The following is a 55,686-nucleotide window of genomic DNA, read 5'->3' as shown; positions in this document are numbered from 1 at the left end:
AGGTGGCCGTCGTCGCCTCGCCGTCCCTGGCCCGTTCGGCGCTGCGCCGGCTCGAGATCGTCCCGCTCGCCCCGGGTCTGCACCTCGCCGTGGTCATCACGGACACCGGCCGCGTCGCGCAGCGCACGGTCAGTCTCCCGGCGTCCCCCGCCGAGGACGGCGTCGCCACGCTCAACGCCCGGATCAACGAGGAATGCCAGGGCACGTCGCTTGCCGCCGCGGGCGAGCGCGTGCGCGACATCGCCGATTCCCCGGCGTTCGCGTCCGTCCGTCCCCTCGCCCGTTCGCTGGCCAAGGTGATGGACGACATGGCCGACGAGGAGCGCTCCGGCACGATGTACATGGCCGGCGCCTCCAAGCTCGCGCAGCAGTCCTCGGCCGGACTGGCCGATCTGGCGCCGCTGTTCGACGCGCTCGAGGAGCAGGTCGTGCTCATGAAGCTCATGAGCTCCCTGAGCGAGGTGTCGCAGCCGCACGGCGTGGGCGTGGCCATCGGCTCCGAGACCCACACGCCCGGACTGCTGCACGCGTCGGTGGTCACCAGCGGCTATGGGCAGAGCACCGCGCAGACGGCCGATGCGGACGACGCCGACGGCGGCGCGCGGCGCGCCGAGCCGATCGCCTTCGTGGGGTCCATCGGGCCCACGCACATGGACTACGCGGCCACCATGGCCGCCGTGCGCGCCGTGGCCCGCTACCTCACCGGCTTCGTGAACCGCGAGGAGGGCGGCGGCGAGACGGACGGGGACGCCGGCGACTGACGGCCGTCCATGGCACAATGTCAGCGACACAACGAACAGAAAGAGAACCAGTGGCAGACTATTACGAGGTGCTGGGCGTGGAGCGCACGGCCGGCGAAGAGGAGATCAAGAAGGCCTATCGCAAGATGAGCCGCAAGTATCATCCCGACATCGCCGGCCCCCAGTTCGAGGACAAGTTCAAGGAGGTCAACGCCGCCTACGAGGTGCTCTCGGACCCGCAGAAGCGCCAGATGTACGATCAGGGCGTCGATCCGAACAACCCGCAGGCGTCGGCCGGGTTCGGCGGTTCGCCGTTCGGCATGGGGGACATGGGCGACATCTTCGGACAGTTCTTCGGCGGCGGCTTCGGCGGCGGTTCCCAGGGGCCGATCCCGCGCACCCAGCCGGGCCGCGACGCGCTGGCCAGCGTCACCATCGATCTGAAGACGGCGGTGTTCGGCGGCGTGGCGCACACCGACATCACCACGTTCGCGCTGTGCCAGGAATGCGGCGGCTCCGGCTCCCAGTCCGGCGCGCAGCCCGTCACCTGCCCCGACTGCCACGGGCAGGGCTTCCGTCAGAAGGTCGTGCGCACCATGCTCGGCCAGATGATGACGTCCGCCCCGTGCGAGCGCTGCGAGGGCCACGGCACGATCATCGAGAAGCCGTGCGCGAGCTGCATGGGCCACGGACGCGTGCGCACCAAGCGATCCGTGGGCGTGAACGTGCCCGCCGGCATCAGCGACGACTCGCGTCTGCGCCTCGCCTCCCAGGGCGAGGTGGGCGAGGGCGGCGGCGCGGCCGGCGACCTCTACATCGACGTGCGCATCAAGGCGGACAAGCAGTACACGCGCGACGGCGACGACCTGCACTGCTGGATCCAGGTGCCGATGAGCTGGGCCGTGCTGGGCCACGAGCTGACGATCGACACCTTCGACGGCCCGCAGAAGATCACCATCCCCGCCGGATGCCAGCCCGAGGACACCGTGGCGCTCAAGGGCCTCGGCGTCACCAGGCTCAGGACGCAGGAGCGCGGCGACCTCGTGGCGCACATCGCCGTCCACATCCCCACCAAGCTCAACGACCGCGAGCGCGACCTCATGACCCAGTTCGGCCAGCTGCACGACGCCTCCGCCGGGCACGTGGCGCAGAGCTCCAAGCCGCGTACGGCCGGCGGCCGCAAGGGCGGTTTCTTCTCGAAGCTCAAGGACGCCCTGAGCTGAGCTTGCATCCGCGTGCACGGCGGCCTGTCGCGCACGGGCGGGGCAGCAGACCGGATGCCGCGCCGGAGATGTGATATCGGACTTCGCGATCGGTCGAATCCGGGTCGCAGATTGGGCGGATCTGACCATCCGATTCGCATGACGCATCGCGGATTTGGCGGAAGTGACCCCAGAGGACCGTTCTGCAGCGCCCCCGGGGTCACTTCCGCCAAATCCGCGACCGCGCACGTCGGACGCATGGTCAGATCCGCCAAATCCGCGGAGTCGCAGGTGACGCGGGCGGTCGTCTCCGCTCGATCCCGATGCCGCGCGGAGGGGAATCGGAAGCCTCCGGACGCGCGAATCCGCCCGATTCCGCGGTTCGCATACGCAAACGCCCTAGGTGTTATGCGATGAGGCAATACACCTAGGGCACTGTTATGCGATAGGACAGCACAGTATGTCCGGCTCGGTGGTTCCGGTCCGGCTCAGTCCAGCAGCGAGCGGCACATCTCGCGGTATTCGCTCACGTAGCCGCCGCCGAAGAACACGCAGTGGCCGGCGATGGGGTAGAGCTGCCAGAGGGTGAGGCGGTCCGCGAAGCCCTTCCTCAGCGGATGCACCGACTCGTAGCCCTCGTAGATGTTGCTCAGGTACGACATGCCGAACAGGTGGAGCATCGCCAGATCCTCCTCGCGGTGTCCGCCGTGCGCCGCCGGGTCGATGAGCACGGCCTCGGTCCCGCCGTCGGCGTCGCGCGTCCACATCACGTTGCCGCTCCACAGGTCGCCGTGCACGCGGGCGGGTCTGTCGTCCGCCGCCTTGCCGAGGATCTCGGGCATCGCGTCGATCACCCGTCGGGTGAGCTCCAGGTCGTCGCGGTCGAGCGTGCGGCGGCGGATGCCCATCTCGACCATGGGGATCAGTCGGCCCTCGGCGTAGTACGTGACCGGATCGTCCCACGCGCCGACGTCCATCGGCACCGGATCCTGCAGGGGACCGAAGTAGCAGGTGCCGTCGTAGCCGGCCGGCGCGGAGCCGAAGTGCGCGGCGCCCGCGTCGTGCATGCGCGCCAGCGCCGCGCCGAACCGGTACGCGGCGTGCGGCGTGGGGGAGCAGGCCTCCACGCGCTCGATGTCCAGATAGCCGTCTCCCCAGCCGTACACGTTCACCACGCGCGGGCCGCCCTGCGCCTGCGCCTCGCCGAGCCACTGCAGGCCGCGGCCCTCGCATTCGAAGAATCCTGCGGGCGCGAACGCGCGCTGCTTGCGGTACGTTGCCATGCGACTTCCTTTCATCGGGTTTCGAACGTCAGCTCCCGATTGTATGGCCGCCGCGCCCTCCCGCGGCGTTCCGTCCCGGTACGTGCCGCGTCCGTTCGCCGAGGGCGCTAGTCTTGGACGCGGATAAGTCACCACATGCTAGAAGTAGGGGCCATGAATTTCCTTCAGGCGTTGTTCCTTGGACTCGTACAGGCGCTGACCGAATACCTTCCGGTGTCGTCGAGCGCCCACATCCGCATCATCGGCGATCTCATGATCGGCTCCGATCCGGGGGCCGCGTTCACCGCGATCATCCAGATCGGCACCGAGCTGGCCGTGCTGCTGTACTTCCGCCGCGACATCGCGCGCATCCTCGGCGCGTGGTTCGGCTCGCTGTTCGGCCGCGAGGGCAAGGACTGGAAGTCCCGTCTCGGCGCGCACAACCGCGACACGCAGATGGGCTGGTACATCATCATCGGCACGCTGCCGATCGTCATCGTCGGCGTGCTGTTCAAGAGCGCGATCGAGACCACGCTGCGCAACCTGTGGATCACCGTCACCGTCCTCGCCCTGTTCGGCGTGCTGCTGTGGTACTTCGACGCGCGCTCCAGGCAGGTCAAGACCATGGACCGCATGACCATCCGGGACGCGGTCCTCTTCGGCGTGGGGCAGATGCTGGCCCTTATTCCAGGCGTCTCCCGCTCCGGCGGCACCATCACGTTCGGCCGCGCCATGGGCTACACGCGCGAGGCCGCGGTGCGCGTGGCGTTCCTCATGGCCATTCCCGCCGTGCTGGGCGCCGGCATGCTCGAGTCCGTCTCCGCCGTCAAGGACGTGAGCGCCTGCTCCGCCAACCCGGACCCGCTGTCCGAGGCGTGCGTGGGCGCCGGCATGTTCCCCGGCTGGGGTCCCACGATCGCCGCGACCGTGGTCTCCTTCGTGGTGGGCTACATCGTGATCATCGGCTTCCTCAAGTTCGTCTCCACGTTCTCCTACAAGGCGTTCGCGGTCTACCGCATCGGACTGGCCGTGGTGGTGGCCGTGCTGCTCGTCTCCGGCGTCCTGTCCCCGGTGGAGGCCGCGCAGGCCGCCGCGGGGGCCTGACCCGGGGCCGCGGCTGCCGGCCGCGGCCCTGCGAGACGAAAGGGGCGGGCGCATTCCCGATCATGAGGGAATGCGCCCGCCCCTTTCGTCTGCCCGCGCATGCCGCCGGCGTCAGGACGGGTCCGCTCCCATGGCCGCACCGTCGCCGCCGTCGATGTCGCGCAGGAACGCCTCGGCCTCCTGCGCGATGTCGTTCGCGGTGACCTGCGACATGCGCTCCGCGTCCTGCGCCTTGCGGCGCGTGTCCACCTCGATCTCCAGATGCCGCACGTAGTCGGCCAGATCGTCGTTGCAGCGCACCAGCAGATTCGCCTGGGCGGTCCACTGCGCCGCCTTGCGCGGCAGGTCGCCCTCCCTGAGCTCCACGCCCAGCCTCGAGGAAAGCTCGTGCAGCAGGCGCAGCGTGGCCTGCGCGCAGTCGTCGCTGCCGAGGTATTGGGGGATCGACACCCACAGCGACGCGGCGTCGAATCCGTGGTCGTGCGCCACCTGGTCGAGCACCGTGGGGATGCCGATGGGGCCGGTGTACTCGTCGTCGCCGTCCGTGGACGCCGTCTCGTAGCCGTCCTCGGTCACGTCGAGGGGCAGCGGGCGCGTGTGCGGGCAGTCGGCGAACATCGAGCCCAGCGTGATCACCTCGTCCACGTCGCACTCCTCGGCGATGTGCAGGCTGCGGTGGCAGAACTCGAGCCATCGGTAGTTCGGTTCCGGACCCATCTCCACGATGATCCGGTGCGTCTCGTCGATGGCCACCTCGTACAGGGTGGTCTCGGGCCACACGATGTGCCGCCTGCCGTTGGTGCTGCACAGCATGGGACGGGAGGTCTGGTAGTCGTAGAACCCGGCGCAGCAGATCTTGCCCACCTCTCGGGCGTCGTAGACGTCGATGAGGTGACGGATCACGTTGGTGGCCGCCTGGCAGGCGTCGTTCCATCCGGCGAAGGCGCTGACCATCACGCGACGGGGATTCGGGGTTGCTTCTTCACTCACGCTCCCAGAATAACGGCACCGTGGGAGCCGCCGAACCCAATCAGCCGTAAGCGTGAGCGCCGTTCGGGGGAGCCGCCTCGCCGCCCGCCGACGCCGGGGCGACACGGGCGCGACACGCGGATTTGGCAAACTCCCGAGACGTCGCTATAGTAGTTACTCGTGCTTCGGCAAGACACCTTGCCGGCGACACTGCGGACATAGCTTAGTTGGTAAAGCGCAACCTTGCCAAGGTTGAGACCGCGGGTTCGAGTCCCGTTGTCCGCTCTAGGTCCGGTGGAGTTGACAGACCTTACGGTGGGTTAGCCAAGCGGTTAGGCAGCGGCCTGCAAAGCCGTATAGACGAGTTCGACTCTCGTACCCACCTCTCGTTGCGCGGATCATCTCCCGCGTTCCCCAGACCCGGGCGGTTGGCGCAGAGGTAGCGCACTTCCCTGACACGGAAGGGGTCACAAGTTCGAATCTTGTATCGCCCACCACGACCGGAGCATTCCGGCCCATAACTGAACATCCGAATCATTTCGGGCGATTGGCGCAGCGGCTAGCGCACTTCGTTCACACCGAAGGGGTCGTAGGTTCGATTCCTACATCGCCCACTGGTTCCCGCTTCTCACGGCGGGCGCCTCTGCGGACATAGCTTAGTTGGTAAAGCGCAACCTTGCCAAGGTTGAGACCGCGGGTTCGAGTCCCGTTGTCCGCTCCACGCGAATCCCGCCTCCGAGGTGGGATTTTTCGTATCCGGCGGCGTTCGTCCGTTCAGACTCCCCCATCCATGCAGGTCCGTCATCCGACGGACGACGATCCCGTACGCGCGGCCGGGGAATCCGCCATACCATGGGACGCATGGGCATCCAATCGGCATCGGCGCGCACCGGGGACATCCACGCCGGAGGCATCCGCACCGTGGGCATCGTGGACAACGACCCGTTCACGCTGTCGGCGCTGCGCGACGTGATCGGGTCGATGCTCGGCTACCGGACGCTGTGGGCCGAACGGTCCGCCGTCACGGCCCTGGGTCTGTGCGCCGAGGACGCCGACGCGCCGGACGTGCTGCTCACGGACGTGATGATGCCCGACATGTCCGGCATCACGCTGTGCCGTCTCATCCGGGCGCGCACGGCGTCCGTCCCGGTGCTGGCGATCACCTCGTACAACCTCGACGTCCACGCGCGCAGGGCGGCCGAGGCCGGAGCCCAGGGCATCGTGAACAAGGACGATCCCGCCGTCATCGCCGCGGCCGTCGCCGCCGTGGCCTCCGGGACGGTGTGGCCGTACCGGCCCTCGCGGGACGGGGGAGACCACGCCGCCGTGACGTTCTCCACCGCGGCCGTCGCCCACCGGCAGGTCTCGGCCAGCCGCGCCCAGCGCGCCATCGCCGCGCTGAGCCGACGCGAACTCGACGTGGTGCGCCTCACCTGCGAGACGCTCGCCCCGTTCTCCGACATCGCCGTCCGGCTGGGATGCGGCGAATCGACCGTGAAGACCCTGGCGCAGCGGGCCTACCGCAAGCTCGGCGTGACGAACCGGCGCGAGCTCATGGCCCTGTGGACGGAAGGACTGCTCTCATGACGCACGACGCCATCACCCGCGGCACGCCGCCGCACGCCGCCGGCGGACGCCCCTCCGGCGAAGGAACGCTCCGCCGCCTGACGCGCCGCGCGACGACATGGATCGTCCGCACCGCATACGCCAACCGATGGCACGCGGCCCTCGGCGCGGCCGGCGCGCTGTGGGAGCTGTGGCGGATCCTCGCCGACCCGCTGCGCGCCTACCATTTTCACTACGAGCCGTACCTGACGTCCCTCGCCGCGGCGTTCGGACTGCTGCTGGCCGCGGGGTTCGCGCTGGCGCCCGAGTACGCGGCCTACGGCACGATGGCCGTCTGCCTGGCATGGGTGGGACTCGCGACCGGCGCGGACACGCTGCCGTGGATGGTCGTCGGAGTCGCCGCGGCGACGGGCGCGCTCGCCCGCGTACGGCCGCGGCGCGGCGTGATCGCGACCGGCGTCTGGCTTGCGGCGCTGGCCGCCGTGGCCGCATGGCGCGCCGGCGGCATGCGTTCCCCCTCCGGTTTCGTCGATGCGTGCGCGACGCTCGGCCTGTGCGCCGCCGTCGCCTGCTACGTGGGCGTATCCGTCGGCTGGCGTCTGCAGGCCGGGGCCATGGCCGACGCGCAGGCCAGCCGCGTGCGGGCCGAACAGGAGCTGACGCGCAAGCGCCGCAGCGACGCCATCGCGCGCAGCATCCACGACTCGCTCACGGGGAACCTCTCATACATCGCGCTGCTGGCCCAGCGCGAGCTTTCCCGCCTCGAGACGGACGACGATCGGGGAGACGAGGGGGACGGACGCGCCGCGGCGCACGAGACGTGGCTGAGCGTGGAACGCAACGCGAACGACGCGCTGCGCGGCGTGCGCCGCGTGATCGGTCTGCTCGAGTCGGACGACGCCGGGAACGCGGGCGTCCCCGGCGCCGAGCGCTCGTTCGAGGGCATCATGCGCGCGCAGGAGCCGAAGCTCGACGCGCTGGGCATCCACGGACGCACGGTGGTGATCGACCGGTCGGACGGCGCCGTGTCCCCGGAACGCCTCGAGGCGGCGCACGCGCTCGTCGAGGAACTGTACGCGAACCTGATGCGGCACTGCGCCACGGGCGACGACGTCTACTTCCTGCGCGTCGCGGCGGACGGCGAGGGCGTCACGATCGCCGAGGCCAACGCGCCGCGTGCGCGCGGGAACGCCGGCGCCGGACTGCCCGAATCCGGGACCGGGCTGGTCCGCCACGCGCGCGCGATCCGACGCCTCGGCGGCACCTGCGACTGGCGCGAGGACGACGGCGAATGGCTGTTCTCCGCGTTCATCCCTGCAGCCGCGACGCCATCCGCGTCGTCCGCCCCGTCGTCCGTCGGATGACGGGTGCGTCCCGGACGACGTCGGGACGGCCATACGCTGGAATCAGGGGAACGTCCCCCACATACGGCACAGCGAGGTGATCGTCATGCGCAGATTCCGCATTCCGTTCGCCGCCGCCACGGCGGCGCTGATCCTCGTCCTCGGCGCCTGCGGGTCCGCACCCGAGGCCCGGGAACGCTTCGAGGAGGCCCCGGCGTCGTCCGGAGACCGCTGGCGCGACGCCGCCGACGCGATCATGGCCGACGGCCGCGTCACCCGCGCGGAGACCGAACAGGCGTTCGCCTCCTACGCGCAGTGCATGGAGGAACAGGGCTTCTACGGCGACTGGAGCATCGACCTCGACATCTACTACTGGGGCAAGATGAGCTACGGCCTCGACCCGGAGACCCCCGGATACCAGCCGCTGCCCGAACGCTTCCGCAAGAAGGACTGGACCGCCCAGGACTACGAGGACTTCCCCGAGTGGTTCAACAGCGCCGAAGGGCAGGAACGCGAGCGCAGCAACCAGCGGATCGTGAACGAACGCAAGGCCGCCTGCGCCCCGTTCGACGAGGTGGAGCAGATGGCGAACGCGGCCGTCGACTGGGGATCCTACGACCGTGCCGAATTCGACGCGGTCGTCCGCTGCATCGCCGCCAACGCGCCCCGGTACGCCGACCGCGCGCGGCAGGTCCGGTACGCGTTCGGCGACGCGACGAGCGGCATGGACGCGCTGCGGGACGCGTTCTACGGACCGCTGGAACAGCGCGACGACGCGTTCGTCGACCCGCCGGAATCCAGCGAGGAGCGCCGGGTCGTCGACTGCTTCAACAACCCCAACGGCGTGCCTACCCACTACTTCGGGTCGGACGAATACAACGGAAGCGGGGACCGACGATGAGCGGGATGACGCGGATGCACGGGACGATGCGCAGGACACTGTCGTGGACCGCGGTCGCGATGATGATCGCGCTGCCGCTCGCCGGCGTCGGCGCGTTCTCCCACGCGCAGGCCCGGGACCCCGAAAAGCTCGCCCCCGCGCCGGTCGCGGTGCTGCGCCGGCCGACCGTCGTCACCGACGACGGCGACGCCACGGCAGTCATCACCGTCAGACGGGCGGACGCCGTCACGCTCACCGCGCCGGCATGGCAGGGCGGCGTCGTCACCCGCGTGGACGCGGCTCCGGGAGACGAACTCGTCACCGGGACGCCATTGCTCGCCATCGACGGCGTCTCCAGGCTCGCCGTCGCCTCCGCCGAACCGTTCCACCGCGCGCTCGCCGACGGCGACGCCGGACCGGACGTCGCGATGCTCGAGACCGCGCTCGGCGCGATGGGACTGTTCGCCGGCACCCCGGACGAGACCTACGACGATGCGACGGCCGCCGCCGTGCGCCGGCTCGAACGGCGACTGGGCGTGCAGGGCGAGCCGAGCGGCGTCTTCGACCCGCTGTGGTTCGTCTGGATGCCGGCCGAACGTCTTGCCGCGGCCGCCGTGCACGCCGCGGTCAACGATCCCGTGCCCGTGCAGGGACAGACGCTGCTCTCCATCGCGGCCGGCATCGCCGCGGTCGACATCGCCACGCCGACGGGAGACGTGGACTTCGACGGCACGGCATGGGTGCTCAGCCAGCACGGCACGGACATCGCCACGCTGCGCGACGGGGACGACGTGAACGCCGACCTCGTCGCCCGCCTCGCCGCGGACGACGCCGACGAATCGTCCACGCCGACGGACACGGCCGACGGGACGCGCGAATACACAGTCGGACTGCGCCGCGAGACGCCCGTCACGATGCTCTCCGTCCCCGCCTCCGCCGTGATGACCGGGGCCGACGGCATCTCCACCTGCGTATGGGGCAAGACCGGACCGGACGACGCGGACTACCGGTCCATGCCGGTCACCGTGGCCGGCGGGGCTCCCGGAATCAGCCGCATCGAACCGAGCGAAGGCCTCGACGACCTCTACGTGCTCGCCGACCCGCTCGCGGTCATGGACGCCGGATCCGCGGACGGGAGACCCACATGCCCGTGACGCTCTCCGACATCCGCTTCCGCTACGACGCGCACGGACCGTACGTCCTCGACGGACTGGACCTGACCATCCCCGACGGCCAGCTGATCGCCCTCATGGGACCGTCCGGATCCGGCAAGACCACGCTCCTGCAGATCATCGGCGGCCTGCTGCGCCCCACCGGCGGCACCGCGGACGTCACCGCCTCGCGGGACGAGACCCGATGGGTGTTCCAGACGCCCACGCTCCTCGCTCACCGCAGCGTGCGGCACAACATCGACATCGCGCTCATGGGCGACGGATGGGACGAACGGTCCCGCGGGGCGCGCGTCGAACGGATGATCCGCGACATGCGCCTCGAAGGCCTCGCCGACACCGACGTGAACCTCCTGTCCGGCGGACAGCGCCAACGCGTGCAGATCGCCCGCGCGCTCGCCTCCGAACCGCCGCTCGTCCTGGCCGACGAACCCACCGGACAGCTGGACCACGCCACCACCGGCGTCGTCCTGGACGCCATACGCGCCGCGCACCGACGCGGCACCACCATCGTGATCGTCACCCACGACCCCTACGTCGCCGCGCGCTGCGAACGCGTCGTCACGCTCGAGGACGGCCGCGTCAGCAGCGACGAACCCGGCGGCCATGCACGTCGCGGCCCCGCATGAAAGGAGGCGAACCACCATGCGCGCACCATGGAACGCCATGCGCGACGCCACACGCCGCATGCGCCGCGCACGACCGCACCCGCACCGCACCGCACGCGAATGGCCCCTGCGCGCCGTGCCCGAACAGACGCGCCGCACGCTCGCCGCGCAACCCGCCGTCACCGCGCTGCTCATCGCGCTCACGGCCCTCACGGCCGGAAGCCTCGCGCTCGCGGACGCGGCCATGCGACAGGACGCCATCGACCAGCAGACGCGGCTCGAGACCGCCGGACGGTACGTGATGCGCGCGCAGGCCCGCACGGAACGGGGCGAGGGACTCATCCCCGCCGCCGTATGCCACGGACTCAACCTCGCCGACGGAGTCAGGGCCGCCGCGGGATTCGTGGACGGCGAACGCGGCAACGTGCCGGTCACGCTCCCCAAGGCGCCGGGCGAACAACTCTCCATGCGCACCGCGGTGGGCGACGTGGCCGGCATGCTCGACCCGTCCGGACCGCCGCGCTTCGACGAAGGTTTCTACATCGACCGAACGCTGGCGGCGGACCTCGGCATCGGCGACGGCATGCGCGTGGAACTCGTCACGGACGCCTCCCGCGGCACCTCCGACGGCGAAGGTGAACGGACGGTCGCCACCGCCCACGTGCTCGACCTGAGCGCACGCGGCTTCGACCAGAGCCGCAGCATCATCGCCATCGGACCTCCCACCGGCACCGTGGGGGAATGCCTGGTGGAGATGGAGCCGGGCGCATGGGGAACCGACGACGCAACGGACGCGGGCTCCGAGACGGCGCGGAACTTCGTCGCCTCGGCCCTGGACGACGGCCGCACCATCACGTCGGTCACCCCGTTCCTCGACGCGGCCACGCTCGACGCGACGCCGCTCGAACGCCTCCGCACCCGCATCTCCCGGCACTTCTGGCTCGTCTCCGGACTGGCATGCGCCGGACTGACGCTCGCGCCGATGCTGTTCCGACGCCACGAATTCGCCCTCTACCGCAGCGTGGGAGCCGGGGCGAACCCCGTCGCGCTCATCCACGCCGCGGTCTGCGCGATCATGCTGTGCGCCGGCCACCTGTCCGGATGGCTGTGGGCCGAACTGGCGTTCCGCTGGATGCGCCACGCGCCGCCGGCGGAACCATGGACGACACCCGCCGCGGCGGGCGCATCGCTGCTGCTGGCCTCGGCCCTCGTCACCGCGGCCTGCGCGCTGCTCGCCCGAGGCGACATGGCGGCATACATCCAACGGCGCCTCTAGAACTAGCCGCGCCCGTCCGGCTCGCCAGCTTCCCCCAGCTCGTGCAGATTGCGCGCCACCGCGCGCTCGCGGGCGCCCTTGGTCAATGCCAGACCCAGCGCCACCAGCAGGAACATCGCCGTGCACGCCTGCCACAGGAACCGCGCGCCGAACCCGGCGATCACCCATCCGCCCACCAGCGGCGCCATGCCCTGCGACATCGACCACACGAGGTTGTAGACGCCCTGGTAGGTGCCGCGCGCGTGCGCCGGCGCGAGGCTTGCCACCGTGGTGGCGGCGATGGGGAAGGTGCCCAGCTCGCCGAGCGTCCACAGCGCCGCCGCCGCGACGAACCCGTGCCAGGAGTCCGCGCCGATCTGGAACGCGTAGCCCACGGCCGTCATGAGCATGCCCAGCACCAGCACGCGCGTGTTGCTCATGCGGTTGAACACGGCGATCGCCGGGATCTGCAGCAGGCACAGGATCGCACCGTTGATGGTGAGCACCATCGAGTACTCGTCGGTGCCGAGCCCCAGCTCGGCCATGGCGATCGGCAGGCCGCTGGTCATCTGGAAGTAGGCGACCGTGTAGCCGAACATGAGCAGCACCATCGACATGAGCGGCCAGTCCGTGAGTGCCCGGCGGTAGTTGGCCGCCATGCTCACCCGCGCGTCCGTCCCGTCGGCGCGCGCCGTCGCGTCCGTGCGCCGGGACGCCGCCCCGCGCTCCGCGCCCATGCGCCGGAAGAAGACGACGAGCATCACGGTGACGGCCACGAGGATGGCCGCCTCGAAGTAGAACATCAGCGCGTAGGAGACCTTCACGAGCTGGTTGGCGATGATCGGGCCGATCGCGAAACCGAAGTTCACCGCCCATGTCTGCAGCGTGTAGGCGCGCTTCTGGGCGCGCACCGGCACCACGTCCGCGATGTACGCGGCGATGGCCGGCGTGGGGATGGACGAGATCGCGCCGTAGACGAGCAGCGCGGCGCCCATGACCTCGGGGGAGTGGATGAACGAGAGACCCACCAGCATCGCCGCCGACCCGAGCTCGCCGCCCACGATCATCGGCTCGCGTCCGAAGCGGTCGGACAGCGCGCCGCCGAACAGGCATCCGACGATGCCGCCGAAGCCGTACATGGAGACCACGGTCCCGGCGGTCGAGGCGTCGGTGCCGAGGTCGTTCACCAGATACATCGACATGAACGAGATGACGAAGCGTCCCATCCACAGGATCAGGATGGCGAGCCAGAGGCCCCAGTACAGCAGGGGAAGGCCGAGGATCATGCGCTGCTTGTTCACGGGGCAACCATATAAGCCCCTATCGAAAAAGCCGATAGCGAAGTCGGAAGTTCGCGGCCGTTTCTACGGTACGGTGGGACCGTTCATCAGGGGCGGCGCCGACGCGGATGCGCGCGCGACCGCCCGATCGCCATGCGAAAGAGAGGAAGACATGTCCGATACGGCATGGAACTGGACGGCGCTGGCCGTCACCGTGGTGCTGTTCGCCGGGCTGGGGTATCTCAGCGTGAGGAAGAAGGCCGGATTCAGCGCCCGCGTGCTCATCGCCACCGCGCTGGGCATCGTGGTCGGCGTCGCGTTCAAGGAGCACACCGACTACGTGGCAGCGTTCGGCGACGTGTGGTCGAACGCGATCGCCGCGATCGTGGTGCCGCTGCTGCTGTTCAGCGTGATCGCCAGCATCACGAACCTGGGGGAGTCCCTCAAGCTGCGTTCCGTGGGTCTGAGGACCGTGTTCTACCTGACGCTCAACACGTTCACGGCGGCGCTCATCACGCTGGGCCTCGCCCTGCTGTTCCGCGTGGGCCAGGGCTTCCAGTTCACGATGCCCACCGACTACAAGCAGCGCGAGGTGCCTGAGGTGCTCGACACCATCGTGGCGCTGTTCCCCACCAACCTCGTCAAGAACTGGTACTCCAACCAGGTGGTGCCGGTCGTGATCTTCGCGATCCTCGTGGCCGTGGCCTACAACCAGGCCGCCAGGACGGACAAGGGCGCCGCCGCCGTCCGCCCGTTCAAGGCGTTCGTGGACGCCGGCAACGTGGTGCTGTCCAAGGCGACGCAGATCGTCGTGGGCTTCACGCCGTACGCCGTGCTCGCGCTCATCGCCGCCGCCGTGAGCAACAGCGACGTGGCCGCGCTGCTGCCGCTGCTCACCGTGCTCGTGGTCGCGTACATCGCGATGATCATCCAGTTCTTCGTCGTGCAGCCGGCCATCCTCGCCGCCGCGGCGCACGTGAACCCGCTGCCGTTCTTCAAGGCGTTTTGGCCCACCGGCGTGGTGGCGTTCACCTCCGAGAGCAGCATCGGCACGATCCCGGTCACCGTGCGCAACCTGCGCGCCAACGGCGTGCCCGGCGACGTGGCCTCCTTCGTGGCGAGCCTGGGCGCGAACCTCGGCATGCCCGGCTGCGCCGGCGTGTGGCCCGTGCTGCTTGCCGTGTTCGCCGTGAACGCGCAGGGCATCGCCTACACGCCCGCCCAGTTCCTGTTCCTCGTGGTGCTCGCCCTGCTGGTGTCCATCGGCACCGTGGGCGTGCCCGGCACCGCCACCATCACCGCGACCTCGCTGTTCGCCGCCGCGGGCCTGCCGATCCCGTTCATCGCCATCAGCCAGCCGATCTCGCAGATCGTGGACATGGGCCGCACCGCGCTCAACGTGGCCGGTGCCGCCAACACGGCCGTGATCGTGGCCGCCACCGAGAAGGAGCTCGACGAGGACCTCTACTACGGCCGCAAGGAGTACGTGGACGAGGAGGCCAGCGACGAGGAGATCGCGGGCAAGGTCGAGGCGGTCGCCGTGGGCGCCTCCGCCGCGGCCCCGGTCTCCGCGGCCGCCTCGCAGCAGTCCGCCTCAGCCGCGGCTCCGGCGTCGGGCATCTTCAGCCAGTCCAACGGCAACCTGCTGAACTTCTCGCCCGCCTCCGCGCTCGAGGGCACCGGCGGCGACGACCAGTGCGGCATCCACCCCGGCAAGTCCGGCAAGGAGGACTGAGCGCGGACGCCGCCGATTCGCGGCAGCGCATCCTTTCCCCACGGCCCGATCGTTCCGGTCTGCGCACGCCATCGCGCAGACCGGGGCGACCGGGCCGTCGTCATGGCTCCGAACGCGCTGGCGCATGGCTCCGAAGGCGCTGGCGCCGACGCATTCGTTCCAACGCGCATGCGTCTGGTTGCAGGTTGGAACGATCGCGTCGGCATGCGGCCGGCGCCTGCCCGTTGTCTCCGCGCCGTCCTATCGTGGCGCGTGCTGATACAAACCAGTCCAGGCCTGCACCTTGTAACGCGGACCCACGATAGTAAGGACACACCAATGGCACAGTCAACCATCTCCATCACACTCAATGGCGAAGCGAAGGAGGTGGATGCGAGCCAGACCGGCGTGGAGCTCTTCGCGGACGACAAGAACATCATCGCCGTGCGCCTCAACGGCGAACCGCGCGATCTGTATACGCCGCTGCACGACGGGGACGCCGTGGAGCCCATCGCGCTGGACAGCGAGGACGGCCTTGCGATCATGCGCCACTCCGCCACGCACGTCATGGCCCAGGCCGTGCAGGAGATTTTCCCGAACGCCAAGCTCGGCGTCGGCCCGGTCATCAAGGACGGCTTCTACTACGACTTCGAGGTGGACAAGCCGTTCACCCCGGACGATCTCAAGGAGATCGAGAAGCGCATGCAGCGCATCGTCAAGGAGTCCCAGTCGTTCCGCCGCCGCGTGGTGACCGAGGACGAGGCCCTTGCCGAGGAGGCCGACCAGCCGTTCAAGATCGAGCTGATCAAGGACAAGGAAGCGCATCTCGATCCGGCCGCCGCCACCGAGATCGCCGAGAAGGAGCTCAGCTTCTACGACAACGTCAACCGCAACGGCGACGTGGTGTGGAAGGACCTGTGCCGCGGACCGCACCTGCCCAACACCCGCTTCATCAAGGCGTTCAAGATCGAGCGCTCGGCCGCCGCCTACTGGCGCGGCAGCGAGAAGAACCCGATGCTGCAGCGCATCTACGGCACCGCGTTCGCCACCAAGGAGGACCTCAAGGCCTACCAGACCCGTCTTGAGGAGGCCGCCAAGCGCGACCACCGCAAGCTCGGCGCCGAGATGGACCTGTTCTCCTTCCCGGACGAGATCGGCCCCGGCCTGGCGGTGTTCCATCCCAAGGGCGCTGCCGTGATCAACGCGATGGAGGACTACTCCCGCGAGCAGCACCGCAAGCACCACTACAGCTTCGTGCAGACCCCGCACATCACCAAGGGCGGCCTGTACGAGACCTCCGGCCACCTGCACTGGTACAAGGACGGCATGTACCCGCCCATGCACCTCGACGAGGAGTACGACGAGAACGGCAACGTCACCAAGCCCGGCTTCGACTACTACCTCAAGCCGATGAACTGCCCGATGCACAACCTGATCTTCAAGGCCCGCCAGCGCTCCTACAAGGAGCTGCCGCTGCGCCTGTTCGAGTTCGGCACCGTGTACCGCTACGAGAAGTCCGGCGAGGTCCACGGCCTGACCCGCGTGCGCGGCCTGACGCAGGACGATTCCCACATCTACTGCACCCGCGAGCAGATGAAGGACGAGCTGAAGAACCTGCTGACCTTCGTGCTCAAGCTGCTCAAGGACTTCGGCCTGTCCGACTTCTACCTCGAGCTGTCCACCAAGGACGAGCACAAGTACGTCGGAAGCGACGAGATCTGGGAGGAGGCCACCAACACGCTGGCCGAGGTCGCCAAGGAGTCCGGCCTGAACCTCGTGGCCGATCCGGGCGGCGCCGCGTTCTACGGCCCGAAGATCTCCGTGCAGGCCCGCGACGCGATCGGCCGCACCTGGCAGGTCTCGACCATCCAGCTCGACTTCAACCTGCCCGAGCGCTTCCAGCTCGAGTACATCGCGGCCGACGGCACCCACCAGCGTCCGGTGATGATCCACCGCGCGCTGTTCGGCTCCATCGAGCGCTTCTTCGCCGTGCTGCTCGAGCACTACGCCGGCGCGTTCCCGGCGTGGCTCGCCCCGGTGCAGGTGCTCGGCATCCCGGTCTCCGACGACGTGTCCGACCATCTGGCCGGCTTCGTCAAGTCGCTGGAGGACGAGATGGTCCGCTGCGAGATCGACTACTCCGACGACCGCTTCGGCAAGAAGATCCGCAACGCCTCCAAGTCGAAGGTGCCGTTCATCCTGATCGTCGGCGATGAGGATGCCTCCAAGAACGCGGTGAGCTTCCGCTTCCGCGACGGCAGCCAGCTCAACGGCGTGCCGGTGGACGAGGCTAAGGCCGACATCCTCACGGTGATCAGGAAGCGCGTCCAGGTCAACTCCGTGGACGACTTCAAGGCCGCGCTGGCCGACTGATCCCGTCCGTCGGCGCCCGTCGCGTGACGCGGCGACGTCGTCTTGCGCATTTCGGAAGGGCTTCCGCATCCGTGCGGGAGCCCTTCTCCCGTATGAGGCCGGCGCGGCGCCGGGGCGGGGGAGACGAGTAGTGTTGTGTCCGCAGACATATCACCGTCAGTCGGATCCAAGGAGCGTCACATGAGCGAAACCCATTCCGGTACGAACGTACGTATCGACGATCCAGCCGCGTTCCCGCCGCAGGAGGACACCGTGGAGCGCCTCTGGACGCCGCAGCGCATGACCTACGTGCTGCGCAACGCCGACGACCGCCCCACCAGACCCAAGGCGAAGGAGTGCCCGTTCTGCGCAGGACCCCGCAAGTCCGACGAGGACGGCCTGATCACGTGGCGAGGCACGCACGTGTTCGCGATCATGAACCTGTACCCGTACAACGTGGGGCACCTCATGATCTGCCCATACCGCCATGTGGGGTTCGTCACCGAGCTCGACGACGCGGAGCTGTTCGAGTTCGAGAAGGCCACCACGCTCGCCATGAAGGTCATGGAGGACGTCTCGCACCCCGACGGCTACAACATCGGCATCAACCAGGGCGAGGTGGCCGGCGCCGGCGTGGCGGCGCACCTGCACCAGCACGTGGTGCCGCGCTGGAACGGCGACGCGAACTTCATGCCGATCGTCGCGCAGACCCGCACGATGCCGATCCTGTTGTCCGATCAGCGTGCCGCGTATGCCGAGGCGTTCGCGCGCCTCGCGCCGGCCCTCTCCCTGCCGCTGGCGTGACGGAGCGGGCGAACCCGCCGAGGCCGGACCGCCGGTAACCCGACATGCGCGCCGCCGGTGTCGGGCGGCGCCTCCGGGAACGGCCCGCGGCACTGCTATGGTGTGAGACGTGCTAGAGAAACTGCGTGCCCCATGGAAGAGACTCATCGCCCCCATCGCCCGTCTGTTGGTGCGGATGGGCGTCACCGCCGACGCGGTGACGATCGCCGGGGCCGTGGGCACGGTGGTCGTGGGAATCGCCGCGGGCCTGACCGGATGGCTGCTGCCCGGCGCGATCGCGCTGACCGTGCTGGTCGTCTTCGACTCCCTCGACGGTTCGGTGGCCGCCCTGACCACCGGCGGCACCAGATTCGGCGCGTTCCTCGACTCCACGCTCGACCGCATCGCCGACTGGGCGGTACTCGCGGGCGTCATCATCTACTTCCTGCGCGAGATCGTCGACCACGCCGCGGCCGGCGGGACATCGCCGCATCTCGTGGCGTGGATCGGCGTCGGATGCGCCCTGTTCTCCGTCATGACCTCGTTCGTCACCTCCTATGCCCGCGCCCGCGCCGAATCGGTGGGCTTCGAGGCGAAGAACGGCGTGGCCACCCGCTCCGACAGGCTCGCCATCATCCTGGTGAGCATGGCGCTGAGCGGCATCACCGGCGAACCGGCATGGCTCATGGCGTTCATGGCGGTGCTCGCGGTGCTGGGCACCATCACGGTCTGGCAGCGCATCGCCACGGTCCGCGACCAGATGAACGGGGCGGCCGCCCCGCTGACGCCGCCGGCCCCTCCCTCGTCCTCCTCCCGGTCCGGCGCCGTACGACCCCGCAGGGCGAGCAGCGGTGCTTGACGGAGTTCTGGTCCGGGCGGCGAAACATGCGCGTCTGATCCCCGAGCCGCTGCTGCGCGGGCTGTTCCTCGCCGCGGCGGACGCCGCATGGCTGCTGCGCGTCGGGGGCGAGCGACAGCTGGAATCCAACCTCGCCCACGTGCTCGGCGGCTCGGGCGCCCGCCCGGTTCCCCGCCGCGTCCTGCGCAGGACCGCGCGGGCGGGCATGCGCTCCTACTTCGCGTACTTCGCCGAGGCGATGACCGTCGGAGCGAGGAGCGACGACCAGCTGCGTGCCCGGATCCGCGGCGACGGCGAAGGGCTGGCGCCACTCGTCGCGCTGACCCGCGGCGGCGCGGGCTCGGCTCCCATCGCCATGGGCCACCAAGGGAACTGGGACTATGCGGGCTTCTGGGCGCAGTTCGACGTGGCGCCGGTCACCACCGTGGCGGAGCGCCTGAGCGACGAGCGGCTGCTGCGCACGTTCGTGGACATCCGCGAACGACTGGGCATGCGCATCCTCCTGACCGGCGGACCGGGACTGACGGACCGCCTCGCCGAGGCGCTGGGACGCCCGCACGTACTCGTGCCGCTGCTCGCCGACCGCGACCTGAGCCGGCGCGGCGTGTTCGTCCGGGCGTTCGGATCCGTGATCCGCGTGGCCGCGGGCCCCGCGGTGCTGGCGCTGGAGACCGGCAGCCCGCTGTACGTGGTCACGATGCGCAGGGAACGGCTGCGCGGCGCGCGCCGCCGCCGCGCCGGGACGCCGTACGGCTACGTGTGCGAGGTCCGCGGCCCGATCGACGTGGCGCCGTACCTCGCCATGGGACGGGACGAGGCCGTGCGCGCGCTCAGCCAGGCGTGGGTCGATCTGTGGGCGCCGGGAATCGCCGCCCACCCCGAGGACTGGCACATGCTGCAGCCGATCTTCCTCGACGACCTCGACGCCGACCGTCTGCGCGACGTCCCGGACGACGTCGCCGCGACGGCGGGACGCGTCCGGGGCGACGCCGACGCCGTGGAAGGGACGGCGGACAAGGAGGATCGGACCGCCGAAGGAGGGAAAGGACGTGCGGATGACCATGACGGGGCATGAGACGGGGAACCATGAGGAGACGGACGCCGTCCGCGGACCGGACCCGTTCCACGGGCGGAAGCTGCGGATCGGCATCGTCAGCCCGTACTCCTTCGAGACGCCGGGCGGCGTGCAGTTCCACATCCGAGACTTCGCGGAGGAGCTCATCGCGCGGGGACATGACGTCAAGGTGCTGGCTCCCGGACGCCGCACCGCGGACATGCCGCTGTGGGTCCACACCACCGGCACGTCGTTCGCCATCCCGTACAACGGCTCCCTCGCGCGCCTGAGCTACTTCGGCTTCGTGGGGCCGCGCACGCGCATGTGGGTGCGGCAGGGACGCTTCGACGTCCTGCACCTGCACGAGCCCGAGTCGCCGAGCCTGAGCCACAAGCCGCTGATCGTGTGGTTCTCCCCGTGCCCCTACGTGGCGACCTTCCACTCGGCGTTCGACGAGTACCCGCGGGCGCTGCGGTTCTTCGAACGGTACCTGCGGTTCTATCTGGGCAACCTGCGCGAGGCGATCTGCGTGAGCGGCGCCGCGCTGGACACCGCGCGCCACTACCTGCCGGAGGACATCCCCACGTCGATCATCCCCAACGGCATCCGATGCGACCGCTTCGCCTCGGCGCTTCCCGACCCGCGGTGGCAGGGCACGGCCGAGGCCCCGACCGTGGGATTCCTGGGGCGCATGGGGGAGGAGCGCAAGGGGTTCGCCGTGTTCGCGCGCGCCGCCGCCTCGCTGCTCGAGCGCAGACCCGGGATCCGGTTCCTGTGCGCCGGCGACGGCGAGGACGCGGGGCGCGCCGTGCTGCGCGGCATCGACCCGCGGCTCGAGGACCGGTTCGAGTTTCTGGGACGCGTCAGCGACGCCGACAAGGCGCGGTTCTATCGGTCGCTCGACGCGTACGTGGCCCCGCAGACGGGCGGGGAGAGCTTCGGGATCGTGCTGGCGGAGGCGATGGCCGCCGGATGCCCCGTGGTCGCCTCCGATCTGCGCGCCTTCCGGGACGTGAGCGCCGACGGCAGGTACGCGGCGCTGTTCCGCACCGCGGACGCCGACGACTGCGCCCGCGCCCTCGCGCGGCTGCTCGACGACGGGGAGGAGCGCCGGCGCATCGCGCGGGCCGGACTGCGGCGCTCCCGCGAATACGACTGGGGCGTGGTGACGGACCGGGTGCTCGAGGTGTACGCACGGGCATTGTCAAAGCGCACGCCTACAATCTGACGCGTTTGCAAGTAATTCCGACTTCGCTAGGAGCACTATGTCCGGTCATTCCAAGTGGGCGACTACCAAGAACAAGAAGGCCGCTATCGACGCCAAGCGCGGCAAGCTGTTCGCCAAGCTGATCAAGAACATCGAGATCGCGGCCCGCATGGGCGGCGGCGACCCCGCCGGCAACCCGTCCCTGTACGACGCCATCTACAAGGCCAAGAAGGCCTCCATGCCCGCCGACAACATCAAGCGCGCCGTCAAGCGCGGCTCCGGTGAGGAAGCGGGCGGCGTCAACTACGAGGACATCGTGTACGAGGGCTACGCCCCCGCCGGCGTGGGCCTCATCATCGAGTGCCTGACCGACAACCGCAACCGCGCGGCCGCCGAGGTCCGTTCCACCCTGACCAAGGGCGGCGGCTCGCTGGCCACCTCCGGCTCCGTGTCCTTCAACTTCGAGCGCAAGGGCCAGATCGTCGTCCCGTCCGAGGGCGTGGACTTCGACGACCTGTTCGAGAAGGCCGCCGAGGCCGGCGCCGAGGACGTGACCGACGACGGCGACGTCTACACCGTGGTCACCGACCCCTCCGACCTGCACACCGTGCGCAAGGCCCTCGAGGACGCCGGCATCGACTTCGACTCCGCCGATTCCGTGATGGCCCCGAAGAACGAGGTCGAGCTGAGCCTCGACGACGCGCGCAAGGTCTCCAAGCTCATCGACAACCTCGACGATCTGGACGACGTGCAGAACATCTACGCCAACTGGACCGCCTCCGACGAGGTCATGGAACAGCTCGACGCGGAGTGACATCGCGTGATCATACTTGGCGTTGACCCCGGGCTCACCCGCTGCGGGGTCGGCGTGGTGGAAGCCGGCGCATACCGCCGGCTTTCGTTTATCCACGTGGACGTGGTGCGGTCCGACCCGCACGCCTCGCAGGACCTGCGCCTCAAGACGATCTACGACGGCCTGTGCGCCAAGATGGACCGGTTCATCCCCGACGTGGTCTCCATCGAGCGCGTGTTCGCGCAGGAGAACCGGAACACCGTGCTCGGCACCGCGCAGGCGGCCGGCATGGCCATGCTCGCCGCCGCCCAGCGCGGCATCCCCGTGGCGCTGCACACGCCCACCGAGGCCAAGCTCGCCATCACCGGCAACGGCATGGCGCAGAAGGTGCAGGTGGAGCGCATGGTGGCCCGCATCCTGGGACTCAACACGCTGCCCAAGCCGGCCGACGCCGCCGACGCGCTGGCGCAGGCCATCTGCCACGCGCTGCGTCCGGCCGGCGCGCTGCAGGGAGGGGAGCGCGAGGAGCATCTGACCGAGGCGCAGCGCCAGTGGGCCGAGGCGACGCAGCGGGCCGTCAAGGCGCAGCACCGCAGGAACGTCGACCGCGGCATGTAGTCTGTCGAACATACGTTCTATCTGGAAGGAGAGACGCATGATCGGCATGCTCAACGGCGTCGTCATGGACGTCGGCGCGGACGTCGCCGTCATCGACGTGGGCGGCATCGGGTTCGAGGCTCGCATGACGTCCACGGATCTGGCATCCATGCACTCGGGGCAGCAGGTGCGCGTGCATACGTCCCTCAGCGTCTCCCAGGACGCGCTGACGCTGTACGCGTTCCTGTCGCGGACGTCGCGCACCCTGTTCGCACAGCTGCAGAAGGTCAGCGGCATCGGTCCCAAGGTGGCGCTCTCCCTGCTGTCCACGCTCACGCCCAAGCAGCTCGCGCAGGCCGTGGCGGACGGGGACAGCGCCGCGCTGTCCCGCGCCCCGGGGCTGGGCCGGAAGGGCGCGCAGAAGATCATCCTCGAGCTCGCCGGCACCATCAACATGGACGAGGTGGCCGCGGGACGCTCCGCCGCACGCGCCCAGGATCCCGCTCTGCTGCAGTGCGTGCAGGGCCTCGTCTCGCTCGGCTGGCAGCAGCGCGACGCCGAGTCCGCCGTGGCCGGCGTCTGCGAGGAGGAGGGCATCGCGACGCCGCTGGGCGAGGACGACGTGCCCCGCGTGCTCAGGCTCGCGCTGGCGTCGCTGGACAGGGGAAGGTGATCCATGGCTTTCGACGAAACGATCATGCCGGGCTCCCAGCGCAACACCGGCGCGCGCGAGGATTCGCTGCGCATGGTGGCGGCCACCGCCACCGGCGAGGAATCGGTGAGCGACGAGGAGCTGCGTCCCGCGGCGCTGGCCTCGTTCATTGGCCAGCCCCGACTCAAGGCCCAGCTGCAGCTGTTCCTCGACGCCGCGCGCAAGCGCGACGTGCCGCCGGACCACATCCTGCTGGCGGGCCCTCCGGGCCTCGGCAAGACCACGTTGGCGATGATCGTCGCCAACGAGCTCGGCGTGCCGATCCGCGTCACGTCCGGCCCGGCCATCCAGCACGCCGGCGACCTCGCGTCGGTGCTCAGCTCGCTGGAGACGGGCGAGGTGCTGTTCATCGACGAGATCCACCGTCTGCCGCGCGCCGCCGAGGAGCTGCTCTACATCGCCATGGAGGACTTCCGCGTGGACGTGATGGTCGGCAAGGGGCCGGGCGCCACGTCCATCCCGCTCACCCTGCCGCGGTTCACCGTCATCGGCGCCACCACGCGCGAGGGCATGCTGCCCTCGCCGCTGCGCGCGCGGTTCGGCTTCACCGCGCATCTCGACTACTACCCGCACGGGGAACTGGAGAAGCTGGTCGAGCGCTCCGCCGTGGTGCTCGGGCTCGCGCTGTCCGAGGGAGCGAGCGAGCAGCTGGCGCTGCGCTCGCGCGGCACGCCGCGCATCGCGAACCGTCTCCTGCGCCGCGTGCGCGACTGGGCCATCGTGCACGATCTCGACGTCGTCTCGGCCGGGGACGTGCAGGAGGCGCTGGCGCTGTACCAGATCGACGCCGAGGGGCTGGACCGTCTGGACATCGCCGTGCTCAACGCGATCGTGCGCAGCTTCAACGGCGGGCCCGTGGGACTGAACACCCTGGCCGCCATGGTCGGCGAGGAGTCGGAGACCGTCGAGACGGTGTGCGAGCCCTATCTGGTGCGCGAGGGCTTCCTCATGCGCACGCCCAAGGGGCGCGTGGCGACCAGGAAGGCTTGGGAACATTTGGGTTTGCAGCCCGGCGACGATGTCACCGCGGTGTTCTAGAATCCAGTGTCCGAGCGCCATGCGTACGGCATGGCTCGAATGAAGGAGAACCCGTAATGCCGTTTGATCCCTCGATGCTGTTCATGATCGTCATCCTCGTGCTGATGTTCGGCATGATGTGGTGGCAGTCCAAGAAGGCCAAGAAGCAGCAGGCCAAGGTCAACGACTTCCGCGAATCCCTCCAGCCCGGTACCGAGGTGGCCACCTATTCCGGCCTGCTCGGCAAGATCGTCGAGGTGGACCTCGAGAAGGAGCAGGCCGTGATCGATTCCGAGGGCTCCCGCTCCCGCTGGCGTCTCGCCGCGCTCACCGAGCCGCCCATCGTGCCGGCCTACATCCACGACGACGAGGTGGACGAGTACGGCAACCGTCTGGAGGACAAGGCCTCCGACGACGAGGCCCAGAAGCCTCTCGACGCCGAGGACGCCTCCGGCGACAAGACCGGCGAGCAGACCAAGTAGCATCATGAATTTCGCATGGGTCCGAGCGGCACGTCCGCTCGGACCCATCGCACACCACCGAACCACCACGCAAAAGGGGAAGCCATGTCCCAGCCATCGACCGATCTGACCATCGCCCAGCTTGACGTGATCGGCGCCGAGGACGCGCAGTACGTCGCCTCGCTCATCCGCACCACTCCCGACTTCCCCAAGCCGGGCATCCACTTCCGGGACTTCACGCCCATCATGACGGACGCCAGGGCCCTGCGCCTCATGCTCGTGGCGCTCGAGCGCACCCTGCCCGTGCCTGCGGACCAGATCGACCTCGTCGCCGGTCTCGAGGCGCGCGGCTTCCTCATGGGACCGGCCCTCGCCGCCCATCTGGGCAAGGGGTTCGTGCCGGTGCGCAAGGCCGGCAAGCTGCCGCCCGAGACGCTCAAGCAGTCCTACGCCCTCGAATACGGCACCGCCAGCATCGAGATCGAGACCGAGGCGGTGCGCGACGGCCAGCGCGTGCTCATCGTCGACGACCTCATCGCCACCGGAGGCACCGCGGCCGCCGCCGCGAAGCTCGTCGAGCTCGCGGGCGGCAAGGTCGCCGGCTTCAGCTTCGTCATGGAGCTGCAGGGCCTCGACGGCCGCGCGCAGCTGGGCGACTACCCGGTCACGGCGCTGACCGAGATGCCCGCCTGACGCCGTCCGGGACCGCCACGTCCAGCGGCGTCGTGACGCCATATGGACCGGCGTGCGCGCGTTCCCGCGCGACGTCCTATAGTGCCGTTTCGTCGCATCATCCGTTTCACCCTCATCAGGAAGAACACCAAGTCCATGGATCTTTACGAATATCAGGCCCGGCAGCTGCTTGAGGAGCAGGGCATCCCCACCCCTCAGGCCGTCTTCGCCGAGAACTCCCATGACGTGGCCGACGCGGCCGACCGCATCGGCTACCCCTGCGTCGTCAAGGCGCAGGTCAAGATCGGCCACCGCGGCCAGGCCGGCGGCGTGCTGGTCGCCAAGGACCAGAACGAAGCCATCCTCGACTCCGAGAGGATCCTGCCGATGACCATCCACGGGCACAAGGTGTCCGGTGTGCTGGTCGCCGAGGCGAAGAACATCCTGCATGAGTACTACGTGTCCATCTCCGTGGACCGCACGTCCCGCGACTACGATGTGCTCGCCACGGCGAACGGCGGCACCGAGGTCGAGGCCATCGCCAAGGAGCACCCCGAGTCGGTCAAGCGCCTGCACATCAGCGCGCTCGGCAACTTCGGCATCGAGGACGCCCGCAGGATGGCGGGGGAGATCGGCTTCTACCACGCCGACGTGGAGCAGGCCGCGCAGATCCTGCTCAAGATGTGGGAGGTCTTCAAGACCAACGACGCCACGCTGGTCGAGATCAACCCGCTCGCCAAGATCGGCGATCCGGACGACGAGTCGTCCAAGTCGCTGTGCGCGCTCGACGCGAAGATCTCGCTGGACGACAACGCCGCGTTCCGCCACGACGGGTGGAAGCGCTTCGAGGATCCGATCGTCCCGGACCCGTACGAGCAGAAGGCGCGCGAACGCGGCCTGCACTACGTGCACCTGCACGGCGAGGTCGGCGTGATCGGCAACGGCGCGGGACTCGTGATGAGCTCGCTCGACGCCGTGTCCGGCGCCGGAGAGGACCAGGGCACCGGCATCAAGCCCGCCAACTTCCTCGACATCGGCGGCGGGGCCTCGGCCGACGTGATGCGCGACAGCCTCAACATCGTGCTCGCCGACCCGCAGGTCGTCTCCGTGTTCGTCAACGTGTACGGCGGCATCACGTCGTGCGTGCAGGTCGCGCAGGGCATTCTGGACGCGCTCGACGAGATCAACACCGCCAAGCCCATCGTGGTCCGCTTCGACGGCAACGCCGCCGAGGAGGGCCTGAGGATCCTCCTGTCCGCGGACAATCCGCGCATCCACGTCGCCAAGACCATGGAGCAGGCGGCTCAGCAGGCGGCCAAGCTCGCCGCGGAACTGAAAGGTGAACGTTCATGACACTGTTCATTGACCACAACGCGCCCGTCATCGTGCAGGGCATCACCGGACATCAGGGCATGACCCACACCGCGCGCATGCTCAGGGCCGGCACCAACATCGTCGGCGGAGTCAACCCCCGCAAGGCCGGCACCGAGGTCGTCTATCCCGCCGCCCGCGGCGGCGAGGACGCCCACATCCCCGTGTACGCCACCTGCGCCGAGGCCAGGGCCGCCACCGGCGCGCAGGCCAGCGTCGTGTTCGTGCCGCCCCGCTTCGCCAAGGGCGCCGTCGTCGAGGCCATCGAGGCCGGCATCTCCCTCATCGTGGTTATCACCGAGGGCATCCCGGTGGCGGACACCGCCTACTGCGTCGCCCTCGCCCAGCGCCACGGCGTGCGCATCATCGGCCCCAACTGCCCGGGACTCATCACCCTGTCCGACGATCCGGCCAATCCGGGCGTCAACCTCGGCATCATCCCGGACGGCATCGTCCGCCGCGGACCGCTGGGGCTGGTCTCCAAGTCCGGCACCCTCACCTACCAGCTCATGGGGGAGCTGTCCGAGTACGGCTTCACCGCGTGTCTCGGCGTGGGCGGCGATCCGATCGTCGGCACCACGCTGCTCGAGGCCCTCCAGCAGTTCGAGGCCGATCCGGACACCAAGGCCGTCGTGATGATCGGCGAGATCGGCGGCAGCGCCGAACAGGAGGCCGCGGCATGGGCGCATGAGCACATGACCAAGCCCATCGTCGCCTACATCGCCGGCTTCACCGCCCCCGAGGGCAAGCAGATGGGCCATGCCGGCGCCATTGTCTCCGGCGGCAAGGGCACTGCGAAGGACAAGAAGGAGGCCCTCGAGGCCGTGGGCATCAAGGTCGGCAGGACCCCGGGCCAGACCGCGCAGTACATGCGCGAGGTCATGGCCAAGCTCGGGTGATCCATGCTTGGACGACTCAAGTCGTTCGGGGCGGGCATCGCGGTCGCGGTGCTCGCCATGGCCATCTACGCCGTCGCCCTGGGCTGCTTCATCGCCCTGCTGCTGCTGATCGTCTCCATGGAGGAGGGCGGCGCCACGCTGTCCAACGCGACCGTGCCGCTGACCGAGGCGATGATCCTGCTGTCGCAGGGTGTGGGGTTCACGACCGGTTCGGTGACGCTGACCATCGTCCCCCTGCTGCTCACCGTGATGCTCGTCGCGCTCATCGCCGTGCTCGCGGCGCGCATCGGCACCGGTCTGCCCGGATTCGTCTCGGGGGCCGCGGCGTGGGTTCTCATGAGCTGGTACGCCTCGCAGGGCGTGCAGGTGGGTCTGCTCGACGCTCCCGGCGCGCTCATGGGCAAGGCGCTGCTGGTCTTCGCCGTGGGCTACGGCCTCGTGGCGCTGCCGCATGCGGAACTCGCCGAGACCTTCCGCGGCAGGGTGTGGGACCCCATCTCGGTGCAGGTGCGCCGGACCATCATCTTCGGGTGCGTCGCCGCGGCGCTGATCGTCATGGCGCTCACGCTGGCGGGACTCGCCACGCTGGTCGCGTGGATCGTGATGGACTACGACGCCATGAACACGCTGTTCGCCATGACCGACATGGGTACCGGATCGCGCATCATGACCACGGTCGCCTCCCTCGCATGGCTGCCGAACCTCGTCATCTGGGCCCTGTCGTGGCTGATCGGCGCCGGGTTCAGCGTCGGCGACGCGGCGCAGTTCACCCTGTGGACGGGCCAGTCCACGGACCTGCCCCCGCTGCCGGTGTTCGGCCTGTTCCCGCAGCCCGTCCAGGACGGCACCGTGCGGCTCGCGCTCATGGCCGTGCCGTGCGTCGTGGGACTGGCGGTCGGCCTGCTCGTACTCGTCGGACGTCAGGGATTCGGCGTCGTCGCCCGGCTGCGCGCCGGTGGGGCGGAGCCCGGGATGAGGACCGCCGTGCCGCTGCTGGCATATCCGGCGGCGTCCTCGTGCCTCGCCGCGGCGCTCGTGTCGCTGTTCGCCACGCTGGCGTTCTCGCTGTCGAACGGGGCGCTCGGCACCGGGCGGCTCGCCCATGTGGGCGTGGACGTCGTCGCTTCGACGCGGGCGACGGGCCACGGCGTGGCTCTCGGCCTGCTGGCGGCGTGGCTGATGACGCTCGTCGGCGTCGCCTCGTACTTCGGGATCCGATGGGCCGCGGGGCGCATGCGCCGCGGCGCCGCGACGGCGGAGACCGCCGAAACGTCCGTCCCCGCCGACTCCGGTGACGGCTCCGGCTCCGAAGGCCGCGGGGAGGGCCGCGAGCCGGTCCGCGGAACGGCTCGCCGTCCGAGGGTCGCGTCTTCGCGCGAACCGTCTCCGCGCCCCGAGGAGTCGTGACCCGGGAGGAAGCCGCGTGACCCGCCCGTTGTTGCGGGCCGTCTCTACCATGGAACCATCGGGACGGGCAGCGGTCCGTTCCGCAACGCAGAAGGAGATTGCATGACCACCACGAACCGTCCGATCAAGCGCGCGCTGGTCTCGGTGTTCCACAAGGAGGGCATCGAGCGTCTGGCCGAGGCGTTCGTCGCCGCGGGCACCGACGTCGTGTCCACCGGATCCACCGCGAAGAGGCTTGCCGAGCTCGGCGTCAAGGTCACCGAGGTCTCGCAGGTCACCGGCTTCCCGGAGTGCCTCGACGGCCGCGTCAAGACCCTGCATCCGTACATCCACGCCGGCATCCTCGCCGACATGACCAACCCCGATCATGCCAAGCAGCTCGAGGAGTTCGGCATCAAGCCGTTCGACCTCGTGGTGGTGAACCTGTACCCGTTCGCCGACACCGTGCGCTCCGGCGCCTCCGAGGCGGACGTCATCGAGAAGATCGACATCGGCGGCCCGTCCATGGTGCGCGGCGCGGCCAAGAACCACGCCACGGTCGCCATCGTCACCGACCCGGCCGACTATGCACTGGTCGCCCGGCGCGTGGAGGACGGCACCGGCTTCTCGCTGGAGGAGCGCGAGTGGCTCGCCGCAAAGGCGTTCGCCCACACCGCCGCCTACGACGCGACGATCAACGAGTGGACCGCCAGGCACTGGCCCAAGCCGGCCTCCATCGAGGCGAGCGAATCCGAGGAGGAGCGCGCCGAGGAGACCGCCGAGGCCGACGCCAAGTTCCCGAAGCAGTTCACGCGCACGTGGGACAAGCAGCACATCCTGCGCTACGGCGAGAACTCGCACCAGCAGGCCGCGCTGTACGTCGACCCGCTCGACCAGACCGGCTTCGCGCACGCCGAGCAGCTCGGCGGCAAGCCGATGAGCTACAACAACTACGTGGACGCCGACGCCGCCTGGCGCACCGTGTGGGATCTCGCCCCCGCGATCGCCGTCGCCGTCGTCAAGCACAACAATCCGTGCGGCCTGGCCATCGGCGCCACCGCGGCCGAGGCGCACCGCAAGGCCCACGCCTGCGACCCGGTCAGCGCGTACGGCGGCGTGATCGCCTGCAACTCCACGGTGACGCTCGACATGGCCAACAGCGTGCGCCCGATCTTCACCGAGGTCATCGTGGCGCCTGACTACGAGCCCGAGGCGCTGGAGCTGCTGCAGACCAAGAAGAAGAACCTGCGCATCCTCAAGGTGGCCGAGCCGCCGAAGGGCCATGAGGCGATCCGCCAGATCGACGGCGGCCTGCTCGTGCAGGATACCGATCTCATCGACGCCTCCGGCGACGATCCGAACGCGTGGAGGCTCGTGTCCGGCGAGCCGGCCGACGCCGACACGCTCAGGGACCTCGTGTTCGCGTGGCGCGCGATCCGCTGCGTGAAGTCCAACGCCATCCTCATCGCGCACGATCAGGCGACCGTGGGCATCGGCATGGGCCAGGTCAACCGCGTCGACTCCTGCCATCTGGCCGTCGAGCGCGCCAACACGCTCGCGGACGGCCAGGACCGCGCCACGGGCGCCGTCGCCGCATCCGATGCGTTCTTCCCGTTCGCGGACGGCGCCGAGGTGCTCATCAACGCCGGCGTCAAGGCCATCGTGCAGCCCGGCGGCTCCATCCGCGACGAGGAGGTCATCGAGGCGGCGAAGAAGGCCGGCGTGACGATGTACCTCACCGGCATCCGCCACTTCTTCCACTGATCGGCGGACGGGCGCCGAAGGCGTCCGACGGGCATGGCAAAGGCCGGCGTGCGCGCACGCCGGCCTTTGCCATGCCCGCGCATGAGCGGTAGGGTAGCGGCATATGCGAGTCACGTGCATGCGCGCCCGAGCGCATGCGGTAGGGGAAAGGCGACGACATGGCATCCGACCATCCGTTCGTGTCCGAGGCGCACGAGGGCAATCCGCTGTTCGAGTGGGGGCTGCTGGCGGTCGTGGCGGTCGCCGCCGTCGTAGCTGCCGTCGGATACACGAGGGCCGCGACGGCGGTGCTCGCCGTCACGGCCCTCGTGTGCGGGCTGCTGCGCCTCGCGTTGCGTCGGCGCAGTCCCTTCAAGGTGCGATCAGTCGCGTTCGACGCCTTCATCAGCTTCGGGCTGGGCATCGGACTGGCCGTCCTCGACGTGTCCTTCGAATTCATGTACTGAATCGGCGGCCGGATCGTCCGTCTCCTCCGACGGGACGTCCATGTCGGCGGGCAGCGCGTCGTCGGCGCCGTCCGCGCGGACCGGAAGGGTGCCCTGCACCATCCCGTTGACGAGCATGGCGACCGCCACGATGGCGGCGGCGAACAGCGGCGCGATCCAGAACACCCACAGCTGGCTGAGCGGCTCGACGTCCAGTCCCTTGCCGTGCGCCAGCAGCGCGATGCCGGTGGCGTGCGCGGGGTTGAGCGACGCGCCGGTCACCGGGTAGGTGAACGACGCGGCCAGACCGTAGGCGAGCGCCGCCACCCAGGCATGCGCCTTGGACGCGGTGCCGTCGCGGCGCAGCGTGGCCACGGAGGCGCCCACCACGATCAGGCCGGCGACGAGCTCCACGACGACGGCCATGGTGGATCCGAAGGAGATGCCAGCGTTGGCGAGGGCGCCGCTGGAGCGGGATGCCTCGTCGAAGCCCTTGACGGCCATCGTGAGCCACGTGGAGGCGGGCACCGACTCGCTCACCGGCAGGATGAAGACGTAGAGCGCCGCCGCGGCGATGCCGCCGAGCACCTGGGCGACGACGTAGACGATGCCGTCGAGCCAGTGCGTCCTGGACGTGAGCATGGCGGCCACGGTGACCGCGGGGTTGAGCTGGGCGCCGGAGACCCGGCCCATCATGGCGGAGACGGCGCCGTAGGCGAGCGCGGTGACGGTGATGATCGGCATCAGGCCCGCGTACTGGTAGATCAGCTGGCTGAGCGTGTAGACGAGGAGGATGGGGAAGACCACCAGCGCGGTGCCGACGAACTCGGCCGCGAAGCGCATGGCGAGCCTGCCGGCGTCGACGCCCCGGCGGGGCGTCGACGTGGTGTACACCGGGCGGTCGTCGCCGTCGTGCGGCTCGAAGATCGTGGTCCGGTCGATGGTGGCCCGCTCGTCGCGGTCGTCGGCGCCGTGGCGCGTCTCTCCGCCGGCGGGGAACATGGAATCTGACATGTCGTTCCTTTGTTGGAATCGGTATTGGATGGACAAACGCCTCACAGTCTAGCAGTCGACCCTTTGTGCAATACTTATGTCTTTGGTGCCGAGGCACCGCATCATACGAATCATCAATCTGATCAGGCCACGTTGGGAGAACGATGCCACACCAGTATTCCCGCGCCAACGGCGCACAAGATTCCAAGAACAACGACGGCGAGCGCCTCCAGAAGATCCTGGCCCAGGCCGGATTCGGCTCGCGCCGCAAATGCGAACAGATCATCCTCGACGGCCGCGTGGAGGTGGACGGCGAGCTCGTCACCGAGCTCGGCACCCGCGTGGACATGTCCCGTCAGCAGGTGCGTGTGGACGGCTCGCGCATCCGCATCAACACCAACCACGTCACGCTCGCGCTGAACAAGCCGCGCCGCGTCCTGAGCGCCATGGAGGACCCGAAGGGCCGCTACACGCTGCGCGACATCATCGGCGACAAGTACGAGCGCGTGTTCCACATGGGCCGTCTCGACTATGATTCCGAGGGCCTGATCCTCATGACGGACGACGGCGAGCTGAGCCAGCACGTCATGCACCCCAAGTACGAGGTGGCCAAGACGTACGTCGCCACGGTGGAGGGCAAGCTGTCCGGCACGGTGGCGCGCCGTCTGGTCACGCAGGGCGTCAAGCTCGACGACGGCTGGATCAGGCTCGACCACTGCGCGATCCTCGATCAGAACCGCGAGCACACGCTGGTGAAGGTGACGCTGCATTCGGGCAAGAACCGCATCGTGCGCCGCATCTTCGGCTCCATCGGATTCCCGGTCACGCGCCTGGTGCGCACGCAGATCGGCCCGATCAAGCTGGGCGAGCTCAAGCCGGGCTCCTACCGCGTGCTGTCGCAGGTCGAGCTGCGCTCCCTGAGCAAGGAGGTCGGCCTGTGATCACGGTCGCCATCGACGGGCCCGCCGGCGTCGGCAAGTCCACCGTGTCGCGCGAGATCGCGCGCCGCTACGGCCTCGCCTACCTCGACACGGGCGCCATGTACCGCGCGTGCGCCTGGTGGTGCCTGAGGCGGGGCGTCGACCTGGACGCCGCGTCCCCCGACGAGCAGCGCATCATCACCGAGGTGGGCGCGTTCTTCACCGACGACCACTTCGACATCGCCGTGGCGCCGGACGCGCCCGGCGTGTTCTGCGACGGCGAGGACATCTCCGAGGCGATCCGATCGGCCGAGGTGTCGTCGCACGTCTCCGTGGTCTCGGGCGTCCTTCCCGTGCGCAGCATCCTCATCGCCGCGCAGCGCGCGTACATCGCGCGCGAGTCCGCGGCCGACTCGTACTCCGAGGGCGCGGGCATCGTGGCCGAGGGCCGCGACATCACCACCGTGGTGGCGCCCGAGGCCGAGGTGCGCGTGCTGCTCACCGCCCGCGAGGAGGTGCGCGCCGCCCGCCGCGCCGGACAGGCCTCGTCCGAGGCCGGCGTGGGCGCCGACGACGTGGCGAAGCGCGACGCGCAGGACTCGAAGGTCACGAACTTCACCTCTGCGGCGGACGGCGTGATCACGCTCGACAACTCCGACATGACGCTCGACGAGACCGTCGCGACGATGTGCCGCATCGTCGAGGACGCCATGGAGGAGCAGGCGTACGAGCGGTACGCCGCCAACCTCGAGGGCTACGATCTGGACGAGGCCGACGAGGCGCTCATCGAGGGGCGCGGCGACTTCGGCTCCGACGAGGCCGACGCCACGCGCAACGTGGGCGTGCTGGCCGTGGTGGGCCGTCCGAACGTGGGCAAGTCCACGCTGGTCAACCGCATCCTGCGCCGCCGCGCCGCCGTGGTGGAGGACACTCCGGGCGTGACGCGCGACCGCATCAGCTACGACGCGGAATGGGCCGGACAGGACTTCAAGCTCGTCGACACCGGCGGCTGGGAGACCGACGTGGAGGGCATCGACTCCGCGATCGCCAACCAGGCCGAGGTGGCCGTGCGCCTGGCCGACGCGGTGCTGCTCGTGGTGGACGGCCAGGTGGGCCTGACCGCCAGTGACGAGCGCATCGTGAGGATGCTGCGCGCCAGCGGCAAGCCGGTCACGCTGGCTGTGAACAAGGTCGACGACGGCGCGAGCGAGTACCTCGCCGCCGAGTTCTGGAAGCTGGGCCTGGGCGAGCCGTACCCGATCTCCGCCATGCACGGGCGCGGCGTGGGCGACCTGCTCGACGAGGCGATGAGGAAGCTCGACGCCGCCGACAGGCGCTCCGGCACGCTCACGCCGACCGGCCTGCGCCGCGTGGCGCTCATCGGCCGCCCGAACGTCGGCAAGTCGTCGCTGCTCAACCAGCTGGCGCGCGAGGAGCGCGCCGTGGTCAACGATCTGGCGGGCACGACGCGCGACCCGGTCGACGAGATCATCGACATCGACGGCGAGGACTGGCTGTTCATCGACACCGCCGGCATCAAGCGCCGACTGCACAAGCTCTCGGGCGCCGAATACTACTCATCGCTGCGCACCACCGCCGCGCTCGAGCGCGCCGAGCTGGCCCTCGTGCTGTTCGACGCCTCCCAGCCCGTCTCCGATCAGGACCTCAAGGTCATGAGTCAGGCCGTGGACGCGGGCCGCGCCATCGTGCTGGTGTTCAACAAGTGGGACGCCATGGACGAGTTCGACAAGCAGCGCCTCGAACGCCTGTGGAAGACCGAGTTCGAACGCGTCACGTGGGCGCAGCGCGTCAACCTGTCGGCCAAGACCGGCTGGCACACGAACCGTCTGGCGAACGCGATGCGCCAGGCGCTCGAGTCGTGGGACCAGCGCGTGCCCACCGGCAAGCTCAACGCATTCCTCGGCCGCATCCAGAGCGAGCATCCGCATCCGCTCAGGGGCGGCAAGCAGCCGCGCATCCTGTTCGCCACGCAGGCGTCGAACCGTCCTCCGCGCTTCGTGATCTTCGCGACCGGCTTCCTCGAGCACGGCTACCGCCGGTTCCTCGAGCGCTCGCTGCGCGAGGAGTTCGGCTTCGAGGGCACGCCGATCCAGATCTCGGTGAACATCCGCGAGAAGAAGAAGCGCCGGTAGCGGCGTCGTACGTGGCGGCCCGCGCGCGATGCCTGCCGACGATGCAGGCTGGGCGTGCGGGTCGCGGTACGGGTCGATGCACCCCGACATACGTGCCGAAATACGGGCCGAAACGGACGAAATCCGCGATTCCAAGTACCAAACCCCCGCCGGGGCGTCCATTTGGCGCTTGGAATCGCGGATTTCGTCCTTTTGAGCCCGGTATGTGCGGCGTTCCGTCCGGTATGTGCGCGTCCGGCGGAGCGCTTGGGCGCGGTGCGGGCTCAGGGCGGATGCGGCGTGGACGCGGCGACACGATACGGCAGAACGTCAAAAACTACGTAGTCATCGGCTACAATCGGCGTGACGGATTACCGACCCCTCGAAGAAGAAGGTGACTTCACGTGGACGTGTCCCTGACGACGTTCCTCCAGCAGGTGCTTTCCAGCCCCGCACTGGCGATCACGACATTGCTGACGCTGGGCGTGATCTTCGTCAACGGCTGGACCGACGCGCCCAACGCCATCGCCACCTGCGTGACCACGCGGTGCATGCGGGTGCGTCCCGCGGTCGTCATGGCGGCCGTGTTCAACTTCCTCGGCGTGCTCATCATGACGCAGCTCAACGCGTCGGTGGCCTCCACGATCAGCAACATGGTCGACTTCGGCGGAGACACGAACGCGGCGCTCATCGCCCTGTGCGCGGCGCTGTTCTCCATCGTGGTCTATTCCGTGGGCGCGTCGCTGCTCGGCATCCCCACGTCGGAGAGCCACAGCCTCATCGCCGGCCTGTCCGGCGCGGCCATCGCCATCCAGGGCGGCATCGGCGGCATCAACATGGGGGAGTGGGTCAAGGTCCTGTACGGTCTGGCCGCGAGCCTGCTGATCGGCTTCGCCATGGGCTGGATCGTGTGCAAGGCGGTGACGCTCGTGTGCGCCGGGTTCGACCGCAGGCGCACCAACGGGTTCTTCCAGTACGCGCAGATCGCCGGCGCCGCCTGCATGAGCTTCATGCACGGCGCGCAGGACGGCCAGAAGTTCATCGGCGTGCTGTTCCTGGGAATGGCGTTCTGCAACGGCCAGTCCAGCGTGGCCGGCGTGGTCATCCCCGTGTGGCTCATGCTGCTGTGCAGCGTCATCATGGGCGTGGGCACGTCCGTGGGCGGCGAGCGCATCATCAAGTCCGTGGGGCAGGACATGGTGCATCTCGAGAAGTACCAGGGCTTCTCCGCCGACCTGTCCAGCGCCCTGTGCCTGCTCGTCATGACGGTGCTCGGCATCCCCGTGTCCACCACGCACACCAAGACCAGCGCCATCATGGGCGTCGGCGCCGTGCGACGCCTGTCCGCCATCAACTTCGGCGTGGTGCGCGACATGATGCTCACCTGGGTGTTCACGTTCCCCGGCTGCGGCATCATCAGCTACGCCATGGCCAGGCTGTGCATGCTCGTGTTCTAGCCGCCGCAGAGAAGAAAGGAAACCCAACCCATGGCACGAAAGAACGACGCCTTCTACTTCGACGGGTTCAGGGACAGCGCCGAGCACGCCCTGCGCGCCGCCCGCCTGCTGTCCGAGGTCATGCACGACTACGACCCGTCGCGCCTGCGCGAGCGCATGGACGAGATGCACCACATCGAGCAGGCCGCCGACGAGGTGCGCCACCGTCTGATGGACGAGCTGGTGACGGCCTTCATCACGCCGTTCGAACGCGAGGACATCGCGCAGCTGAGCAGCACGCTGGACGACGTGACGGACCGCATCGAGGGCGTCCTGCTGCGCCTCTACTACGACAACGTGACCGACATGCGCCCCGACGCGCTGCAGCTCGTGGACATGATGACCCGGTCCTGCGAGCGCATGGTGCGGCTCATCGAGGAGCTGCCGAGGTTCAAGCACTCCAGGACGCTGCGCGAGCACGTCTTCGAGATCAACAAGACCGAGGAGGACGCCGACCGCCTGTTCGTGGAGGCGATGCGCGCCCTGCACACCGGCTGCGACGACCCGCTGCAGGTCTTCGCCTGGCATGAGGTGTATGCGCACCTGGAGCGCTGCACCGACGACTGCGAGCATGTGGCAGACGTGGTCGACGGCGTCGTCATGAAGAACAGCTGACCGGCCCGGCCGGGTTCCGGCGGGACATGCGCCGCGCGTCTTCGTGGTACCCCTGTTGATACCATGGAGGGCGGTGCATTCCGGGGCCGGGCGCGTCCCGCCGGAACGCCGAGCCATGTTTGCCGCCGACACGAAGGAGCGTCATGACCCAGCCAGCCCAGATCCATGAGGACATCCTGAAACCGGGTGCCGTCAGGGTGCGGCGAGGCAAGCAGCGGCTCGTCGAGCTCACCCATTCGTCCACCAGGGCCACCATGCTCATGGTGGGCGCGGCCCTGCTGGCGTTCGTCATCGAGAACACGCCGGCGCTGCCGTACTTCAGCGAGCTGTGGCATTCCGTGCATCTCGCGTTCGGCGTGGGCGGCCTGGACGTGACGATCAGCCTCGAGCACTTCATCAACGACTTCCTCATGGCGCTGTTCTTCCTCATGGTCGGACTGGAGATCAAGCACGAGATCCGGGCGGGGGAGCTGACCGAGCCGCGCAAGGCGGTGCTGCCCATCGTGGCCGCCGCGGGAGGCGCGCTGATGCCGGCGCTCGTCTACCTGGCCATCAACGCGTGGGGGCCGTACGCGGGCGGCTGGGGCGTGCCCATGGCGAACGACATCGCCTTCTGCCTGGGCCTGCTGGCGCTGCTGGGCCGCCGCGTCCCGGCGGGACTGCGCGCCTACCTGTCCACGCTCACCATCGCGGACGACATGATCGCCATCGGCGTGATCGCCCTGTTCTACACGCAGGACCTCAGCCTTCCCTGGCTGCTGGCCGCCTGCGTGCCGCTGGCGCTGCTCGTCGCGCTCAACCGCTGTCACGTCTACGACCTGACGCCGTACCTCGTGGTGGGGTTCGCGCTGTGGGTGTGCGTGCTGTTCTCCGGCGTGCACGCCACGCTGGCGGGCGTGCTGCTGGCGCTGACCATCCCCGCCCGCTCGGAGATCGAGCTGGACCGCGTGGGCCGCTGGTTCGCCAGCCACGGCGGCTCCATCGAGAGCCGCTACGATCCGGGCGAGCCTGACGTGGCGCAGAAGGAGTACCTGCGCGAGGTGTATTCGATCCGCCGCGTCTCCAGCGCGTCCATCCCGCCCACCATCCGTCTGGAGAAGGCGCTGCACACGTTCGTCTACTTCGTGGTGCTGCCCCTGTTCGCGTTCTCGAACGCGGGCGTGGTGCTCACCGGCATGTCGTTCGGACAGATCGTCACGAGCCCGGTGGCCATCGGCGTGTTCCTGGGCCTGCTGGTGGGCAAACCGGCCGGCATCTTCCTCGCCACGTGGATCACCGTGAGGACCGGCGTTTCGAAGCTGCCCACGGGCGTGGAATGGGGACACATCGTGGGCGTGTCCGTGCTGGGCGGCGTGGGCTTCACGATGGCGATCTTCGTCACGAACCTCTCGTTCGCGGACCTGCAGATCGCCGCCGTGGCCAAGACAGCCATCCTCGCCGCGTCCATCGTCGCCGGACTCATCGGCTTCATGATCCTGCGCCGCGAGGCGCTCAACGCCGACGTGCCATCGGCCGAGCCGGCCGCCCCCGAGACGGAGTCCCAGACCTCCGCCTGACGCCGCTCGGCACTTCGACGACGCTAGTTCAGGAACTCGGCGCCGTCGAAGTATCCCACGACGTCGTTGTGCTCGACGATGAGCCGCGGGACGATCTCCAGCGTGTGATGCGCGTCCCCGGTGCCGCAGTACGCCGTGCCGAGCTCCAGAAGCCGCCCGTCGAGGAACACGGGCACGCCGAGCAGCAACGGGCCGACCGTGCCGACGTCGTAGCCGGTGCGCTCCCTGACCAGTTCCGGCGAGGCCAGACGGATCCCGTGCAGCCCCAGCGCGCGCCCCAGCTGCCGCCACCGAAGATGCCCCACGGCGGAGGCCACGATGGCGAACACGCCTTCCCGGGCCTCGACGACGTACGTGGCCACCGCCCGGGCCACGTCGAACACCTCCGCCCCGGACTCCAAGTCGACGATCGCCGTCTCATGCGCAATGATCCGCGCCTCGCCGGGATGCTCGGCGGCGAAGCGCACGATCTCCTCGAACCTGCCCATGCCGGCTCCTTTCCTCTCCGAATGGTATCCCGGACACGTCACGGCAGATCCGGATCGTCGCCGTCCGTCTTCGGCCAGACGGCGCCGAACATGCGCTCGCAGGCGTCCATGGCAGCTTCGATCGGCGTGGCTCCGACGCCAAGCGAAGCGTAACGGCCCAGCCGATCCGGGTCGACCCACGCCACGTCCCGCAGCCAGTCCCCGTACCGTTCGAGCATGTATGCGCAGGCCATGTCCCGCGCCGTCCTCCCCGGATGGTTTCGGGCGTGATACGGGTGCCCGTCGGCCGCGTCCTCCCAATAGCCGACGATGTATCCCGTGACCTCATGCATGAGCTCCGCGTATGCGGGATTCGACGGATCCATGACGGCATCCATGACGGCTTCCTTTCCGATGCATGGTCGACGCTTTGCGACGCTCTCCACGAGAGCTGTGCATCTTGGAGTATCAGGAAGCGATGACCCGAAAGGTGCGGGGGAACACGAAGGCGCGCTCGCCGATGCGGCAGCCGGCGATGCCATCGGACGCCGCAGACGCGACACGCGGGAATTGGGCAGCTTCGGCATTCTGTGCTAAGTTATCTTCTCGTTGCTTCAAGCGACGATCGGGCCATAGCGCAGTTTGGTAGCGCACTTGACTGGGGGTCAAGGGGTCGCGGGTTCAAATCCCGCTGGCCCGACCAAAAGGGCGGAATTCCAATGGTTTTCCGCCCATTCTCATATCCGGGGACCACAATCGGGTACACATCGGGTACATTGCTTCGGGACCATGCCCTCAGTCTCCGGGTCTCACGAGGTTTGCCTCGACCCGTCACGGCCACCGCGCCGAGGTTGACAACGGTCGTTGAGATTTATTGCGAAAAGAACGATCCCCGGGGTTTCATGATGTTTCGCATGAGTGACATGCCGGGGTATTCGCCGGTAGCATAACCAGCATGAACCCCGAAAGTTAACCCGCCACGATTGCCGATTTGCAGCGATGGTTCTCCATCGGGCGCATGGACACCTGCGTGCGTTCCGCACAGGCCACCGGATGCGACGTGGTCGACCTGTACGTGTGGAGATGAGCTGCTCCGGTGTCGAAAGGCGGAAGCCGTACGGGTTCAGAAGCGGCCTGCACGCGGCGGACATCGGCTATGTGGTCATCTCGATCCGCCGTCAGGCGGGCAAGATGGTCACGATCGGCATGCTGTGCGCTCTCGGCAGCTGTCCGCTGAACATCATCGTGGACTGCGCGTCGCAGCGCAGCCACGCCTCGGCCTTCTGCTGTTCGCTCATCTGCGATTCCGTGAGCTGCTGCAGCTCGTCGGCCACGGCCTTGTTGTCCTTGGCGCGCGTCTCCCACTCGTGCGAGTGGGAGACGGCCTCGCGGTACTTGGACTCCCAGCCCGTGGACTGCTCGCCGTGTGGCTCGCCCGCGTCCTGCAGTTGGTCGGTGTTGTTGGCTTCCTCGGCCATGGTGATCCTCCTATGGATGGTGATGGGGCCCGTTCCGGGCATAAAAAACCACCCATGCGGGTGGTTACGGAAATCTGGAACAGATCGTTAGGCGACCGCGCCTTCGGGGATTTTGTACCAAGGACGAGGCTTTCCGGCGATCAGGCATTCGATGGCCATCTTCTTGGCCTCCGCGTCGTTCCGAGGGTTCTGCGGATCGTTGAAGTGATAGATGGAATCGCCATCGAACGCAAGGGCATAGTACGAAAGAACGTCATCCGCCGGGAGCGCAGCGAATTCCGGGGACGCGTACATGTCCTTCAGCGACGCGTAGTCGGCCGGGTCAGGATAGTATCCGGGGTCTCCACGTTTCATGCTGCCATGCTCCTTACCATGTCTTGGAACATTTTACAGTTTCTTGGGAAGTATTTTCTCGAACAGTTCCCATGTGTTCTCATTGGACAGCTGCCCGCTGAGCATTTCCGCGAATGCTTCCGTTTCCACGGAGCATTTCTTGAAATAGCCGATCGGATGCTGCATCTCGGAGTATTGATGCCATTCGTCGCCGAGCGCATATTCGAGAATGTCGTCCACATCGAAATCCGCTCCCTTGCCTTGGGAGTGAATCTCGTCGGCTGGCGTGTCGATCAGGCGGATGCGTCGGGACCACTGGTGGCGGAACACGGTGGTGTCCTTTCCTCGGAGTTGCCCTTCTGGGCATAAAAACCACCCGTGTGGGTGGTCAGATAACAGAAAAGCCACCCGAAGGTGGCTTGAAAATCGATCGGACAGTCTAGTCCTTATTAGCGAGCGGATACTCGTTGCGCGGCTTGCCGTAGAAGACGCACCAGTTCAGCCAGTCACGCAATTCTTTGTCGGTGACGTACGGGCCGTCTTCCCCCATGACGAAGAACGCCGCATGGAAAGTGTGTGCGTAATCACTCAGAAGATCACCCAAGGACATGCTCTTGCCTTCTTCGCAGAATTCCTTGAAGAGAGTGTCGTTATCCATTGAGCGCCTCCCGTATCATCTTGTCTAACAGTTTAGCCGATTGCGGGAACCATTGCCGGATGTGCGCCTGCGTCTGCGGGAATCCGAGCATGTCTCCAGAATCGTAAGCGCCGGATCAAGATTGCGCCGCATGATGTTGGTGCTATCCCTCTTATCTAAACCCATACAGCCCTTTGACTCATATCGGGAGGCGTCATAGCTCTGCATCTTCAGGTTCTTCCCGCTGAGCTGGGGATGATCTTGCAGTCGCAGTCGGGTTTGCGTCCGAGGGCACGCGCGCGTACCGTACCCCTGTTGAGCCCGGCGTCCTCGAACTCGCGCAGCTTCGCCGAGCTGGTCTCGTTCGCGGTCTTGAGCTTCGCGTTGTCGTCGCGCAGATGCTGGATGAGGCTCCACGCCTTCTCCGGGCTGAACTCCTCGCTGTCGCGTTCCCACGGCGGCTTCTGGCCTCCGTCCGCGTCGGGCGGGGTCTGCTCGCCGGCGGTGTCGGCGTTCTGGTTCTGGTCTTCGATGCTCTCGTCGGCCATTGTGGTTTCCTTTCCTCCCGTCCTGCGGGCATAAGAAAAGCCACCATGAACTTCATGATGGCTTGAAAATCAAGGAAGGCCGAACCTTCCACCATGTCCGTCGAACGGTTTTAAGGGTGAAAGGCGCGGCCTTCACGCACTATTCTATCGTGTCAGACGTCTTTCGATCGAACCGTTGCACAATAGCACTATCTCGACGATGCTGGAGTTGGGACGACGCAGTTTGTCGAGGCAGTCATCCGCGATCTGGCTGAGCGGTTTCGGACAATCACTGATCTCAAGGATCACCCGCGAACTCTGCTTTTTGGCTTTCTTCAAAGCATTCGTGACCGTGTTTTTCCCGGCTCCGTGCAGCGTCTTCAACTCCCATGGTTCGTCGTCGATGTAGAAATCGGAGGTTTTGACGTTCCGTTCGTCGGAGAGCTTTCGAAAGACGACGTCATGGCCGAGGTCGCTCAGCTGTTTGGCGACGGCGCGCTCGTTGGAATCGGGGCTGGCGCCGGTCTCTATCCAATACCCGTCGTCATGCCGGACTGCGGACAGTCCACTAGGGGTCTTTCTGACGTCGGCCGAAGACCGCAACGTTCTCCGTTGGAGTCTTTTTCGTTCGAGAAACTCCGGGACGCTCCGCCGGCTTGCGGAATCACGGAACGAGCCGTTCTTGCGCAGGATCGGCAGTATCACGTCGGCGGTGCGCGGCGTCTTGTCGGGCAGGCTTTCGGCGGCGCGGTAGTAGTCGTCGATCCACTGCTGTTCTTTTTCGTCGGGCTTCCAATCGCCGTAGACGACCTCGACGGTGCACCCGCAGTGCGGATGGTACTTGTGCAGCGTGCCGGCTGGGATGCCCGGCGCAGGATTCGAGGTCGTCAGGGCCGTCTACCGGCTGGTGTATGCGGGGCCTCGGGCGACGGCATCGCGCAGAACGCGCACGGGTCGCCGTCGGACGCGCGCCGCCAGCCGATCGCCCGATGGTCCTTCTTCGCCCAGTTCTCGACCGTGGTGCGCCCGCCGGTGAGCACTGCCTCGTGGAATATGCCGAGGAACAGGCTGCGCGCGGCCGCGTACGCGGCCTCCTGCGTCTCGCCGCGGGCGATGTGCCACAGCACGCTGGTCGCGCCCGTCCAATCGATCTGATCGGCCATATGTTTGCGGTCGAAGAGCGGCATGGCCGTCTCGAACGAGCCGTCGCCGGTCTCCGCCTCGCGGAAGCGCGGCAGGTAGGCTGCGGCGGTCTCGGCGCTGATCCTCCGCCACGTCTCCAGCAGCTGGAGGATCGCGTTCTTCCGGATCGGCTGCGAGCCCTTCAGGTCGTTCACGTCGAGCGTGGAATCCCACACGCGTCGCGTCTGGATATCGGCCGTGATCGCCATGCCTTGGCGTGTTCACGGCTATTGCGTCGCAATGGATATGCTGGCAGGGAAGACTGACGGCAACTCAACAGAGAAAGGAGAAAGCGGGATGGACAACGATCTTGGTCATGGGCCGTGGTCGTTGAGACCGCCAAGCTGGCGTCCGACATCGCCACGTGGCACGATGGGCGAGACAGGCCCAGGAAGAGACGAACCGAGACCCGGATTCTGAGTCTATCCGGGTGCCTCGGGCCAACCATCATCCCGCAAACCATCATGAACGACAAACTTCAAGGAATCTTCGGGCTTGCCTTCGGGCTCATCGCCGCCGCCTGCGCGTTCACCGGCTTCGCCCCGTGGATCACGGCCTTGTTCGCCATCGCGGCCGGCGTCGACTGTCTCACCCTCGGACTGTTCGGAGGCCGTCAGGACTAGGCATTGCCTCAGCCTCACCGAGGTCGCCGAAAAACTCGGCATCACCAAGGGCGCCCTCGCGCAATACAAGCTCCCCGAAGCCGACGTGACCGTCGGCAGGGCACGGGGCTGGAGCGAGGCCACCATCGACGAGTGGAATGCCAACCGCCCCGGCCGCGGCGTCGGCGGAGGACGACCCCGCAAGCATCCCAAGACCGACGACTGAATGCAAGCGGCGCTCGCAGGCAATTCCTGCGGGCGCCGCTTCCCTTGGCGGCCTGACCGAACGCGTCCTCGGCCGAGCTGCCATCAGGCGCATTTCACCTTGCGAAGCCATGCGAAGCCTGCAGTCCTGTTAAACCAGCTATCATGACCCATAGCAGCTACTTACGGCAAAGGAGCCGAATATGTCGGATATGGATATGCAGCAGGTCACGGTCGGCGGCATCGACGTCGCCATTCCGCACGCGTTCAGCAGGCTGAACCGCATGCCGGACGATCCGCCCGACATGACGGCGTACGGCGCCGAGACGCCGCAGGCGACATGCGTGATGTTCCTGCAGCCCATACCCGCCGACCATGCCATGCCGTTCGGCAACGAGCAGGCCGTGGCGGACGGCATCCACCGGTCGCTGGGCGACGACCAGGGCCTGATCGAAGTCGCCGGCGGCGCCACCGACGCAGGGCGAAACGTCATCTGGAGCATCGTCAAGACGGTCTCCCAGACCGAAGGCGCGCAATACGCCCTGACCCTGCACCTCGACTGTGGCGGCTTCGCGCTGCAGGCCCAGGCATTCGCCAGCGAAGCAGGCGCGACCGGAATCCGCGAAGCGCAGGTCTACGAGTTCGCACGGCAGCACGGATGGATCGACGACCAGGGCCGCGGCTGGTCCCGCGACCCCTACGACGCCGAATACCGGCGCGGCATCCTCATGAACCTCTCGGAAGACAGCCAGTTCGACGACGCCTTCCCCGATCATCCGCTGTCGGTCGTCAGGAGTCTCGCGTCGGCGATCGTCGGCTGCAACTGACGCCCACAGGCACGGCGCTCGCAGGCGCCCGCCCTAGAACCGCCGCGCCACATGCACGACCGGCGGCAGCATCGCGACGGCCAGCACGAACGTCATCGCCAGAACCGTTCCTGACGGGAAGGCGCTGTATGCCCAGCCGTACGCGATCTGTCCGAGGGGCTGGGCGCACATGCTCGCGGAGAGCGCGAGCGACATCACCTTGCCGGTCATGTCCTCGGGACAGCCCATCTGAACCGCCGGCACGGCGATGAGGTTCGCGAACGTGATGGCGACCATGGTCGCGCAGGTGCCCGCCGTGAGCGCGGCGAGGCGCAGTCCCGCGGCCGCGGGGAGGATCATGGCGAGCGCCTGGGGCAGGATGGTGAGCGAGAAGACGCCGATCGCGGTCGGGAAGCGCCGCATGGAGAGCGTTTTCGCGGCCCGTCCGCCGGCGAGCGCGCCGAGCAGGCCCGACGCTCCCACGAGGCCGTATGCAAGACCGTACGCCGTGGAGCCGAATCCCAGCACGGTGCGCACCATGTAGGGGAAGCCGACCTCCGCGTACCCCGTCACCAGGAAGTTGAGCGCGGCGCAGATCAGCACCAGATGCAGCACGGCGGGACGCTCGCGCGTGAGGAATCGACCGGCCGCGCGCAGATCGTCCAGAGCGGAGGCACGTCCGTCGTCGCTGCGCTGCGGGGCGCCGAGCCGGATGAAGCACTCCACGACGGCGGCCGCGGCGAACCCTGCGGCGGTGATGCCCATCATGGGCATGGCGCCCACCGCCGCGTAGAGCACGCCGCCGAGCACGGCGGGCACGAGCGTGCTCGTCTGGTTCACCACGTTCACCGCGGCCATGGCGCGGCGCATCACGTCCTCGCCGTGGGAGCGGAACATCTGGGGGAGCGCCGCCTGCACCGTGGGCGTCTCCATGGCGTCGAGCACGGCAAGCGTCACCTGCATCACGGCGATCGCCGCCAGATTGAAGCCGGCCGCCGAGAAGATCGCGACGCAGGCGAGCACCGTTGCGGCGCAGAGCGCGTCGAGCGCCACCATAACGGTCCGGCGGTTCGTGCGGTCCGCCGCCACGCCGCCGAGCGGCGAGAGCAGGATCGTGGGCAGGATGCTCGCGGTGAGAATGGAGGCGAACGCCGCCGCCGAACCGGTCTCGTCGAGCACCCACATGGACATGGCGAACCGCAGCATGAGATTGGCGAAGAGCGATATGCCAAGACCCGCGATGAGCAGCCGGAAGTCGCGTGAGCGCAGGGGATCGGCGGCGCGGGCCGTTCGTGGCTGGCCCGTGCGTTCAGGCGTTCGCTCGGTTGTGTGCTCGGTTGTGCGCTGCGCCGTGTGCCGGGATACGTTCGTCATGATGGCGTGTTCCTTTCCTTGGCTGGCCGTGGCCGTTCCGTTTTTTTGGGGGGGGTTCTCCTCGGTCAGTAAAAGACCGACCGTCGGTCGGTCATGGTGGTAAAAATGTGCCCTTTCCGGGGCGCAGGAATGCGGGAATCCTGCCGCCCATCCCGCTGCGATCTTCGAGACGGGCGGCTTGGCTCGTCGCCTACGCGGACGCCGACTGTCCCTCGTCCGGCATCAGGGCCATGAGGCCCTTGACGGCCCGCGAGGCAAGCGCCTCGTCGAACACCGGCACGCCGATGGCGTCGAGCATCGCGGCAAGGCAGCGGATGCGGTGTTCCATGCCGTCGCGTCCGGTGGGGTAGAAGCAGGGCATGAGCCAGTAGTTGCACAGGAGCGCGAGCAGCTGTGCCGCCTCCTCGGGGTACGGCGTGGGGATGGAGCCGTCCTGCACGCCCATGTCGATGAGGGAGCGGAAGGACTCCGGCAGCTTCGCCGACCAGAAGCGCATGTTCGCGGTGAAGAACGCGGGGTCCTTGAGCAGCGCCAGCTGGGAGCGCACGAGATCCAGGTGCTCGGGGTCGTCCACGGCGGAGATGATGAGCGTGCGCAGCTTCTCGAGCGCGCTCATGTCCGTGCGCCGGATGAGCGCGTCGAGGAGTCGGGCGGTGACGGCCCATTCGTCGGCGTTCAGCCGGTCGAGGATCGCTTCCTTCGATGTGAAGTGGTGGTAGAGCCCGCCCTTCGACAGATGCAGGTCGTTCAGGATGTCCTGGACGGAGGTCTTCTCGTAGCCCTTTTCGGCGAAGAGCCTGCGGGCGGAGTTGAGGATCCGCCGCTCGGTCCCGTCGGAATGCACGTGTGCCATGGAGTCTCCCTTTCGCGTGTCCTCCCAGACAATACCGACCGTCGGTCGGTCTGTCAAGCAGGTCTCGGCGGCTGTGCAGAGAACATGCGGCGATGGCGTGCGATAGCATGCAAATATACATGGTTCAGAACATGGAGGTTTGACATGGCTATGCTGACCGTCCCCGTGGATACTCTGGTTCCCATCAGCCGATTCGGCCGCGGAACCGCAAGCGCCGAATTCGCGAAGGTCGCGGACAACACGCCCGTCACCGTGCTTCGCAACAACGAGCCCGTGTATTTCATCATCAACGAGCATGACTACCGCCATTTCCGCGAATTGGAGGAGGAAGTCAAGGAGCTGCGTAACGCGGAGGCGCGACGTCAGGCGCTGCACGGCGAATACACGCATTCCTTCAAGTCCGTCGATGACATGGACGACTATTTCGATGCGCTCTGAACCGCTGAGCATCGAGACCATCAGGGCGTTCGATCAGAATGCGAAGGCCCTGAAGAAGAAGCATGTCGATCTCAGGCGGATGAAGCCCGCGATCCGCGCGCTGGCGAACGGCGACGCCGATGCATTGAAGACGAGGTATCGAGACCACGCGCTGACCGGGCAATGGAACGGATTCCGGGAACTACACATCGACGGCGACTGGCTGCTTGTCTACTTCATCGACGCAGACAGACTGGTGCTCGTTCTGACTCGCACCGGCACACACGACGAACTCTATTCGTCGACGACACCGAAGAGCCTCGTCAAGATCGGCGCGACGCCGAGCGTGACGGCGATGACGGCGGCGGCCACGGCGAAGCTGCCGAGCATGCCGGTTTCGTAGGCGAGGGAGGCGACGCGGCTCATTCGTTCCAGCCCGCGGGTCTTCTCACGCGGCTTGGGGCGATCGTGTCACTTCGCGGTTTTTCCTGTAGGGCCTTCGCCTCAATGATCAACGCAAAATACTTTGTATCGCAGAATATCTGCAACAGACCGCGGCACTCTCTGCGTCAGCGATATCGCAACCAAACATTGCCGAAGCACGTCATCGCACATGCATCGCCTGCAGCAAAGGCATCGAAATTGTCCGGCCTATGATTGACTGCACCGCGATGCCATCGCATGGGGAGGTATGAATGCCGGCTGATTCGTTTCGCGTCGCGCCGATCGAGCCGCGATGGTTCCGCCAGAAGGCGCAGGTGCAGTCCCGCACGTGGCGCGAACTCAACGAAGGGCACATTCCGCAGGAGATCGTGGAGGCGATCACGCCCGAATTCGCGCTGAAGCTCACTCGGGCGCATGCCGCGAAGGGCGATGGGCAGATCACGCTGGTTGCGCTTGACGGCGATGAGGTCATCGGATTCGCCGAACTGCTGCGCGAGCCGCGCGGTCCGTCCGCCGACCGCTCCGAAGCGGCCGAGCTTGCGTCGCTGTACGTGCTCGCCGACCGGCATCGCCGCGGCGTCGGGCGGGCGCTCGTCGAAGCGGGAGAGCGGGCCATCGGCGGCGAGCGGCTTGTACTGTGGGTCTGCGCGTTCAACGTCAACGCGCGCGGCTTCTACCGTCATCTCGGATTCCGCGAGACCGGCCGCACCCAGACCGAGGATCTGGGCCTCGAACTCGAGATGATCAACTACTGAGAGCCGGATGCATTCTTTCGGCGGCGAGACGGTTTCGCGTCCGCGGTCATCCTCGGTTCGCGCTCGCGCCTCATTGAAAACTACTTTGTCTCACAAAGGGACTGATCACCGGCTCGACAACGCAGCAACTTGCAGATCAACGCTCAGCGATGCCCGAACAAGCATCGTCCATACGCACACAGCCTCCCGCACTGCCAGTGCCACTGGAATAGGCAGATAGGATGATTCGCATGGATAAGTCGCAACGCGTCAGCGTCCCACGCCGCAGTGTCATAGGCAGAAGGCAAACAGAAGCGGGGGCAGACTTGGCGCCGATGCCATCCGATGACTCCGATGACTGACCGTGCCATCGCCAGACCGCGGCTCGTTCTTGTGCCATGCGCTGCCATACACTTGGCGTGGTTGTTGTTGCGCGGATCGGAGTGCGATGGCTGTCATGTCGCTGATCGTGGGGGCGATGTTCCTGCTGGGCATGCTCACGGCATTGTGGCCCCATGTGCAGGCGAATCGGCTGGTGGCTTCCGGCAGGGCGCGCGTGAACGTTGCATGGTTCGTGGGATTCACCCACCGCGCCGAATGCGACGTGCCCACCTACCGGTGGCGAGACGACGAGGGCACGCATCAGTGGATCGACGAGAACGCGGCGGTGCCGCACTGGAACGTCCGCGGACGGTGGCCGTACGGTCCGGGATCGCGCGTCTACGTGGTGCGCGACGCGGCGGGAACGCGCTCGATGCAGTGGACCGGCCCCGGCGTCGTCGGCCTGCTCGCCGTGTGCTCGGCGCTGTTCCTCGGCCTTGGCTTCGCCGGTCTCGCGGGCCTTGCCGCATGACGCCGGACGTCGTCTTCCGCCATGGCCGTTTTCCACCGCGCGTTCACGATTTTGTCAGCCGGCGCGCAGCGGGGCCGCGCGCCGATGGGTACACTGGACACTATTGCACAAGCGGAATAGTGAAAGGGAAGGTATGGCCAACGCCAACGAGGATCCGTTCGTCGCCTGCGCCGCCAAGATGCGCGACCACGGCATGAGCGAGGTGTCCATCTCTCAGTTCGAGCGTCTGTACCGCGTCTGGCGCAACGAGGAGGCGTCGAGCTGGATCCGCGAGGCGGACGTCGAGCCGCTCACCGACGTGCCCAGCTTCCACGACGTCTACAGCACCATCGACCACGACAAGGCGGTCAACGCCTTCGCCAAGACCGCGTTCCTCAAGCTCAACGGCGGTCTGGGCACGTCGATGGGTCTGGCGTGCGCCAAGTCGCTGCTGCCGGTGCGCCGCCACAAGGCCAAGCCGATGCGCTTCCTGGACATCATCCTCGGGCAGGTCATCACCGCGCGCGCACGCCTCGGCGTGGAGCTCCCGCTGACGCTCATGAACTCCTTCCGCACCTCGGCGGACACGATGAAGGTGGTGGAGCACAACCGCAAGTTCCATCAGGAGGGCGTCCCCGTGGAGATCATGCAGCACGAGGAGCCGAAGATCGACGCCGAGACCGGCCTGCCCGTCTCCTTCCCGGCGAACCCGGACCTCGAATGGTGCCCGCCGGGCCACGGCGACCTGTTCTCCACGATCTGGGAGTCCGGTCTGCTTGACGTGCTCGAGGAGCGCGGCTACGAGTACCTGTTCATCTCCAACTCCGACAACCTCGGCGCGCGTCCGTCGCGCACGCTGGCGCAGTACTTCGAGAACACCGGCGCGCCGTTCATGGTGGAGGTGGCCACCCGCACCTACGCCGACCGCAAGGGCGGCCACATCGTGCGGGACAGGGCGACCGGCAACCTGATGCTGCGCGAGATGAGCCAGGTGCATGCGGACGACAAGGCCGACGCGCAGAACATCGCCAAGCACCCGTACTTCAACACCAACTCGATCTGGGTGCGCGTGGACGCGCTCAAGGCCAAGCTCGCCGAGTATGACGGCGTGCTGCCGCTGCCGGTGATCCGCAATGCCAAGACCGTGGATCCCACGGATCCCTCCACCACCAAGGTCATCCAGCTGGAGACCGCCATGGGCGCGGCCATCGGCCTGTTCGAGGGCGCGATCTGCGTGCAGGTGGACCGCATGCGCTTCCTGCCGGTGAAGACCACGAACGACCTGTTCATCATGAGGTCCGACCGCTTCCATCTCACCGACTCCTACGAGATGGAGGACGGCAACTACATCTTCCCGAACGTGGATCTGGATCCGCGCTACTACAAGAACATCGACGACTTCAACGAGCGCTTCCCGTACTCGGTGCCGTCCCTCGCGGCCGCCAAGTCGGTCACCATCCACGGCGACTGGACCTTCGGGCAGAACGTGAGGCTCTTCGCCGACGCGCTGCTGGAGGACAAGGGCGAGCCGGCGTACGTGCCGAACGGCGAGTACGTGGGGCCGCAGGGCGTGGAACCGGACGACTGGGTGGTGTGATCGCGCGGCGCCGCGGACGCGTTCCGCCGGACAAGAAACCGGACGAAAATTCATGCAAAACGTTCGCGGCAACACAAACACCCCTTACAATAGGGTGAAGTGCGCGGCAATGCGCACGGTGACGCATATCTTAACGAGACGTGAGGACTAATGGCAGAGGGATCGAACGGCAGGCGGCGGTTCTCCGATAAATGGGGAAAGCACGAATTGGACGTGCTGGCCGTGTTGTCGTCGGCGTTCCCCCAGTGGCTCACGTCCCGCCAGATCGCCCAGCGCGTCAAGGCCTACGCCGACTCCTACGGGGAGCTGGCCGATCAGGCCGCCAAGGCCGCGTTCGCCAAGCAGTTCCAGCGCGACCGCGCCAAGCTGGCCGCCATGGGCATCGCCATCGAATCGCGCCAGCCGGAATACTCGTCCAAGTCGGAGGGACAGGACTTCGCGTCCTACCGTCTGCAGCTGGGCGACGAGCCGCGCGTGCGCCTGCACTTCGAGCAGGAGGACCTGCCCGTGCTGGCCGCCGCGAACTATCTGGCGCGCTCGATCTCCATGTCGCAGGCATCCGAGCAGGAGGAGCACCAGCAGCAGACGTCGCGCACCGCGCCGCGTGTGCCGCAGATGCCCATCCCCGGCCTCGGCCTCGACTCGATCGCCCCGGGACTCGGCACGCAGACCATCCCCGAATCGCTGGTGAAGGTCATCGATTCGCGCCGCTTCGCCGCCACCGTGGACGTGGACGGCGAGCACATCAACGTCGCGTACCGCGACACCGACGATCTGGCCATGTACGTGCTCGAGCATCCGGGCGCCTCGATCGTCAGCCCGCGCGAGGCGGTGGACGCGTTCCACCGCAGGCTCAACGCCGCGGTGAACCTGCAGGAACTCAACGACGACGATGCGGCCAGCGGTCCGTCCGCCGCCACCGTCATCTCGCAGCCGCTCGTGCGCGCCCAGGAGACGGGCTCCGAGGAGCGGAGCAAGTCGCACAAGAAGGGTTCGGGGTCGTTCCAGACCGGATCCGAGGTGGACCGCCGACTGCGTCTGATGCTGTTCCTCTCCGCGCATCTGGGCGAGGAGTATTCGCTGGCCGAGCTGGCCGAGCGTTTCATCGGCCGCGCGCGCACCGAGGACGAGCTCAAGAAGTCGGTCGCGGTGATCCACAAGGACATCAACACGCTCACCACCGTGTCCGACGACGGCGAGATGGCCGGCAGCCAGTTCTTCGACATCGACTGGTCGCTGCTCGACGCCGAGGGCATCGTCTCCGCCACCAACTCGCTGGGACTCGAACGTCTCGCGGGCATCTCCCCGCAGTACCTGAGCCTGCTGACCGCATCGGTGAGCTATCTGGCGCATTCGCCGCTGCTGCCCGAGCAGTCGCGTTCCCAGGCGCAGTCCCTGTACCAGCGTCTGCGCCCGCACGTCAAGGCGGGGGAGACCCCGTGGCTGAGCCTGACCGGGTACGAGCTCGAGCCGAACAGCTTCGCCGTGGTCCGCCGCGCCATCAACGACGGCGCCCTGCTGGACATGGAGTACACGGATGGCGCGGGACGCACCCGCCGCAAGCTCGTGGCCCCGGCCAAGATCTTCGTCGAGGAGGGCCTGTACTACGTGGCGGTCTGCACGGACGTGGACCGTTCCGGCAAGTCCAAGGACAAGGGCAAGGCGCACGAACCGTCCGACCACCAGTGGCAGGTGCTCAGACTGTCGCGCATCGAGCACGCGGACATCGTCAAGCCGGAGCACAAGCCGCAGTTCGAGGACGTGCCCGTGGCCGAGCTGCGCAAGTGGAGCTTCGACAACGGCACCGCGGTCACGTTCATCACCGACCAGCCCGAACTGTCGTTCATCAAGAGCCTTCCCGGCGCCAGCGTCGAGGCGTACGGCACGGGGGAGAAGGTCAACCTCACGGTCTCCTCGGACTCGTGGTTCGTGGCCTTCTGCATCGCGCACGCCAGGCACATCGTCGCGGTGGCGCCGAACACGCTGCGCTCCATGATCATCGCCCGCGCCCAGCGCGAGCTCAGCCTCGGCGCCGGAGACGATCAGTGATGCCGTGGTGGGTGTGGCTGCTGTGCGTGGTCTTCATGCTGGCAATGATCGTCGCCGGTCTGGTGATCGCGGCACGGCACGGGCTGCGCGCCCTGCACGTCATCGGAGACACCGGCCAGCGTCTCGCGGAACCGCTCGGCCGCATGGCCGAGCAGCGGACCGAGCCGACCGGTCCCGAGGATCCCTCCTTCGCGCAGCCGCTGCGCGCCAGCGTGGAGCGGTACGAGATCGCGCACGCGGCCAAGCTGCGGCGCAGGGCGGCCGTCGAGGATCGTCACGCCGACGCGTGGAGACGCTGGGCCGAGGACTGAGCATGCCGAGGGCGCTCGGACATCGGGCGCCGATCGCGGCCGACCACGGATCGCGGTCCGCCGCGGAGACGAACAACCGAACGACAGTGGGGACCGATGGCAGCACATCATCATCGCAAACGTGACCGGCAGGCCGAGAGCCGCACCGCGCAGGACAGGGCGTCCTCGCCGTCCGCGCGCTACGCGGCGTTCAGGGAGCGCCGGCGCCACGCCGAGACCGCGGCCGCGCGGTTCGAGGCCACGCTGGACTTCCCGCTCGACGACTTCCAGCGGGAGGCCATCGACGCGCTCGAGGACGGCGACAACGTGCTCGTGGCCGCCCCCACGGGCGCAGGCAAGACCATCGTGGCCGACTTCGCGGTGTTCCTCGCCCGCGAGCGCAACGTCAAGGCCTTCTACACCACGCCCATCAAGGCGCTGAGCAACCAGAAGTACCACGATCTGGTGGACGTGTACGGCGAGGACCGCGTGGGTCTGCTCACCGGCGACAACTCGATCAATTCCGAGGCGGACATCGTGGTGATGACCACCGAGGTGCTGCGCAACATGCTCTACGAGCGCTCCGTCACGCTGGACGCGCTGCGCTACGTGATCCTCGACGAGGTGCACTATCTGGCGGACCGGTTCCGCGGGCCGGTGTGGGAGGAGGTCATCATCCACCTGCCCCGCACGGTCAAGGTGGTGGGCCTGTCCGCCACCGTCTCCAACGTGGAGGACTTCTCGCAGTGGATCGCCTCCGTGCGCGGCGACACGCGGCTCGTGGTCTCGGAGCGTCGTCCGGTCCCGCTGGAGCAGCACGTGCTCGTGCAGCAGGACGACCGCACCGAGCCCGAGGTCCTCGACCTCTACCTGCACGACGCGAACGGCGAGCAGACCACGTCCGTCGACCAGCGGCTGATCGCGCGCCTCGCGCAGCTCGACCGGCAGGCCGCGCGGAGGCAGAGCGCCCCGCGTCATGACCGGCGTCCGGGCAAGCATCCCCAGGGTTCGCGCGAGCGCAGGCCGCAGCGTCATACGCCGCGGCGCTGGGCCGTGGTCGACGAGCTGAACTTCCTGGGCATGCTGCCCGGCATCTACTTCATCTTCTCGCGCAACGGGTGCGACCAGGCCGTGGACCAGTGCATCAACGCCGGTCTGGAGCTCACCACGGACGCCGAGGCCGCGCGCATCCGCGCCATCGTGGACGAGATGATCGACGGGCAGCTGTCCGACGCCGATCTCAAGACCCTGCGGTTCGCCCAGTTCCGGTTCGCGCTTGAGGAGGGCTTCGCCGCCCACCACGCCGGCATGATCGCCCTGTTCCGGCAGATCGTCGAACGTCTGTTCGAGGAGGGGCTCGTGAAGATGGTGTTCGCCACCGAGACGCTGGCGCTGGGCATCAACATGCCGGCGCGCTGCGTGGTGGTGGAGAAGCTGGAGAAGTTCGACGGCACCGGCCACGTGCCGCTGACGCCGGGGGAGTACACCCAGCTCACGGGACGCGCGGGACGCCGCGGCATCGACACCATCGGCCACGCCGTGGTGGTGGACCACGCCGGTTTCACGCCGCAGACCGTGGCGGCGCTGTCCTCCAAGCGCGTCTACCCGCTGCATTCGAGCTTCCGACCGACGTTCAACATGGCCGTCAACCTGCTCAACACGAGCGACTACGCCACCGCGCGCCTCACCCTCGACCACTCCTTC

General features: G+C 68.0%; 56 protein-coding genes and 6 tRNA genes (2 of these 62 only partly in view). 47 read left to right on the top strand and 15 right to left on the bottom strand.

The window, feature by feature from the left end:
- Both hrcA and dnaJ read left to right on the top strand, forming a co-directional pair.
- On the top strand, nt 1-761 hold the 3' portion of the coding sequence (hrcA, locus tag G1C96_RS01830) for a heat-inducible transcriptional repressor HrcA (RefSeq protein ID WP_169274929.1). The gene continues 355 nt to the left of window position 1, outside the view; only the last 761 of its 1,116 coding nucleotides appear in the window; its start codon lies beyond the left edge, outside the window; the stop codon is at nt 759-761.
- Between the two features lie 50 nt (nt 762-811).
- Nucleotides 812-1,963, top strand: coding sequence for a molecular chaperone DnaJ (dnaJ, locus tag G1C96_RS01825; RefSeq protein WP_169274928.1), 1,152 nt, complete (start codon nt 812-814; stop codon nt 1,961-1,963).
- Between the two features lie 467 nt (nt 1,964-2,430).
- Here dnaJ and G1C96_RS01820 read toward each other — a convergent pair whose 3' ends face one another.
- Complete coding sequence (locus G1C96_RS01820) at nt 2,431-3,225, bottom strand: fructosamine kinase family protein (RefSeq protein ID WP_169274927.1); 795 nt, start codon at nt 3,223-3,225, stop codon at nt 2,431-2,433.
- A 153-nt stretch (nt 3,226-3,378) separates the two neighbouring features.
- On the opposite strand from G1C96_RS01820, the gene G1C96_RS01815 reads away from it, so the two are divergent.
- Nucleotides 3,379-4,308 (top strand): undecaprenyl-diphosphate phosphatase, encoded by a 930-nt coding sequence (locus G1C96_RS01815; protein ID WP_169274926.1) that lies wholly within the window; start codon nt 3,379-3,381, stop codon nt 4,306-4,308.
- A gap of 111 nt (nt 4,309-4,419) precedes the next feature.
- Here G1C96_RS01815 and G1C96_RS01810 read toward each other — a convergent pair whose 3' ends face one another.
- On the bottom strand, nt 4,420-5,262 hold the full coding sequence (locus tag G1C96_RS01810) for a PAC2 family protein (protein WP_169275221.1): 843 nt from the start codon (nt 5,260-5,262) through the stop codon (nt 4,420-4,422).
- Between the two features lie 227 nt (nt 5,263-5,489).
- On the opposite strand from G1C96_RS01810, the gene G1C96_RS01805 reads away from it, so the two are divergent.
- From G1C96_RS01805 to G1C96_RS01755, 11 genes are all read left to right on the top strand, one after another.
- Nucleotides 5,490-5,562: transfer RNA gene (locus G1C96_RS01805), tRNA-Gly, on the top strand.
- 29 nt (nt 5,563-5,591) lie between these two features.
- Nucleotides 5,592-5,662 (top strand) — tRNA-Cys (locus tag G1C96_RS01800).
- Between the two features lie 37 nt (nt 5,663-5,699).
- Nucleotides 5,700-5,774, top strand: a tRNA-Val gene (locus G1C96_RS01795).
- A 44-nt stretch (nt 5,775-5,818) separates the two neighbouring features.
- A tRNA-Val gene (locus tag G1C96_RS01790) sits at nt 5,819-5,891 on the top strand.
- A 31-nt stretch (nt 5,892-5,922) separates the two neighbouring features.
- Nucleotides 5,923-5,998: transfer RNA gene (locus G1C96_RS01785), tRNA-Gly, on the top strand.
- Nucleotides 5,999-6,138: 140 nt separating this feature from the next.
- Entirely contained in the window at nt 6,139-6,864 is a 726-nt protein-coding gene (locus tag G1C96_RS01780; RefSeq protein ID WP_169274925.1) for a response regulator transcription factor, read from the top strand.
- Nucleotides 6,861-8,207: a histidine kinase gene (locus G1C96_RS01775; protein WP_169274924.1), complete on the top strand. Its 1,347-nt coding sequence runs from the start codon at nt 6,861-6,863 to the stop codon at nt 8,205-8,207. Before G1C96_RS01780 ends, G1C96_RS01775 begins: the two co-directional genes overlap by 4 nt.
- Before the next feature lie 85 nt (nt 8,208-8,292).
- Nucleotides 8,293-9,087 carry a hypothetical protein gene (locus tag G1C96_RS01770; RefSeq protein WP_169274923.1) on the top strand — a complete coding sequence of 265 codons (795 nt, stop codon included), beginning with the start codon at nt 8,293-8,295 and terminating at the stop codon, nt 9,085-9,087.
- Nucleotides 9,088-9,113: 26 nt separating this feature from the next.
- Nucleotides 9,114-10,220 carry a peptidoglycan-binding domain-containing protein gene (locus G1C96_RS01765; RefSeq protein WP_169274922.1) on the top strand — a complete coding sequence of 369 codons (1,107 nt, stop codon included), beginning with the start codon at nt 9,114-9,116 and terminating at the stop codon, nt 10,218-10,220.
- Nucleotides 10,211-10,864 (top strand): ABC transporter ATP-binding protein, encoded by a 654-nt coding sequence (locus G1C96_RS01760; RefSeq protein ID WP_169274921.1) that lies wholly within the window; start codon nt 10,211-10,213, stop codon nt 10,862-10,864. Before G1C96_RS01765 ends, G1C96_RS01760 begins: the two co-directional genes overlap by 10 nt.
- Before the next feature lie 16 nt (nt 10,865-10,880).
- On the top strand, nt 10,881-12,119 hold the full coding sequence (locus tag G1C96_RS01755) for a hypothetical protein (RefSeq protein WP_169274920.1): 1,239 nt from the start codon (nt 10,881-10,883) through the stop codon (nt 12,117-12,119).
- Between the two features lie 2 nt (nt 12,120-12,121).
- Here G1C96_RS01755 and G1C96_RS01750 read toward each other — a convergent pair whose 3' ends face one another.
- A complete protein-coding gene (locus tag G1C96_RS01750) occupies nt 12,122-13,384 on the bottom strand; it encodes an MDR family MFS transporter (protein WP_169275220.1) in 1,263 nt (420 codons plus the stop codon).
- Between the two features lie 166 nt (nt 13,385-13,550).
- Here G1C96_RS01750 and G1C96_RS01745 point away from each other — a divergent pair, with 166 nt between their 5' ends.
- The 17 genes from G1C96_RS01745 to G1C96_RS01665 all read left to right on the top strand — a co-directional run bounded on the left by G1C96_RS01745 (nt 13,551) and on the right by G1C96_RS01665 (nt 31,465).
- Nucleotides 13,551-15,113: a dicarboxylate/amino acid:cation symporter gene (locus G1C96_RS01745; protein ID WP_169274919.1), complete on the top strand. Its 1,563-nt coding sequence runs from the start codon at nt 13,551-13,553 to the stop codon at nt 15,111-15,113.
- Nucleotides 15,114-15,431: 318 nt separating this feature from the next.
- Nucleotides 15,432-17,465, top strand: a complete 2,034-nt coding sequence (gene thrS / locus G1C96_RS01740) for a threonine--tRNA ligase (protein ID WP_169274918.1) — start codon at nt 15,432-15,434, stop codon at nt 17,463-17,465.
- A 180-nt stretch (nt 17,466-17,645) separates the two neighbouring features.
- Nucleotides 17,646-18,248, top strand: coding sequence for an HIT family protein (locus tag G1C96_RS01735; RefSeq protein WP_169274917.1), 603 nt, complete (start codon nt 17,646-17,648; stop codon nt 18,246-18,248).
- A 109-nt stretch (nt 18,249-18,357) separates the two neighbouring features.
- Nucleotides 18,358-19,086 carry a CDP-alcohol phosphatidyltransferase family protein gene (locus G1C96_RS01730; protein ID WP_335341900.1) on the top strand — a complete coding sequence of 243 codons (729 nt, stop codon included), beginning with the start codon at nt 18,358-18,360 and terminating at the stop codon, nt 19,084-19,086.
- On the top strand, nt 19,079-20,161 hold the full coding sequence (locus G1C96_RS01725) for a phosphatidylinositol mannoside acyltransferase (RefSeq protein WP_169274916.1): 1,083 nt from the start codon (nt 19,079-19,081) through the stop codon (nt 20,159-20,161). The genes G1C96_RS01730 and G1C96_RS01725 overlap by 8 nt, the downstream gene beginning before the upstream one ends.
- Nucleotides 20,148-21,368 (top strand): glycosyltransferase family 4 protein, encoded by a 1,221-nt coding sequence (locus tag G1C96_RS01720; protein ID WP_417852156.1) that lies wholly within the window; start codon nt 20,148-20,150, stop codon nt 21,366-21,368. The genes G1C96_RS01725 and G1C96_RS01720 overlap by 14 nt, the downstream gene beginning before the upstream one ends.
- Before the next feature lie 37 nt (nt 21,369-21,405).
- Complete coding sequence (locus G1C96_RS01715; RefSeq protein ID WP_169274914.1) at nt 21,406-22,161, top strand: YebC/PmpR family DNA-binding transcriptional regulator; 756 nt, start codon at nt 21,406-21,408, stop codon at nt 22,159-22,161.
- 6 nt (nt 22,162-22,167) lie between these two features.
- On the top strand, nt 22,168-22,758 hold the full coding sequence (ruvC, locus tag G1C96_RS01710; RefSeq protein ID WP_169274913.1) for a crossover junction endodeoxyribonuclease RuvC: 591 nt from the start codon (nt 22,168-22,170) through the stop codon (nt 22,756-22,758).
- Between the two features lie 37 nt (nt 22,759-22,795).
- On the top strand, nt 22,796-23,410 hold the full coding sequence (gene ruvA / locus G1C96_RS01705; RefSeq protein WP_169274912.1) for a Holliday junction branch migration protein RuvA: 615 nt from the start codon (nt 22,796-22,798) through the stop codon (nt 23,408-23,410).
- Between the two features lie 3 nt (nt 23,411-23,413).
- The gene (gene ruvB, locus G1C96_RS01700; RefSeq protein WP_240945042.1) at nt 23,414-24,487 is read left to right on the top strand and encodes a Holliday junction branch migration DNA helicase RuvB; all 1,074 of its coding nucleotides are present in this window, start codon (nt 23,414-23,416) and stop codon (nt 24,485-24,487) included.
- A gap of 56 nt (nt 24,488-24,543) precedes the next feature.
- Entirely contained in the window at nt 24,544-24,948 is a 405-nt protein-coding gene (locus G1C96_RS01695; protein ID WP_169274911.1) for a preprotein translocase subunit YajC, read from the top strand.
- 84 nt (nt 24,949-25,032) lie between these two features.
- The gene (locus G1C96_RS01690) at nt 25,033-25,620 is read left to right on the top strand and encodes an adenine phosphoribosyltransferase (RefSeq protein WP_169274910.1); all 588 of its coding nucleotides are present in this window, start codon (nt 25,033-25,035) and stop codon (nt 25,618-25,620) included.
- Nucleotides 25,621-25,755: 135 nt separating this feature from the next.
- Nucleotides 25,756-26,952 (top strand): ADP-forming succinate--CoA ligase subunit beta, encoded by a 1,197-nt coding sequence (gene sucC / locus G1C96_RS01685; RefSeq protein ID WP_169274909.1) that lies wholly within the window; start codon nt 25,756-25,758, stop codon nt 26,950-26,952.
- Nucleotides 26,949-27,869: a succinate--CoA ligase subunit alpha gene (gene sucD, locus G1C96_RS01680; protein WP_169274908.1), complete on the top strand. Its 921-nt coding sequence runs from the start codon at nt 26,949-26,951 to the stop codon at nt 27,867-27,869. The genes sucC and sucD overlap by 4 nt, the downstream gene beginning before the upstream one ends.
- 3 nt (nt 27,870-27,872) lie before the next feature.
- Complete coding sequence (locus tag G1C96_RS01675; RefSeq protein WP_169274907.1) at nt 27,873-29,276, top strand: cell division protein PerM; 1,404 nt, start codon at nt 27,873-27,875, stop codon at nt 29,274-29,276.
- Nucleotides 29,277-29,378: 102 nt separating this feature from the next.
- The gene (gene purH / locus G1C96_RS01670; protein WP_169274906.1) at nt 29,379-31,019 is read left to right on the top strand and encodes a bifunctional phosphoribosylaminoimidazolecarboxamide formyltransferase/IMP cyclohydrolase; all 1,641 of its coding nucleotides are present in this window, start codon (nt 29,379-29,381) and stop codon (nt 31,017-31,019) included.
- Between the two features lie 158 nt (nt 31,020-31,177).
- Nucleotides 31,178-31,465 (top strand): DUF3017 domain-containing protein, encoded by a 288-nt coding sequence (locus G1C96_RS01665; RefSeq protein ID WP_169274905.1) that lies wholly within the window; start codon nt 31,178-31,180, stop codon nt 31,463-31,465.
- On the opposite strand, the gene G1C96_RS01660 is transcribed toward G1C96_RS01665, so the two are convergent.
- Complete coding sequence (locus G1C96_RS01660; protein ID WP_169274904.1) at nt 31,382-32,458, bottom strand: MIP/aquaporin family protein; 1,077 nt, start codon at nt 32,456-32,458, stop codon at nt 31,382-31,384. The genes G1C96_RS01665 and G1C96_RS01660 overlap by 84 nt on opposite strands.
- Before the next feature lie 143 nt (nt 32,459-32,601).
- Here G1C96_RS01660 and G1C96_RS01655 point away from each other — a divergent pair, with 143 nt between their 5' ends.
- From G1C96_RS01655 to nhaA, 5 genes are all read left to right on the top strand, one after another.
- Nucleotides 32,602-33,378 carry a pseudouridine synthase gene (locus G1C96_RS01655; RefSeq protein ID WP_169274903.1) on the top strand — a complete coding sequence of 259 codons (777 nt, stop codon included), beginning with the start codon at nt 32,602-32,604 and terminating at the stop codon, nt 33,376-33,378.
- On the top strand, nt 33,375-35,510 hold the full coding sequence (gene der, locus G1C96_RS01650; RefSeq protein ID WP_169274902.1) for a bifunctional cytidylate kinase/GTPase Der: 2,136 nt from the start codon (nt 33,375-33,377) through the stop codon (nt 35,508-35,510). Before G1C96_RS01655 ends, der begins: the two co-directional genes overlap by 4 nt.
- A 383-nt stretch (nt 35,511-35,893) precedes the next feature.
- Complete coding sequence (locus tag G1C96_RS01645) at nt 35,894-36,946, top strand: inorganic phosphate transporter (protein WP_169274901.1); 1,053 nt, start codon at nt 35,894-35,896, stop codon at nt 36,944-36,946.
- 30 nt (nt 36,947-36,976) lie between these two features.
- Nucleotides 36,977-37,600 carry a DUF47 domain-containing protein gene (locus tag G1C96_RS01640; protein ID WP_169274900.1) on the top strand — a complete coding sequence of 208 codons (624 nt, stop codon included), beginning with the start codon at nt 36,977-36,979 and terminating at the stop codon, nt 37,598-37,600.
- Nucleotides 37,601-37,743: 143 nt separating this feature from the next.
- Nucleotides 37,744-39,156, top strand: a complete 1,413-nt coding sequence (nhaA, locus tag G1C96_RS01635; RefSeq protein ID WP_169274899.1) for a Na+/H+ antiporter NhaA — start codon at nt 37,744-37,746, stop codon at nt 39,154-39,156.
- Between the two features lie 23 nt (nt 39,157-39,179).
- Here the strand turns inward: nhaA and G1C96_RS01630 are convergent, their stop codons facing one another.
- Nucleotides 39,180-39,644: an aminoacyl-tRNA deacylase gene (locus G1C96_RS01630; protein WP_169274898.1), complete on the bottom strand. Its 465-nt coding sequence runs from the start codon at nt 39,642-39,644 to the stop codon at nt 39,180-39,182.
- Between the two features lie 38 nt (nt 39,645-39,682).
- Entirely contained in the window at nt 39,683-40,021 is a 339-nt protein-coding gene (locus G1C96_RS01625; protein ID WP_169274897.1) for a hypothetical protein, read from the bottom strand.
- Between the two features lie 228 nt (nt 40,022-40,249).
- Here G1C96_RS01625 and G1C96_RS01620 point away from each other — a divergent pair.
- Nucleotides 40,250-40,326 (top strand) — tRNA-Pro (locus G1C96_RS01620).
- A gap of 475 nt (nt 40,327-40,801) precedes the next feature.
- Here the strand turns inward: G1C96_RS01620 and G1C96_RS01615 are convergent.
- From G1C96_RS01615 to G1C96_RS01585, 7 genes are all read right to left on the bottom strand, one after another.
- Nucleotides 40,802-41,101: a hypothetical protein gene (locus tag G1C96_RS01615; protein ID WP_169274896.1), complete on the bottom strand. Its 300-nt coding sequence runs from the start codon at nt 41,099-41,101 to the stop codon at nt 40,802-40,804.
- A gap of 87 nt (nt 41,102-41,188) precedes the next feature.
- Nucleotides 41,189-41,455 carry a hypothetical protein gene (locus tag G1C96_RS01610; RefSeq protein ID WP_169274895.1) on the bottom strand — a complete coding sequence of 89 codons (267 nt, stop codon included), beginning with the start codon at nt 41,453-41,455 and terminating at the stop codon, nt 41,189-41,191.
- Between the two features lie 33 nt (nt 41,456-41,488).
- Complete coding sequence (locus G1C96_RS01605) at nt 41,489-41,764, bottom strand: hypothetical protein (RefSeq protein ID WP_169274894.1); 276 nt, start codon at nt 41,762-41,764, stop codon at nt 41,489-41,491.
- 109 nt (nt 41,765-41,873) lie between these two features.
- A complete protein-coding gene (locus tag G1C96_RS01600; RefSeq protein WP_169274893.1) occupies nt 41,874-42,092 on the bottom strand; it encodes a hypothetical protein in 219 nt (72 codons plus the stop codon).
- Nucleotides 42,093-42,301: 209 nt separating this feature from the next.
- The gene (locus G1C96_RS01595; protein WP_169274892.1) at nt 42,302-42,619 is read right to left on the bottom strand and encodes a hypothetical protein; all 318 of its coding nucleotides are present in this window, start codon (nt 42,617-42,619) and stop codon (nt 42,302-42,304) included.
- A 144-nt stretch (nt 42,620-42,763) separates the two neighbouring features.
- Complete coding sequence (locus G1C96_RS01590) at nt 42,764-43,303, bottom strand: CdiA C-terminal domain-containing protein (protein WP_169274891.1); 540 nt, start codon at nt 43,301-43,303, stop codon at nt 42,764-42,766.
- Nucleotides 43,304-43,485: 182 nt separating this feature from the next.
- Nucleotides 43,486-43,989 carry a VG15 protein gene (locus tag G1C96_RS01585; RefSeq protein WP_169274890.1) on the bottom strand — a complete coding sequence of 168 codons (504 nt, stop codon included), beginning with the start codon at nt 43,987-43,989 and terminating at the stop codon, nt 43,486-43,488.
- A gap of 255 nt (nt 43,990-44,244) precedes the next feature.
- Between G1C96_RS01585 and G1C96_RS01580 the strand changes: the two genes are divergently transcribed.
- Nucleotides 44,245-44,403 (top strand): hypothetical protein, encoded by a 159-nt coding sequence (locus G1C96_RS01580; protein ID WP_169274889.1) that lies wholly within the window; start codon nt 44,245-44,247, stop codon nt 44,401-44,403.
- A 386-nt stretch (nt 44,404-44,789) separates the two neighbouring features.
- Nucleotides 44,790-45,413, top strand: a complete 624-nt coding sequence (locus tag G1C96_RS01575) for a hypothetical protein (RefSeq protein ID WP_169274888.1) — start codon at nt 44,790-44,792, stop codon at nt 45,411-45,413.
- A gap of 33 nt (nt 45,414-45,446) precedes the next feature.
- On the opposite strand, the gene G1C96_RS01570 is transcribed toward G1C96_RS01575, so the two are convergent.
- Entirely contained in the window at nt 45,447-46,766 is a 1,320-nt protein-coding gene (locus G1C96_RS01570) for an MFS transporter (RefSeq protein ID WP_169274887.1), read from the bottom strand.
- Between the two features lie 190 nt (nt 46,767-46,956).
- Nucleotides 46,957-47,619, bottom strand: coding sequence for a TetR/AcrR family transcriptional regulator (locus G1C96_RS01565; RefSeq protein ID WP_169274886.1), 663 nt, complete (start codon nt 47,617-47,619; stop codon nt 46,957-46,959).
- A 144-nt stretch (nt 47,620-47,763) separates the two neighbouring features.
- On the opposite strand from G1C96_RS01565, the gene G1C96_RS01560 reads away from it, so the two are divergent.
- The 8 genes from G1C96_RS01560 to G1C96_RS01525 form a co-directional block, all read left to right on the top strand.
- Nucleotides 47,764-48,057: a prevent-host-death family protein gene (locus G1C96_RS01560; protein WP_240945041.1), complete on the top strand. Its 294-nt coding sequence runs from the start codon at nt 47,764-47,766 to the stop codon at nt 48,055-48,057.
- On the top strand, nt 48,047-48,439 hold the full coding sequence (locus G1C96_RS01555; protein ID WP_169274885.1) for a type II toxin-antitoxin system RelE/ParE family toxin: 393 nt from the start codon (nt 48,047-48,049) through the stop codon (nt 48,437-48,439). Before G1C96_RS01560 ends, G1C96_RS01555 begins: the two co-directional genes overlap by 11 nt.
- A gap of 292 nt (nt 48,440-48,731) precedes the next feature.
- Nucleotides 48,732-49,235 (top strand): GNAT family N-acetyltransferase, encoded by a 504-nt coding sequence (locus G1C96_RS01550; RefSeq protein ID WP_169274884.1) that lies wholly within the window; start codon nt 48,732-48,734, stop codon nt 49,233-49,235.
- A 427-nt stretch (nt 49,236-49,662) separates the two neighbouring features.
- Complete coding sequence (locus G1C96_RS01545; RefSeq protein WP_169274883.1) at nt 49,663-50,067, top strand: hypothetical protein; 405 nt, start codon at nt 49,663-49,665, stop codon at nt 50,065-50,067.
- Nucleotides 50,068-50,200: 133 nt separating this feature from the next.
- On the top strand, nt 50,201-51,643 hold the full coding sequence (locus tag G1C96_RS01540; RefSeq protein ID WP_169274882.1) for a UTP--glucose-1-phosphate uridylyltransferase: 1,443 nt from the start codon (nt 50,201-50,203) through the stop codon (nt 51,641-51,643).
- Nucleotides 51,644-51,793: 150 nt separating this feature from the next.
- Nucleotides 51,794-53,692, top strand: coding sequence for a helix-turn-helix transcriptional regulator (locus G1C96_RS01535; protein WP_169274881.1), 1,899 nt, complete (start codon nt 51,794-51,796; stop codon nt 53,690-53,692).
- Nucleotides 53,692-54,003: a hypothetical protein gene (locus tag G1C96_RS01530; protein ID WP_169274880.1), complete on the top strand. Its 312-nt coding sequence runs from the start codon at nt 53,692-53,694 to the stop codon at nt 54,001-54,003. Before G1C96_RS01535 ends, G1C96_RS01530 begins: the two co-directional genes overlap by 1 nt.
- Nucleotides 54,004-54,099: 96 nt before the next feature.
- Nucleotides 54,100-55,686: the 5' portion of a DEAD/DEAH box helicase gene (locus tag G1C96_RS01525; RefSeq protein ID WP_169274879.1), read on the top strand. Its footprint extends 1,029 nt past the window's final position; the window shows 1,587 of its 2,616 coding nt (coding positions 1-1,587); its start codon is at nt 54,100-54,102; its stop codon lies off the right edge, out of view.

The sequence above is a fragment of the Bifidobacterium moraviense genome (assembly GCF_012932365.1).
GTDB classification, from domain to species: domain Bacteria; phylum Actinomycetota; class Actinomycetes; order Actinomycetales; family Bifidobacteriaceae; genus Bifidobacterium; species Bifidobacterium moraviense.
This window is presented reverse-complemented; position numbering and strand designations above follow the sequence as displayed.

Bases quoted from the DNA above. Each gene is read 5' to 3' on its own strand.
- G1C96_RS01820 (WP_169274927.1), bottom strand. From the start codon at position 3,225: ATGGCAACGTACCGCAAGCAGCGCGCGTTCGCGCCCGCAGGATTCTTC.
- G1C96_RS01815 (WP_169274926.1), top strand. From the start codon at position 3,379: ATGAATTTCCTTCAGGCGTTGTTCCTTGGACTCGTACAGGCGCTGACC.
- G1C96_RS01810 (WP_169275221.1), bottom strand. From the start codon at position 5,262: ATGGTCAGCGCCTTCGCCGGATGGAACGACGCCTGCCAGGCGGCCACC.
- G1C96_RS01780 (WP_169274925.1), top strand. From the start codon at position 6,139: ATGGGCATCCAATCGGCATCGGCGCGCACCGGGGACATCCACGCCGGA.
- G1C96_RS01775 (WP_169274924.1), top strand. From the start codon at position 6,861: ATGACGCACGACGCCATCACCCGCGGCACGCCGCCGCACGCCGCCGGC.
- G1C96_RS01770 (WP_169274923.1), top strand. From the start codon at position 8,293: ATGCGCAGATTCCGCATTCCGTTCGCCGCCGCCACGGCGGCGCTGATC.
- G1C96_RS01765 (WP_169274922.1), top strand. From the start codon at position 9,114: ATGCGCAGGACACTGTCGTGGACCGCGGTCGCGATGATGATCGCGCTG.
- G1C96_RS01760 (WP_169274921.1), top strand. From the start codon at position 10,211: ATGCCCGTGACGCTCTCCGACATCCGCTTCCGCTACGACGCGCACGGA.
- G1C96_RS01755 (WP_169274920.1), top strand. From the start codon at position 10,881: ATGCGCGCACCATGGAACGCCATGCGCGACGCCACACGCCGCATGCGC.
- G1C96_RS01750 (WP_169275220.1), bottom strand. From the start codon at position 13,384: ATGATCCTCGGCCTTCCCCTGCTGTACTGGGGCCTCTGGCTCGCCATC.
- G1C96_RS01745 (WP_169274919.1), top strand. From the start codon at position 13,551: ATGTCCGATACGGCATGGAACTGGACGGCGCTGGCCGTCACCGTGGTG.
- thrS (WP_169274918.1), top strand. From the start codon at position 15,432: ATGGCACAGTCAACCATCTCCATCACACTCAATGGCGAAGCGAAGGAG.
- G1C96_RS01735 (WP_169274917.1), top strand. From the start codon at position 17,646: ATGAGCGAAACCCATTCCGGTACGAACGTACGTATCGACGATCCAGCC.
- G1C96_RS01720 (WP_417852156.1), top strand. From the start codon at position 20,148: ATGACGGGGCATGAGACGGGGAACCATGAGGAGACGGACGCCGTCCGC.
- G1C96_RS01715 (WP_169274914.1), top strand. From the start codon at position 21,406: ATGTCCGGTCATTCCAAGTGGGCGACTACCAAGAACAAGAAGGCCGCT.
- ruvA (WP_169274912.1), top strand. From the start codon at position 22,796: ATGATCGGCATGCTCAACGGCGTCGTCATGGACGTCGGCGCGGACGTC.
- ruvB (WP_240945042.1), top strand. From the start codon at position 23,414: ATGGCTTTCGACGAAACGATCATGCCGGGCTCCCAGCGCAACACCGGC.
- G1C96_RS01695 (WP_169274911.1), top strand. From the start codon at position 24,544: ATGCCGTTTGATCCCTCGATGCTGTTCATGATCGTCATCCTCGTGCTG.
- G1C96_RS01690 (WP_169274910.1), top strand. From the start codon at position 25,033: ATGTCCCAGCCATCGACCGATCTGACCATCGCCCAGCTTGACGTGATC.
- sucC (WP_169274909.1), top strand. From the start codon at position 25,756: ATGGATCTTTACGAATATCAGGCCCGGCAGCTGCTTGAGGAGCAGGGC.
- sucD (WP_169274908.1), top strand. From the start codon at position 26,949: ATGACACTGTTCATTGACCACAACGCGCCCGTCATCGTGCAGGGCATC.
- G1C96_RS01675 (WP_169274907.1), top strand. From the start codon at position 27,873: ATGCTTGGACGACTCAAGTCGTTCGGGGCGGGCATCGCGGTCGCGGTG.
- purH (WP_169274906.1), top strand. From the start codon at position 29,379: ATGACCACCACGAACCGTCCGATCAAGCGCGCGCTGGTCTCGGTGTTC.
- G1C96_RS01665 (WP_169274905.1), top strand. From the start codon at position 31,178: ATGGCATCCGACCATCCGTTCGTGTCCGAGGCGCACGAGGGCAATCCG.
- G1C96_RS01660 (WP_169274904.1), bottom strand. From the start codon at position 32,458: ATGTCAGATTCCATGTTCCCCGCCGGCGGAGAGACGCGCCACGGCGCC.
- G1C96_RS01655 (WP_169274903.1), top strand. From the start codon at position 32,602: ATGCCACACCAGTATTCCCGCGCCAACGGCGCACAAGATTCCAAGAAC.
- G1C96_RS01640 (WP_169274900.1), top strand. From the start codon at position 36,977: ATGGCACGAAAGAACGACGCCTTCTACTTCGACGGGTTCAGGGACAGC.
- nhaA (WP_169274899.1), top strand. From the start codon at position 37,744: ATGACCCAGCCAGCCCAGATCCATGAGGACATCCTGAAACCGGGTGCC.
- G1C96_RS01630 (WP_169274898.1), bottom strand. From the start codon at position 39,644: ATGGGCAGGTTCGAGGAGATCGTGCGCTTCGCCGCCGAGCATCCCGGC.
- G1C96_RS01625 (WP_169274897.1), bottom strand. From the start codon at position 40,021: ATGGATGCCGTCATGGATCCGTCGAATCCCGCATACGCGGAGCTCATG.
- G1C96_RS01615 (WP_169274896.1), bottom strand. From the start codon at position 41,101: ATGGCCGAGGAAGCCAACAACACCGACCAACTGCAGGACGCGGGCGAG.
- G1C96_RS01610 (WP_169274895.1), bottom strand. From the start codon at position 41,455: ATGAAACGTGGAGACCCCGGATACTATCCTGACCCGGCCGACTACGCG.
- G1C96_RS01600 (WP_169274893.1), bottom strand. From the start codon at position 42,092: ATGGATAACGACACTCTCTTCAAGGAATTCTGCGAAGAAGGCAAGAGC.
- G1C96_RS01595 (WP_169274892.1), bottom strand. From the start codon at position 42,619: ATGGCCGACGAGAGCATCGAAGACCAGAACCAGAACGCCGACACCGCC.
- G1C96_RS01585 (WP_169274890.1), bottom strand. From the start codon at position 43,989: ATGGCGATCACGGCCGATATCCAGACGCGACGCGTGTGGGATTCCACG.
- G1C96_RS01580 (WP_169274889.1), top strand. From the start codon at position 44,245: ATGAACGACAAACTTCAAGGAATCTTCGGGCTTGCCTTCGGGCTCATC.
- G1C96_RS01575 (WP_169274888.1), top strand. From the start codon at position 44,790: ATGTCGGATATGGATATGCAGCAGGTCACGGTCGGCGGCATCGACGTC.
- G1C96_RS01570 (WP_169274887.1), bottom strand. From the start codon at position 46,766: ATGACGAACGTATCCCGGCACACGGCGCAGCGCACAACCGAGCACACA.
- G1C96_RS01565 (WP_169274886.1), bottom strand. From the start codon at position 47,619: ATGGCACACGTGCATTCCGACGGGACCGAGCGGCGGATCCTCAACTCC.
- G1C96_RS01560 (WP_240945041.1), top strand. From the start codon at position 47,764: ATGGCTATGCTGACCGTCCCCGTGGATACTCTGGTTCCCATCAGCCGA.
- G1C96_RS01555 (WP_169274885.1), top strand. From the start codon at position 48,047: ATGCGCTCTGAACCGCTGAGCATCGAGACCATCAGGGCGTTCGATCAG.
- G1C96_RS01550 (WP_169274884.1), top strand. From the start codon at position 48,732: ATGCCGGCTGATTCGTTTCGCGTCGCGCCGATCGAGCCGCGATGGTTC.
- G1C96_RS01545 (WP_169274883.1), top strand. From the start codon at position 49,663: ATGGCTGTCATGTCGCTGATCGTGGGGGCGATGTTCCTGCTGGGCATG.
- G1C96_RS01540 (WP_169274882.1), top strand. From the start codon at position 50,201: ATGGCCAACGCCAACGAGGATCCGTTCGTCGCCTGCGCCGCCAAGATG.
- G1C96_RS01535 (WP_169274881.1), top strand. From the start codon at position 51,794: ATGGCAGAGGGATCGAACGGCAGGCGGCGGTTCTCCGATAAATGGGGA.
- G1C96_RS01530 (WP_169274880.1), top strand. From the start codon at position 53,692: ATGCCGTGGTGGGTGTGGCTGCTGTGCGTGGTCTTCATGCTGGCAATG.